Source organism: Mycobacterium sp. E3305 (assembly GCF_001666785.1).
GTDB lineage: Bacteria > Actinomycetota > Actinomycetes > Mycobacteriales > Mycobacteriaceae > Mycobacterium.
In genome coordinates, this window is the sequence record NZ_LZJA01000023.1 from 1 (window position 1) to 51242 (window position 51242).

The window sequence follows — 51242 nt, forward strand, 5'->3', positions numbered from 1 at the left end:
GCACCCGAGGAGGATTCCATGCCGAAGACGACGAAAGGCGGCAAGCCGAAGAAGGACGAATTGCCGAGCACTTTGCGTCGCCGAACCCCGCCTCCCGCCGGGCGAAATATGTCAAGATGATTGACATGGTTCAGGCCGAAGATGCCCCGCTTGGTTACCTGCTCTACCGGGTGGCCAGTTTGCTGCGACCGGAGGTTTCCGCGGTGTTGGGCCCGCTGGGCCTGACGCTGCCCGAATTCGTCTGCCTACGAATGCTTTCCATCCTTCCGGGGATGTCGAGCGCCGAATTGTCTCGGCAGGCCGGCGTCACACCGCAGGCGATGAACACGGTGCTGCGCAAGCTGGAAGACATTGGCGCCGTGGCGCGCCCGACGTCGGTGTCCAGCGGCCGCGCGCTGCCCGCCACGCTCACCGGCCAGGGCCGCGCCCTGCTCAAACGCGCCGAAGGCGCGGTGCGGACCGCCGACGCCCGCATCCTGGCCAAGCTGACCGAGAGTCAGCAGCGCGAGTTCAAACGAATGCTCGACAAGCTCGGTTCCGACTGACCGGCGACTAAGCGGCTTGGATCCGGGCCCACGGCCGCGCCTCTTCGAGTTCGTGGGCCAGCTCGAGCAGTAGCGCCTCCTGGCCGATGTCGGCCGAGAACATCATGCCCACCGGCATGCCTTCGTCGGACTGGGCCAACGGAAGCGAGATCGCCGGCTCACCGGTGACGTTCTGCAGCGGGGTGAACGAGACCCAGTCGATCAGTCGCTCGATTACCTGGTGGTAATCGGTGGGTGCCAGATATCCGATGCGGGGCGTCTCGTCGGCGAGCGTCGGGGTCAGCACGACGTCGTAGGTGCCGAAGAATCTTGCGGTGCGCCTACGGATTCGGCGCAGGCGCATGATCGCCAGCGGCAGTCGGTGCATGTTGCGGGCGGTGTGGCGCTCCAGACCGAGGGTCAGGCTGTCCAGCCTGCTGCGGTCGAAGGTCGCGCCGAACATCCGGCGCCCCGTGCGGACCTGGGCCAGCGCCAGGAATCCCCAGTACAACACGAAGTCGTCGACAAAACTGGCCGGCACCGGGGGCTCTTCGAGGTATTCGACGCGGTGGCCGAGCTCCTCGAGAAGACCGGACGACTTCAGCGTGAGCTCGCGCACCTGCGGGCTGCAGTCCCGTTGCACCGAGCGGGTCAGCACGGCGATTCGCAGCCGCTGCCTGCCGGGACCGGTGACATCCCCGATCGGCGCCAGTTTCGGATTACGCCAGATGCGTTCGGCCTCCCGGTAGAACGCCGCGGTGTCGCGCACCGATCGAGTGACCACACCGTTGGCGACGATGCCCACCGGCATCCGGCGCAGGTGCGGGTCCAGCGGCAGCCGCCCACGCGACGGCTTCAGCCCGACGAGGCCGTTGCAGGCGGCGGGGATGCGGATGGATCCGCCTCCGTCATTGGCGTGGGCCATCGGCACCACGCCGGCGGCGACGAATGCCCCAGAGCCCGACGACGATGCGCCGGCACTGAAGTCGGTGTTCCACGGGTTGCGGACCGGCCCCAGCCGGGGGTGCTCGGCGGACGCGCTGAAACCGAATTCCGACAGCTGCGTTTTTCCCACGGGTGCCAGCCCGGTGGCCAGGAACAGCCGGGTGAACTCGCCGTCGGAGGTGGCATTCCACGGCGTCCACGCGTCGGTGCCGTGCATCGTCGGCTGGCCGGCGATGTCGACGTTGTCCTTGAGGAACGTCGGGACCCCGCTGAAGAAGCCGTCGGCAGGGCTGCCCGACGCGCTGTCCCTGGCCTGTTGAAAGGCCGCATACGCCAAACCGTTGAGCACCGGATCGACGGCCTCGGTGCGGGCGATCGCCGCCTCGACGACCTCCGCCCTGCTGACCCAGCCGGCCTGTATCGCGTGGGCGAGGCCGACCGCGTCGAGATCACCGAGGGCGTCGTCGCCGAACGCATGGACGTGTCGCATGAATCGACGCTAGCCCGCCTTCGCGCGGGACTTAGGCCTGGCCCACTTCGAAGCGCACGAACCGCGTCACCGTCACGCCGGCCTCGTCGAGCAGGGCCTTGACCGTCTTCTTGCTGTCGGACACCGACGGCTGCTCCAGCAGCACCGCGTCCTTGAAGAAACCGTTCAGCCGGCCTTCGACGATCTTGGGCAGCGCCTGCTCCGGCTTGCCCTCCGCCTTGGCCGTCTCCTCGGCGATACGGCGCTCGCTGGCCACGACGTCTTCAGGAACGTCCTCGCGGGACAGGAAGCGCGCCTTGAGGGCGGCGATCTGCAGCGCGACCGAGTGCGCGGCCTCGGAATCCGAGCCCTGGTACTCGACCAGGACGCCGACGGCGGGGGGCAAGTCGGCCGCCCGCTTGTGCAGGTAGGCCTCGACCGTCCCGTCGAAGTACGCGACGCGACGCAGCTCGAGCTTCTCGCCGATCTTCGCCGACAAGTCGGCGATGGCCTGCTCGACCGTGGAGTCGCCGGCCTTGGCGGCCTTCAGCGCGTCGACGTCGGTGGCCTTGGACTGGGCCGCGGCCGCGACGATGTCGTCGGCGAGCTTCTGGAACTCTGCGTTCTTGGCGACGAAGTCCGTCTCCGAGTTCAACTCGATCAGCGCGCCGCCCTGGGCGGCGACCAGGCCCTCGGCCGTGGCGCGTTCGGCGCGCTTGCCGACGTCCTTGGCGCCCTTGATGCGCAACGCTTCGACGGCCTTGTCGAAGTCGCCGTCGCTCTCGGCCAGCGCGTTCTTGCAGTCGAGCATGCCGGCGCCGGTGAGCTCACGAAGCTTCTTGACGTCGGCGGCGGTGAAGTTGGCCATGTCAGCCTTCCTATGAAGGGTCTGGTGTCGATTCGGGTGCGCCCGCAGCGGCGTCGGTGGGGGCGCTGGCAGCGGCGGAGGCCAGCAGTTCCTGCTCCCATTCGGGCAGCGGCTCGGCGGCCTCCGCCTCGGGCTTGCCGTCGCCGCGGCCGACCCCGGCGCGGGCCTGCAGGCCCTCGGCGACCGCGGAGGCGATCACCTTGGTCAGCAGCGCGGCCGAGCGGATGGCGTCGTCGTTGCCCGGGATCGGGTAGTCGACCTCGTCGGGGTCGCAGTTGGTGTCCAGGATCGCGATGACCGGGATGCCGAGCTTGCGGGCCTCGCCGACCGCGATGTGCTCCTTGTTGGTGTCGACGACCCAGATCGCCGACGGCACCTTGGCCATGTCGCGAATACCGCCGAGGCTGCGCTCCAGCTTGTTCTTCTCCCGGGTCAGCATCAAGATTTCCTTCTTGGTGCGGCCCTCGAAGCCACCGGTCTGCTCCATCGCCTCGAGCTCCTTGAGGCGCTGCAGCCGCTTGTGCACGGTGGAGAAGTTGGTGAGCATGCCGCCCAGCCAGCGCTGGTTCACGTACGGCATGCCGACGCGGGTGGCCTCGGCCGCAACCGATTCCTGCGCCTGCTTCTTGGTGCCGACGAACAGGACGGTGCCGCCGTGGGCGACGGTCTCCTTGACGAACTCGTACGCCTTATCGATGAAGGTCAGCGTCTGCTGCAGGTCGATGATGTAGATGCCGTTGCGGTCGGTGAAGATGAACCGCTTCATCTTGGGATTCCAGCGACGGGTCTGGTGCCCGAAGTGGGTGCCGCTGTCGAGCAGCTGCTTCATGGTTACGACGGCCATGCGTGTGCCTTACGTGTGTCGGTTGTCGCCCGGCATCGGGTGAAGCCGGGCCCTGGCGCCTGCTGCGATGCCGGACCTCGCCAGGAAACCCTGGCGGGGACCGCCCGGCACGCGGTGCGAACTCCTAGTGGAACGGGAGACGCGGGGCGGACGCGCGAAGTCAGCCCGCGAACGAGCTGCGACCAGCAGTTTACACGGACTCAGCTGGTGGTTTTGCACAGCACCGGCCGCACCTGAGTGGCGACGGCGCCGGTGGCCCACTCAACTGAGCCGATGCGACGGGTTTGGTGGCTGTTGGCGTGGCTGACGGTGCTCGGCGCGGCGCCGGCGGGTGCGGACGACGCCCGCCTGGACTGGCCGCTGCGCCCGCCGCCCGCCGTGGCCCGGGGGTTCGACGCCCCGTCCCCGGACTGGCGGCCGGGGCATCGGGGGGTGGACCTGCCCGGCGTCCCTGGTCAGCCGGTGTACGCGGCGGGCACCGCCACGGTGGTGTTCGCCGGTCAGCTGGCGGGGCGCCCGGTGGTGTCGCTGGCCCACCCCGGCGGGCTGCGCACCAGCTACGAGCCGGTCCGGGCGGCGGTGCGGGTCGGCCAGCCGGTGACGGCCCGGACCGTGATCGGCTCGCTCGAGCCCGGGCATGCCGGCTGCCGGGCGGCGGCCTGCCTGCACTGGGGCGCGATGTGGGGCCCGGCGTCCGGCGCCCATTACGTCGATCCGCTGGGCCTGGTGAAATCGACGCCGATCCGGCTCAAGCCGCTGCGGGGCTGAGCGTGCGGGCCGTGCCCCCAGCCACACCCGTCTCCGGCCGGAGGGCGGACCCTCGTGCCTCGGGGCTTCCCGGCGCCGGGGCGGAAGTGACGCCCGGGAATCGCCGGCTCACGCCCGCGGGTGGGCCTGATCGTGCACCGCCCGCAACCGGGAGACGGCGACGTGGGTGTAGAGCTGGGTCGTCGCCAGGCTGGAATGGCCGAGTAGCTCCTGCACGACCCGCAGGTCGGCCCCACCTTCCAGCAGATGCGTCGCCGCGCTGTGCCGCAGCCCGTGCGGGCCCAGGTCGGGGGCGCCGTCCACCGCGGCGACCGTCTGGTGCACCACCGTGCGGGCCTGGCGCACGTCGAGCCGGCGGCCCCGCGCGCCCAGCAACAGCGCCGGACCGGACTCAGCGGTCACCAGGGCCGGGCGGCCCTCGTCGAGCCAGGCGCGCAGCGCCTCGGCGGCCGGCATCCCGAACGGCACGGTGCGCTGCTTGTTGCCCTTGCCGAGCACCCGCACCAGCCGATAACCGGTGTCCACGTCGTCGATGTCCAGGCCGCACAGCTCGCTCACCCGAATCCCGGTGGCGTACAACATCTCGACGATCAACCGGTCCCGCAACGCCATCGGATCACCTTGTTGGGCACCCGATTTCGCGGCGGCCATCGCGTCGAGCGCCTGATCTTGGCGCAGCACTGCCGGCAGCGTGCGGTGCGCCTTGGGCACCTGCAGCCGCGCCGCCGGGTCCCCGGCCAACAGGCCACGCCGCGCGGCCCACGCGGTGAACGCCTTGACCGCCGACGTGCGACGGGCCAGCGTCGTGCGCGCCGCTCCCGCCGTGGCCGAGGCGGACAGCCAGGAGCGCAGGAGCGGCAGGCTCAGCCCGTCCAGCGCGGCGCCGCGGCTCTCGAGGAACGTCAGCAGCGAGCGCAGGTCACCGAGGTAGGCCCGGCGGGTGTGCGCCGAGCGGCCGCATTGCAGCGACAGGTATTCGTCGAATTCCTCGAGGATGGCCTCCACGCCTGCAACGTTCGCAGGAGCCGGGGACCCGGTTCAGTCGACGCGCCGAAGCGTGTCCGGGGTGAGATCTTTCAGTGTCGGATAGCCGTCGACCGCCATGATCAGGTCCGCTTCGGCCAGCAGCGAACGCAGCACGTGGACGACGCCGTCGACGCCGCCCAATGCCAGGCCGTACGCGTACGGCCTGCCGATCCCCACCGCGGTCGCGCCCAGCGCCAGCGCCTTGACGATGTCGGCGCCGCTGCGGATGCCCGAGTCGAACAGCACCGGCAGCCCGTCGGCCGCCTCGATCACCCCGGGCAGGCAGTCCAGCGCCGGCAGGCCGCCGTTGGCCTGGCGTCCGCCGTGCGTCGAGCAATAAATACCGTCGACGCCGCCGTCCCTGGCGCGTCGGGCGTCGTCGGGATGGCAGATGCCCTTGACGATGAGCGGCAGCTTGGTCAGCGACCGCAGCCAGGGCAGGTCGGCCCACGTCAACGGATTGCCGAAGGTCGTAATCCACTGCAGCACAGTGGCCTGCGGGTCTTCCTCGGGCGGGCGTGCCAGGCCGGCGCGAAAGACCGGGTCGCTGGTGTAGTTGGCCAAGCAGTGCCCGCGCAATTGCGGAAAATTCGCCGTGCTGAGGTCGCGCGGACGCCAGCCGGGAACCCAGGTGTCCAGCGTGACGATGATGCCCCGGTAGCCGGCGGCCTCGGCCCGCTGCACCAGGCTCGCGGCGAGCTCGCGGTTCTTGGGCGTGTACAGCTGGAAAAAGCCGGGCGTGTCGCCGAACTGGGCGGCGACGTCTTCCAGTGGGTCGGCGGTCAGGGTGGAAACGACCATCGGGACACCGGTGGCCGCCGCGGCGCGCGCGGTGGCCAGGTCGCCATGGCCGTCTTGAGCGCAGATGCCGATGACGCCGATCGGGGCCATGAACACCGGCGACGGCAGCGTCAGGCCGAACATCTCGACCGACAGGTCACGCTCGGCGGCGCCGACGAACATCCGCGGCATCAAGCCCCGGCGGTCGAATGCCTCGCGATTGGCCCGTTGGGTGCGCTCGTCGCCGGCGCCACCCGTGACGTAGGACCACACCGACGGCGACATCGCCCGTTCCGCCCGGGCCTCCAGCTCCGCGAAGGCCATCGGCAGCGCGGGCGCGACCCCGCCCAGACCCTGGAAGTAGATCTCGTTCTGGTAATCGCCGAAATGCGCCATGGAAGTAGAGGATGCCAGCCGGCGATCGGACCGACGAACCCGCTACGAAGCCCCGGCCTCGGCCTCGGCCAGTTCCTTCTTCCATTGCCGGAAGGTCTCTTCGGTGCGGCCGCGCCGCCAGTAGCCCGAGATGGACGACGCCCACTTCGCGTCAACGCCGCGCTCCTTGCGGATGTAGGGCCGCAGATTGTGCATGACGCTTTGCGCCTCGCCGTGGACGAACACGTGCACCCGCCCGGGCAGCCACGGCGTGGTGGTGACGGCCTCGATCAGCGGGGCGTGGTCGCCTGCGCGGTCCTCGGGGACCAGGTCGGCCCGGCCGCCGCGATAAACCCAATGCACCTCGACGCCTTCCGGCGCCGTCAGGGGAATCTCGTCTTCCTGGCCCGCCACCTCGATGAACGCCTTGCCGACGGCGCTGGGTGGCAGCGCTTCCAGGGCGACGGCGATCGCCGGCAGCGCCGATTCGTCACCGGCCAGCAGATGCCAATCGGCGGCCGGATCGGGGGTGTAGGCACCGCCGGGACCCATCAGGAAGATCCGCTGGCCGGGCTGCGCCGCGGCCGCCCACTGGCCCGCGATCCCGTGCTCGCCGTGCGTGACGATGTTCAACGTGAGCTGACCGGCGGCGCTGTCGACGCGGCGGACCGTCATGGTCCGAACCGACGGCCGCTTCTCGGGCGGCAGGCCGGCGAAGCTGTCGAGGGTCAACGGCTGCGGCAAGTCCGCGACGTCGACGTCGTCGGCGACGAACGCCAGCTTGACGTAGGAGTCGGTGAATTTGCTGGGCACGAAGGCGTCGAAGTCCTTGCTGCCCAGCACGACCGCGACCATGTGCGGTGTGAGCTCCTTGGTATCGACAACCTCGAAGCGTTGCAGAGGTCGACCCGCCACTTGTCCTCCTGTCCCCGCCCGACCCCCGTCGACTATACGAGCCGCGGCGTCGACGCAGCTCGGCCGCTCGAGGCCCGGGGAAGTCGCCACTTGCCCTCCTGACGACACACCAACCCGGCCAGCTCGAGCATGGCCAGCGGCCCCAACACCCGCTCGGGCGCCAGCCCCGACGCAATCGCAAGCTGTTCGACGGTTGCGGCGCCGCGGCCCGGCAGCGCCTCGTACACCCGGCGTTCGCCGTCACTCAGCCCGTCGAGCTCGGTCGCCGGGCGCGGTTCCTCGGCGGCCAGCTCCCCGATGCGGCCGATGAGCTCGACGATGTGGTCGGCCCGGGTGACCAGCTCGGCGCCGTCGCGCAGCAGCGCGTGGCAGCCGGCCGACGCCGACGACGTCACGGGCCCGGGCACCGCCGCGACCACCCGCCCCAGCGCCCGCGCCCACGCGGCGGTGTTGGCCGCTCCGCTGCGCAGCCCCGCTTCGACCACCACCGCGGCCCCCGCGACGGCGGCCACCAGTCGGTTGCGGGTCAGGAATCGGTGGCGCGCGGGCCGAACGCCCGGCGGGTATTCGGTGAAGAGCAACCCGTGTTGGCCCACGCGATGCAGCAACGTGGTGTGGCCGCTCGGATACGGGATGTCGAGTCCCCCGGCGAGGACGGCCACGGTGACGCCGTCAGCATTGAGCACCGCCCGGTGCGCGGCCCCGTCGATGCCGTAGGCGCCGCCGGAGACGACGGCCACCTCGCGTTGCACCAGCCCGACCGCCAAGTCCTCGGCGACCTGCTCGCCATATGCCGTCGCGGCCCGGGTGCCCACCACGGCGGCAGCCCTGTGCGCCACCTCGTCGAGCCGGATCGGACCTTGCGCCCACAACACCATCGGGGCCGCGCCGCGCGCTCTGCCCGAGGCGCCGCCGAACGCGGCAAATGCCAGCAGCGGCCACTCGTCGTCGTCGGGCGTGATCAACCGTCCCCCGCGGCGGGCGAGCAGCTCGAGGTCGGCCGCGGCGCAGTCGATTTCGCGCCTCGCCTCCGTGTGCCGCGCTAGATCGTCGTCGACCACGCCGCGGCGCACCCGGTCGGCCGCCTCTACCGGGCCGACGGACCGCACCAGGGTGGCCAGCCCGGCACAGGGCGGCTCGGCCACCCTGGACAGGTACGCCCAGGCGCGCAGCGCCGGATCGTCGACCGCCGTCAGCATTGGGGCGCTGCGGCTTCCAAGAATCCGCCAAGGATTCGTTTAGCCCCATACGCGAATGTGTTGTCGTCGACCCCCATTCGCCATCGCGCGGCCGGCAACGAACGGAGCAAACAATGATCGTCTGCTCGCCGACCCAGCTCGCGGCGCCCGCTCGCCCGGTAAACCCTTGGGCGATCGCGGCGTTCGCGCTGAGCCTGGTCAGCTGGTGCGGCCTGCCCATCCCGATCCTGAGCGGCGTCCTCGCGTTCGTCGCGCTGCGTGACATGGAACAGCGCGGCGAGCGCGGCCGCGCGATGGCGCAGTTCGCCCGGGCGTTCGCCATCCTGGTGACCGTCGCGATAGCGGTCCGCGGCGGGCACAACGACTGGCTGACCAAGGCGTACTGGTGATTTGCGGTCGGCGCTCATCGCTGCGCCCCCGGCTGACGGAAGCTGAGCGCGGCGGCGACCTCCTCGGGCCCGGGCGATACCCCGCCGGCGAGATCGGTCAGGCTCCACGCGACCCGCAGCGTCCGGTCCAGGCCCCGGATGCTGAGCGCACCACGGTCCAGGGCCTTCTGCAGCGGAGTCATCGCCGCGTTGCCGGGGCGGAACTTTCGGCGCAACAGCGCCCCGCTCACTTCGGCGTTGGTCCGAAATCCATACGGTGACCACCGCTGGGCCGCGGCCGCGCGGGCCTGGGCCACCCGGAGCCGAACCTGTGCCGTCGATTCGGCTTCGCCGCCGGAGAACGCGCCCGCGCGCACCGAGTGCATCTGCACCCGCAGGTCCACCCGGTCGAGCAGTGGACCGGACAGCTTGCCGAGGTAGCGGCGCTTGGCCGCGGCCGCACAGATGCAGTCCTGCGGATCGGCGGGTGCGCAGGGGCACAGGTTGGCCGCCAGCACCAGCTGAAACCGCGCGGGGTAGCAGGCGACACCGTCGCGCCGCGCGAGACGAATCTCCCCATCCTCCAAGGGAGTTCGCAAGGCTTCCAGCGCGCTGACACTGATCTCTGCGCATTCGTCCAGGAAGAGCACACCGCGATGCGCGCGGCTGACGGCGCCGGGGCGCGCCATGCCCGAGCCGCCGCCGACGAGCGCCGCGACGCTGGAGCTGTGATGCGGCGCCACGAACGGCGGCGCGGTGATCAGCGGCGTCTCCCCCGACAGCAGCCCGGCCACCGAATGGATCGCGGTGACCTCGAGCGACTCGCTCTCCGAGAGCGGCGGCAGCAGACCCGGGAGCCGCTGGGCCAGCATGGTTTTGCCGACGCCCGGCGGCCCGGTGAGCATGAGGTGGTGCGACCCGGCGGCCGCCACCTCCACCGCGAACCGCGCCTGGGTCTGCCCGACCACATCGGCCAGATCCACCGAGGGTTCCGGCGGGGTGGCCGTCGTGGTGATGCGGTGGTGCAGGGCGATGGACCCGGCGAGCCATTTCTGCAGCTGCCGCAACGTCCGCACGCCCCAGACGTCGATGCCGTCGACAAGGCTGGCCTCGGCCAGGTTGTCGACCGGGACGACGACGGCAGGCCAGCCGTCGCGCTTGGCGGCCAACACCGCCGGCAGCACACCGCGCACGGGGCGCACCCGGCCGTCCAGCGACAACTCGCCCAGCAGCACCGTCTTCTCGAGGCGGTCCCACGGGTTCTTTCGCTGCGCCGACAGGACGGCCGCGGCCAGGGCAATGTCGTAGACCGACCCCATTTTGGGCAGCGTCGCCGGCGAGAGCGCGAGCGTGAGCCGCGCCATCGGCCAGTCGTTGCCGCAGTTGGTGACCGCGGCCCTGACCCGGTCACGGGATTCCTGCAGTGCGGCGTCGGGCAGACCCACCAGATGAACGCCCGGCAGTCCGGAGGTGATGTCGGCTTCGATTTCCACGATCTGTCCATCCACTCCGCGGACGGCGACCGAGAACGCGCGGCCGAGCGCCATCAGCCGATCCCTTGCAGATGGGTGATTTCGGGCGTCCGCCGGCGCCCGATCCGCACCCGGATCACGTCGATGCGCAGCGCCGCCCAGCGCGTGTCCTGGCCCGCCAGCCACAGCCCGGCCAGGCGGCGCAGCCGACGGACCTTTCGCTCGGTGACCGCGTACGCCAGCCCGCCGTAGCCGTCGCCGGTACGGGTCTTCACCTCGACGAACACCACAGTGCGGGTGGCGTCGTCGCAGGCGATGACGTCTAGTTCGCCGTAGCGGCAACGCCAGTTGCGTTGCAGAACACGCAATCCCGCCCTCGCCAGATGGTCAACCGCGAGCGCCTCACCGAGCGCTCCGAGCTGGATCCGGGTCATAGTCGTTTCGGTCGTCATGCCGGCAACTGTGCGGGCCGGCCCCGACACGGCGGGCCACTGCGGCGCGTGTGAGCCGTCCACGCGGCCGGTTATCCCCAGTGCCGCGCTCATCCACAGTCGGCCGACACCGTCTAGCCGATGCGATCGGCCCTGGTGTAGATGTTCATCGAGTCCTCGCGCAGGAAGGCGACCAATGTGATGCCCGACTCCTCGGCCAACGACACGGCCAGCGACGACGGCGCCGACACGGCGGCCAGCACCGGAATCCCGGCCAGCACCGCTTTTTGCGTCAACTCGAAGGAGGCCCGCCCACTGACCAGCAGGACCGAGCCGGCCAGCGGCACTCGCCGCTGCTCCAGCGCCCAGCCGATGACCTTGTCCACGGCGTTGTGCCTGCCGACGTCCTCGCGCACCGCGAACATCGTCCCGTCGACCCCGAACAGCGCGGCCGCGTGCAGCCCGCCGGTGCTGTCGAAAACCTTTTGCGCGGAACGGAGTTGGCCCGGCATCGCTTCAAGTGTGGCCGCCGCGACAGTCGCCGGATCCGCCCCGGGGGCGAAACGACCGATCACCCGCACCGCATCCAGCGACGCCTTGCCGCACACTCCGCACGAGGAGGTGGTGTAGAAGTTTCGGGTCACGTCGAGGGTGGGTGCCGCGACGCCGGCGGCCAAGGTCACGTCCAGGACGTTGTAGGTGTTCGTGCCGTCGACGGCACCGCCGCAATAGCGGATGCTCTGCACGTCGTCGCGGCCGGCGATGATGCCCTCGGTGAGCAGAAAGCCTTGAGCCAATTCGAAATCCGCCCCCGGCGTGCGCATGGTCACGGTGACCGCCGCGCCGTTCACCCGGATCTCGAGCGGCTCCTCGACGACCAGCGTCTCCGGCCGGGTGATCGCTTCGCCGGCAGCCAGGTGCGTCACCCTCCGGCGCGCAGTTACGTGCCGCACGAGGCGATTTCACCGTCGGCGGGTATTGCGGCGGAGCGCTGAGAACTCACGCAGCAAAACTACCCCGGCCTCATAGCGCCGAGGCCAGCGCGGTCAGGGTTTCCGCCGAGGTGTGGACCGGCCGCCAGCCGAGTTGGGTGCGCGCCTTCGTGGTGTCCATGACCATCGACGTGCGCGCGGTGTGGAGCCATTCCAGCATGGACGGGACGAGCGGCACCCGCGAAAGCGCCGCCGACGCCGCGGAGGCTGCGACGGCGGGAACCCGGACCGGGCGCCCACCCAGCGCCCTGGCCACGTCGGCGACCGTGACGACACCGTCGCCGGCGATGTTGTACGCCCCGGGGGGCGCCGGCGTGGTGGCCGCCAACGCGATCGCGCTCGCGACGTCGTCGTGGTGCACCAGCTGCAGCGGGTAGCCCGGGTCCGGGACGACCGGCTTCAAAATCGGCACCGCCTTGACCACTGCGCGCATCGGGCCGGGCAGTTGGTTCCACGGCATCGCATCGGCCAGGGCGGTGGCGTTGGGGCCGGCGACGATGCACGGCCGCAACACGAAGACCTCCAGCGGCGAGTCCTTGGTGATCTCGCCGAGCAGGGCCTCGCACGCCGCCTTCTGCTCGGAGTAATAGTGCTCTTCGGACCCCCGCGCCGGCACGTCCTCGGTCAGCGGGTCGGGGTTGTCGCGGTGATATCCATAGGCCGCCACCGAGGACGTGTACACCAGGCGCCTGGGCCGCTCGCTGGCGACCGTCGCCTCGAACACGTTGCGGGTGCCCTGCAGGTTGATGCGGGCGCTCTCTTCCCGCGATCCCATGATGATGAAGGCCAGGTGGATCACCACGTCGGTCTGGGCCACCAGGGCGTCGACGGCCTCGCGGTCCAGGATGTCGCCCTGCTGGTAGGTGGTCTTCTGCCAGCCGCGCGAAGACGGGTCGAACGGGCGGCGGGCCATCCCGATGATGGCGTCCACGGCCGGTTCGCGCTCCAGCGCCGTCACCGCCGACATCCCGATCTCGCCGGTCGGCCCGGTCACCGCGACGGTAATTCCCACCCCAACGCTTTTTCCCGTCGGTGGCCCGCCGAAACCAGGGGTGGGAAACGTCACCCAGACCATCTCGCCCGGTGGCGCAAATCGTGAGCGCCGGACGCGCGGGTACCCGTATTGTCGGCGAACGATTCTGGCGGTCCGCGCACCGGCGGGCCGGGCGCGTGCAATTCGTCGCAATCGCGCCGAACAGCGTGTGAGGCGCGCCCGCAAGACCGATAATCTACGGCGATCGAACGCGGGGTCAGAGTGCATTGCACAGGGAATGAGGCACACATGGGGGACGAATCGACGGCCGCAGGCCGACCGACGCCCGGCGGGGAGAAGGCCGACCCCGGGACCGTCTTCGCCGCGCTGGCCGAGATCATCTACCAGGGCTCGGACGCCGGTCAGATGTACGCGGCCATCTGCGTCGCCGCCACCCTGATCGTCCCCGGTTGCGATCACGCCAGCCTCTTGGTGCGCGACGGCGACAGCTATGTCACCGTCGGCGCGAGCGACCGGTTGGCCCAGCAGGTCGACGAGCTGGAACGGCGTTCGGGCGACGGGCCGTGCATCGACGCGATCGAGGAGGAAACCCCACAGATCGACCCGGACCTCAGGACGCCGTCGCTGTGGCCCAAGCTGGCGAAGGTGCTGGTGGCGGAGACCCCGGTGCGCGGGGCGATGGGTTTTCGGCTGCTGGTGGACAAACGCAAAGCGGCCGCGCTGAACCTCTTCAGCGACACCGCAGGTGTGTTCGACTCCGAGGCGGCCGGGCGTGCGGCGGTGCTCGCCTCGTTCGCCAGCGTGGCCATCAACGCGGTCGCCAAGGGTGAGGACGCGAGCAGCCTGCGCCGGGGACTGCTGAGCAACCGCGAGATCGGCAAGGCGGTCGGCATGCTGATGCTGCTGCACGACATGACCGAGGACCAGGCGTTCGAACTGCTGCGCCGCCATTCCCAGTCGCTGAACATCAAGCTGGCCGACGTGGCGCGGGTCGTCATCGAGAGGCGCGGCCAGCTGCCGCCCCCGGAAGAAGGCTAGGCCCGGCTACTCGGGCAGCCGCAGCTCGGGCTTTTCCACCTCTTCGATGTTGACGTCCTTGAACGTCACCACCCGTACCTGCTTGACGAACCGGGCCGGCCGGTACATGTCCCACACCCAGGCGTCGGACAGCCGGAGTTCGAAATACACCTCGCCGTCGGCGTTGCGCGGCACCATCTCGACGCTGTTGGCCAGGTAGAACCGCCGCTCGGTTTCCACGACGTAGCTGAACTGTCCGACGATGTCTTTGTATTCGCGGTATAGCGAGAGCTCCATCTCGGTTTCGTACTTTTCGAGATCCTCGGCACTCATCTGTTCAGACGTCCTTCTCGGAGAAACACTTCCCCGGCGTTCCGCCCAGGGAATCCTGGTCCCATCTTTCCTCACCGATATCCGCCGCGCGCGGGCGGAGGTCCGGTCTGCATTCGGCCACCACGCGGCCACCCGACCCTTGTGACCCTATGGCCACCCGCCGAACGTTGATGAACGAATGGCGGTGTTCGGGGCAGGGCCCCAGCTGCGTCAGCGCCACGCTGTGCGCCGGCGTGCCGTAGCCCTTGTGCTCGGCGAAGCCGTAACCCGGGTGGTCGGCGTCCATGGCGACCATCAGCCGGTCCCGGCTCACCTTCGCCAGCACGCTGGCCGCGGCGATGCAGGCCGCCACCGCGTCGCCCCCGATCACCGGAAGCGACGGCACCGGCAGCCCGGGGACGCGGAATCCGTCGCTCAGCACGTAGCCGGGTCGCACCGCCAGGCCCGCGACGGCGCGGCGCATGCCCTCGATGTTCGCGACGTGCACGCCGCGCCGGTCCACCTCGGCCGGCGGGATGAACACCACGTGGTAGGCCAGCGCGTAGCGACGGATCAGCGGGAACAACCTCTCCCGCGCGGCCTCGGTCAGCTTTTTCGAATCATCAAGTGCTGCAAGGCTTTCCAGCCGCCCCGGGCCAAGCACACAGGCGGCCACCACCAGCGGGCCGGCGCAGGCGCCGCGACCGACTTCGTCCACGCCCGCGACCGGGCCCAACCCGCTGCGGTACAGGGCGGATTCCAGGGTGCGCAATCCCGACGATTTGCGGATCACCGTCCGCGGCGGCCACGTCGTGGCCATGGCTACTGATGCTGTTGCGGGTTCACTGAAGACACGCCGCCCCAGCGCCCCGGTGGCCACACGATGAACCTCGCCTTGCCGATCACGTTGGACACCGGCACGGTCCCCGACGTCGGGTCGCCCGTGCACAACACGCCCTTGAGCGCCTCGGCCGGAACGCTGGTGCAGTGGGCGCGGGAGTCCGCCGAGTGCGTCCGGTTGTCGCCCATCACCCACAGCCGCCCTTGCGGCACGGTGACCGGCCCGAACTCGCTGCCCAGGCACGGGTACACCGACGGGTCGGCCATCATGGTGGCCGGATCCAGGTAGGGCTCCTTGAGCGGCTTGCCGTCGACCGTCAACCCGGTGTCGGCGCGGCACTGCACCGTCTGCCCGCCGACCGCGATGACCCGCTTGACCAAGTCGTTCTCGTCGGGAGGCACGAAGCCGATGAAGGACAGCGCGTCCTGCGCCCAGCGCAGCACGGTGTTGTTGGACCGGATCGACTTGTAGCCGAGGTTCCACGACGGCGGCCCCTTGAAGACGATGACGTCGCCGGGGCGCGGCGGGTCGAAGCGATAGGTGACCTTGTCGACCATGATCCGGTCGCCGACGCAGCCGGCGCAGCCGTGCAACGTCGGCTCCATCGACTCCGACGGGATCAGGTAGGGCCGCGCCACGAAGGTCAGCATCACGTAATAGAGCGCCACCGCAATGACCGCCAGCAGGGCGAATTCCCGCAGGGCGGATCGCTTGGTGCGCTCCGGAGCATCCGGGTCGGGCGCGTCCGCGGGTTCGGGAATCGATTGGGCGGCGTTCGGCGCCTCGCCTTCGGGCGGGTCCGGGATGCGGGTGGAGACCTTCGGCTCTGACTGGGCGGACTGGGGCTCAGATGAGTCCGTGGGATCGGTCACGAGATCAGAGTAGCCAGCGCAGATTGTGGCGCTGTAAACCGACCGGGACTGCCGCCCGGCCGTCCCAGCTCAGCGCTTTTCCTTGATCTTGGCCTTCTTGCCGCGGAGCTCGCGCAGGTAGTACAGCTTGGCGCGGCGGACATCGCCACGGGTCACCACCTCGATGTGGTCGATGTTCGGCGAATGCACCGGGAAGGTCCGCTCGACGCCGACGCCATAGCTTTCCTTGCGCACGGTGAACGTCTCGCGGACTCCGCCACCCTGCCGGCGGATCACCACGCCCTTGAACACCTGGATGCGCTCCTTGGCGCCCTCGATGACCTTGACGTGCACGTTGATGGTGTCGCCCGGGCCGAAAACCGGGATGTCGTCGCGCAGCGACGCTTGGTCGACGAAGTCCAGGCGGTTCATCTTGAGAAGGCACTTCCTTGCGGTCGCGGCCTGCGGGGACAGCCCTCACCTGGGGTGTGAGGCGGTCGCCAAGCCGATGGTTTTGGGCAACTTGCGCGTATCTCGCAGCAGGCGGGAAGCGGCCCGGCCGGCCGGCAACCGCTGGAGACAACTGGTCAATTGTGCCAGACGGGGCGCTTGCCATGAAAATCACAGCTTCCGAGGCGGTTCACAGCGAGCCGAACACGCTGGTGAATGGTACATATGACTGGGGCCAGAACGCGCTACCGGACCATGCGTGACGGCCGGATCAGGTGGCGCGACGCGGCCCGCGCTTGTGCACTTCGGTGCGTCCGAGCCAGTCGGAGGAGAGGAATGCGCGTTCGGCCGCTGACTTTGTTCACCGCCACAGCGGCGGTGGCGTTGGTGGTGGCCGCCGGTTGCGAGGCGAAGGTACAGGCCAAGGTCTACAACTTCCCGGTGTACGTCACCCCCGACCGCGGCCTGCGTCAGCCGCCGCCACAGAGGGCGCAGCTGATGCTCGAGGCGGTCAAGCCAACGCAGCAGGAGCAGCAGCCGGCCAGCGCGGGGCCCGTCGGACTCCAGGCGCGGGTGCAGCAGGCGACGGACGAAGCCGCAGCCAGCGGCGCCGCTTTGTCGGTGGCGATCCTCGATCGCAAGACGCATCAGCTGGTCTCCACCGGCAACAGCCAGGTCATCGGCACCGCGTCGGTGGCCAAACTGTTCATCGCCGACGACCTGCTGCTCCACGAATCCGAGGGCAAGGCCGCGCTGAGCGCCGACGACCGCCAGGCGTTGGACATCATGTTGCAGTCCTCCGACGACGGCGCAGCCGAGCGGTTCTGGGCCCAGGGCGGCCAGAATGCGATCATCACCGCGGTCGCGGCCCGCTACGGCCTGGCGTCGACCACGCCGCCCGGCGACGGACGCTGGTGGAACACCATGAGCACCACGACCGACCTTGTCCGCTACTACGAGATGCTGCTGGACGGGTCCGGCGGGCTGCCGCCGGACAAGGCGAAGCTCATCGTCGACGACCTGGCCCAGTCCACCCCGAACGGGCTCGACGGCTATCCGCAGCGCTTCGGCATCCCGGAGGGGTTGTACGCCGAACCGGTGGCGGTCAAGCAGGGCTGGATGTGCTGCATCGGCAGCGACTGGATGCACCTGTCGACCGGCGTGATCGGCGCGGACCGTCGTTACATCATGGTGGTGCAGTCCCTGCAGCCCGCCGACGACGCCACCGCCCGCGAGACCATCACCCGGGCGGTCAAGACGATATTTCCCGAAGGCCGGATCGACCCGCTGCGGCGCGGCCTCTAATCGGAGGGGTCCAGCAGCTCGGGGCGCCGTTCCCGCGTGCGTTGCAGCGAAACCTCCCGCCGCCAGGCCTCGACCCGCGCGTGGTCGCCGGATAGCAAGACCTCGGGAACGTCGAGCCCGCGCCAGCTCGGCGGGCGGGTGTAGCTGGGGCCCTCGAGCAGCCGGTCCAGGGCCGGCGAATGCGAATCCTGCAGGTGCGAGACGGGGTTACCGAGCACTCCGTCGAGCAGGCGCACCACGGATTCGATCATCACCACGGCCGCCGACTCCCCACCCGGCAGGACGTAGTCGCCGATCGAGACCTCCTCGACCCGCATCCGTCGGCCGGCATCCTCGACGACCCGCTGGTCGATACCCTCGTAGCGACCGCACGCGAACACCAGGTGCTCCTCGGCGCTCCACCGCTGGGCGTCGGCCTGCGTGAACAACGAGCCGGCTGGTGTCGGAACGACCAAAACGGTTCGCTCGGAACAGATTTCGTCCAGAGCTTCGCCCCACACCGGCGCCTTCATCACCATCCCGGGACCGCCGCCGTAGGGCGCGTCGTCGACCGAACGGTGCACGTCGTGCGTCCACCTCCGCAGGTCGTGAACCCGCAGGTCGACCAGGCCCGAACCAATCGCCTTGCCCGGCAACGATTGCCGCAGCGGGTCGAGGAAGGCGGGAAAGATGGTGACGACGTCGATTCTCATGCCAGATCCAGTAGGCCCTCGGGTGGATCGATCTCCACGGCACCGTCGTCGAGTGACACCGACGTGACGATCGCGCCGACGAACGGCACCAACACTTCCCCGCCGTCGCCCCGGCGCACCGCCAACAGCTCGCCGCCGGCGGTGTGCAGCACCTCGGCGACGACACCGACGTCCTGTCCGGTCACGGTCCGGACGTGCAGGCCCTCGAGCTGGTGGTCGTAGTAGGTGTCCGGCTCGTCGATGGGCGGCAGGTCATCGGAGTCGACGACGAACAGGGTTCCCCGCAGCGCGTCGGCGGAGTCCCGGTCGGTCACCCCGGCCAAACGCAACAGCAGCCGCCCACCGTGCTCACGCACACTCTCGACGACGAAGTCGCGTTCACCGCCGCCACCGCGGGATGACCTGCCGCGCAAGGTATTACCGGGCGCGAAGCGCGAGCCGGGGTCGTCGGTGCGGATCTCGACGACGACCTCGCCGCCGATGCCGTGCGCTTTCGCGACGCGCCCGACGGTCAACTCCAACGGAGTTCCATGAGCGGCTACTGGTCGGTGTCCACCACGTCGACGCGGATGCCGCGGCCACCGATACCGGCGACCAGCGTGCGCAGGGCGGTCGCGGTGCGGCCGCCACGACCGATCACCTTGCCCAGGTCGTCGGGATGGACGTGGACCTCGACAGTTCGCCCGCGGCGGCTGGTCACCATGTCCACCCGGACGTCGTCGGGGTTGTCGACGATCCCGCGAACCAGGTGCTCGACCGCGTCAACGACGACCGTGCTCATCGCCGCGTCAGCTTTCTGCGCTCGACTCGGCCTGCTCGCCGCCCTCGGCGGCCGTCTCGGCCGGCGCGGCTTCAGCAGGAGCCTCCGGCGCGGCGGCCTCGGGCGCGGCGGCCTCCGGCTCGGCGGCCTTCGCCGCCTTCTTCGCCGGCGCCTTCTTCTTCGGCTTCGCGGCCTCGGTGGTCGGGCCGCCCTCGGCCTCGGCCAGCGCTGCGTTGAACAGCTCGAGCTTGCTCGGCTTGGGCGGGGCCACCTTCAACCGGCCCTCGGCGCCCGGCAGACCCTTGAACTTCTGCCAGTCGCCGGTGATCTTCAACAGCTTGAGGACGGGCTCGGTGGGCTGAGCGCCCACGGACAGCCAGTACTGGGCGCGCTCGGAGTTGATCTCGATGAGGCTCGGGTCTTCCTTCGGGTGGTAGCGACCGATGACCTCGATGGAGCGACCGTCGCGCCGCGTCCGTGCATCGGCGACGGCGATGCGGTACTGGGGATTGCGGATCTTGCCAAGCCGGGTGAGCTTGATCTTCACAGCCATGGTTAAGCGAGTTCTCCTGTGTTTGTCACGCTGCAATTCAGCAACCGGGGCGGGATGCCCGGGTCCGGTTTTGCCTCGAGTGTGATGACCGGAACGCGATCGTGATCGCGCCGCGGACAGCCGCCCATTGTGCCAGACAGCCGTGCCCAAGCAGAAATTTGCGCTCAGTCGTCGATGTGCGTGGGTGGGTTACTGAATTCGAAACCCCATGGATGCAGGTCAGGACCCATCATGTCGCAGCGTGTGGCGCCGCGGGAACCCGACCCACCATAGGCGGAGTAGAACACCACGCAGCGTTGCCAGTTGCCGTCCGGATCAACCGGTCCGTCACACCTACTGACGGACAACCCGCCATACAGGCAGCCGGCGCCGGCGGGCGGCGCCAAGACGATCGAAGCTCCGCCCAGCAGTCCCGCCGCCAGCCCTACTAAAAAGGATCGTTTCATGATCGTGTGCCCAGTTCAGCCGTCGATGCTGCGCCTCATGGTGCCTCCCGTAGCGAAATGGCTGAGCCGGCTCAATCTTGCCGCGTCTACATGACCTTCTGGAACACCTTGGACTCGGCCCGCCGGGTCATCCGCCAGCCTTCGGGCGTGCGGACGAACTCGTCGTCGTACCAGAGCCCGCAGAACAGCACCTGATCCTTGTCACCCCCGAGCACCATCGGGTTGAAACAGATCACCCGCGACGAAGCCTTGTCGCCGTCGATTTGCACCGAGAAGTTGCCCAGCATGTGCGCGTACACCGGGAAGTTCGGCAGCACCTCCGACAGCCACTTCTTGACCTCGGGATAGCGGCCCTCGATGCCGCCGAGGGCGGTGTAGTCGATGTACGCGTCTTCGGTGAAGACCCTGTCCAGGTCGTCGAAGCGACGGTTGTCGATCGCGGTGGAGTAGTCCACCAGCAGCTGCTGGATCTCTAAGCGGTCGGAAATCTCGGCCAGGCTCAACATGCATCGGACAGTAGACGAAAATCGTCGCCGAAAAGGCCAGGAAGTTAGACTTTCGGCCCATGCGCAAGGTCATGGCCGCAGCAGCGGCCCTGCTGACGGTCGGGGCGTGCAATGCCACCGTCCCCACGTCCTGGGCAGACAGCATGCAGCCGGTCGGCTCGATGCCGATACCGGACGGCCCGGCCCAGACCTGGATCGTCGCCGACCTGGACAGCGGTCAGGTGCTTGCCGGCCGCGACCAGAATGTGGCCCACCCGCCGGCGAGCACCATCAAGGTGCTGTTGGCGTTGGTGACCTTGGACCAGGTGAGCCTGGATTCCACCGTGGTCGCCGATACCGCCGACACCCAGGTGGAGTGCAACTGCGTCGGCGTCAAACCGGGCCACCTCTACACCGCGCGCCAGCTCCTGGACGGCCTGCTGCTCGTCTCGGGCAACGACGCGGCCAACACGCTGGCGCACATGCTGGGCGGACCCGACGCCACGGTCGCCAAGATGAACGCCAAGGCGGCCTCCCTCGGCGCAACCAGCACCCACGCCGCGACGCCGTCCGGCCTCGACGGGCCAGGCGGATCCGGGTCCTCGACGGCGCACGACCTGGCCGTCATCTTCCGCGCCGCGATGGCCAATCCGGTGTTCGCACAGATCACCGCCGAGCCGTCCGCGATGTTCCCCGGCGATCACGGGGATCAGCCGATCGTCAACCAGGACGAGCTGTTGCAGCGCTACCCCGGCGCGATCGGCGGCAAGACCGGGTTCACCGACGCCGCGCGCAAGACCTTCGTCGGCGCGGCGGCGCGCGGTGGCCGGCGGCTGGTCATAGCCATGATGTACGGCCTGGTGAAAGCCGGCGGCCCGAGCTACTGGGACCAGGCCGCGACGCTGTTCGACTGGGGATTCGCGCTCAACCCGGAGTCCGGCATCGGCTCGCTATAGGTCCGCGCCCGGCGCCGCCGCGGACAGCAGCGTCATCAGCATCGGGATCCGTTGCTCGGCGATCTGCGGCTGCGGCAGCACCCCCTCCACCACGGCGGCCCCGTCGAACACGTTGGTCAGCACCGCCACCAGAACCGGGAACGTCTCCTCGGGAAAGCTCTCGGCGCCGGGCAGGGTGCGGGCCGCCTCCAGAATCTTCGTGGAGTATTGCCGCAGCTCGTTTTGCAAAGTGTCCCTGAGCTTTTCGTCGGTCCGCGCGGCGACCAGCAGCTCGTAGAGCACCGCGTTGCTGGGGGCGGCCGTGACGTCGCGCAGGATCGCCAGCGCGGCTTCGAGCGCCGGCCGATCGGGCGGTATCTCGGCGACCCGTTTGGTGAACGTCTCGAGCTGACGGCGCAACATCTCGGACGCGGTGGCCGCCATCAAATCGCCCATCGTCTCGAAGTGCCGGAACAGGGCACCCACGGACACCCCCGCCCGCTTGGTGATCACGGCGGCCGACGCCCGGGCGTACCCGACCTCGATGATGGTGTCGATGCAGGCGTCGAGAAGCCGGCCCACCGTCTCCTCACGACGCTGCTGTTGGGTTCTGGCCACGTCAGGCCCCGATTTTCGCGGGGCTCTGGCCCCGGTGACGCTGGCCCGCACGCAAGTAGCGGCCCGACTTCACGGTCTGGCCGTAGCCCTCGCGGAACCGGCCCGCGCGGAAGACCACGGCACCGCCCACGCCCGTCGCGACGACGGCGTCGTCGTTGCGGTTGACCATCCGCCGCAAGCCGCCGTAGAAGGGCACCTCCTCCTCGTAGTAGCCCTCGACCGCCTCGTTCAGGCCGGCCGGGTCGATCACCACGAAGTCCGCACGGTCGCCCTCGCGCAGCGTGCCGGCGTCGATGCCGAACCACTCCCCCAGTTCGCCGGTCAGGCGATGCACCGCGTGTTCGGTCGACATGAACGGCGCGCCGGCCCGGTGGGCGTCCCGGGCGCGTTTGAGCAGCTTCAGCGGGAAGTTGTAGAAGGCCATGTTGCGCAGGTGCGCGCCGGCGTCCGAGAAGCCCATGTGGACGCTGCCCTCCTTGGCGAGCGCGTCGAGCAGCTTGGGGCGATGGTTGGCGACGATCGTGGTCCAGCGGACATTGCGTTCGCCGTTCTCGACCAGCACGTCGAGGAATGCGTCGAGCGGGTGCAGCTTGCGCTCGTCGGCGATGGCGCCAAAGCTCTTGCCTATCAACGATTTGTCGGGGCACTCGACGATGACCGCGTCGTGGAAGTCGCGGTGCCACAGCGATGGGCCGAGTTTGATGCGGTCGAATTCGCGCCGGAACTGGCGCCGATATTCCTTGTCCGCCAGTAAATCGTTGCGCTGCAACTGGTCCCGCAGGTGCAGCGCGGCCGTCCCGGCGCCGAACTCTTCGAAGACCGGCAGGTCGATCCCGTCGGAGTACAGCTCGAAGGGCACCGGCAGATGCTGGAAACGGACGCTGGCGCCAAGGATCTTGTTGAGCAGGCGCGTCCCCGGGCCGAAGACGTATACCGACAGCGGCATCGACTTGGCGTCGGCGGATACCAACATGCTCATGCGAACGCCCTTGCCCCGATTGAAGATCCGGCTGCTGGCGAGGAAGAAGAGCATCCCGGTGGCCGGCTTGGCCACGTTGGGGGCGCTCTGCAGGATGCGGCCGCGCTTGCGCAGTACCTTGATCAGCCTGCGCCGCTCGCGCCAGGTCGCGAAGGTGGACGGCAGCGCCCGCGACCGGAAGCGTTCACCGTCGAGCTTGTCGATGGCCGCGTCCATGCCCGACATGCCGAGCACCCCGGCGTCGAGCGCCTCGTCGAGCAGGCTTGCCATCCGCTCGACTTCGGCGTCGGTGGGCCGCACGGCGGCGTCGGTGGCCCGGCCGAGGCCCATCACCGCGGCCCGCAGGTCCGAATGGCCAAGCAGCGAGCCGATATTCGGGCCGAGCGGCAGGTCGTCGATCGCCTTGATGTATTCCGCCGCCGAGGACCAGGTCTTGTTCTCCAAAGCGCCGTAGACGTATTCGCGGGGCACGGCCTCCACGCGGCTGAACAGGTCGGCGGCGTCCTCGGAGTCGGCGTACACGGTGGACAGCGAGCAGTTCCCGAGCAACACGGTGGTGACGCCGTGGCGCACGGACTCCCGCAGGCCAGGGTCCAGCAACACCTCGGCGTCGTAGTGGGTGTGCACGTCGATGAAGCCGGGCACCACCCACTTGCCCGCCGCGTCGATCACCTCGGGGCAACCCGTCTCGTCAATCGGGCCGTCCGACACCGTGGCCACCACGCCGTCGCGGATGCCCAGCGTGCGGGTCTGCGGTGCACCGCCGGTGCCGTCGAACCACAGCCCGTCGCGAATGATCACGTCGTACGCCACTTTTGCCTCCAGTCGTCGTGTGAAACAGACCGTAACATAGATAGCAAGTACTCGCAATCTTTTCTGCGCTTCGGCGTGGCGCGCCCCTGACCAGGGCCGACGCGAACTCGGCAACGGGCATCCGGCCCGCGGTAGGCCACGCGGACACAGTCCTCGCGGCCGCGCGGGGGTTACGCCGAAGGGGGGAAAACCTTGCCGCGCAGGATCACCAAGTCGGGCCGGCGCAGCACGTCAGCGCCCGATCGCGGGTCGTCGGAATAGCACAGCAGGTCCGCGGACGCGCCGTGATCGAGGCCGGGGCGTCCCAGCCACCGGCGGGCTTCCCAGCACGCCGAGCCCAGGGCCTGGGTCGGGCTCATCCCGATGCCCTTGAGCGCCTCGACCTCGTCGGCGATGCGCCCGGGCGCGACCATGGTGCCCGCGTCACTGCCTGCGTAGATCGGCACGCCGGCGTCGCGGGCCGCGGCGAGCCGCCCCGGGCCGCGGGCATGCAGGTCGCGCATGTGGGCGGCGTAGGTCGGGTACTTCGCGGCGGCGGCGTTCGCGATGCCGGGAAAATTCTCGACGATGTTGACCAGCGTGGGAACCAGGACGGTGCCGCGCTCGACCATCAGCTCGATGGTGTCGTCGGTCAGGCCGGTGCCGTGCTCGATGCAGTCGATGCCGGCGTTGATCAGGCCGGGCAGCGCGTCCTCGCTGAAGACGTGCGCCGTGACACGGGCGCCGTGGGCGTGCGCCGTCTCGATCGCGGCCTTGAGCACGTCGTCGGACCACAGCGGGGCGAGGTCGCCGACGCTGCGATCGATCCAGTCGCCGACCAGCTTGATCCAGCCGTCCCCGCGGCGCGCCTCTTGCGCGACCGCCTCGGGCAGCTGCGACTCGTCTTCCAGTTCGCGCGAGAAGCCGGCCGCGTAGCGCTTGGGCCTGGCCAGATGTTTCCCGGCCCGGATGATGCGGGGCAGGTCGTCGTGGTCGTCGAGGCTGCGGGTGTCGGTGGGTGAGCCGCAGTCTCGCAACAGCAGCGCACCGACGTCGCGTTCGATTTCGGCTTGGGCGATCGCGTCGTCGAGCGGGATCTCGCCGTGCTCACCGAGGCCGACGTGGCAGTGCGCGTCGACCAGGCCGGGCAGGATCCAGCCGCCGTCGAAGACGGTGTCGGCGCCGGCGACCGGTTCGGCGCTGATCCGGCCGTCGACGATCCAGAGCTCGGTCGGCGTCTCGTCGGGCAGCCCGACACCTCGCACGTGCATGCGCACGGCGGGCTAGTTTCTACCGTGACGACCCGCTTCGCCCGGCTCCGCCGCGCTCGCGATCGTCACGACTTGCCCGGAAACTTGAGCTTGGACAGGTCGAAGTCGGCCAACCCGGGCGGCAACTCGTTGAGGCCCTCGGGCAGGTGCGACAGGTCGGGGAACCCGGCGGGCATGCCGGGCATCCCGGCGCCGAGCGGGTTGCGGACCTTGGGCGGAGTGGGACCGCGTCCGCCCTTCTTGCCCTTCTTGCCCTTCGCGCCCTTGGCCTTTCGGGTCGCGGACTTGCGGCCCATGCCGGGGATGCCCATGCCGCCGAGCATCGACGACATCATCTTGCGGGCCTCGAAGAAGCGGTCGACCAGCTGGTTGACGTCGGACACCGAGACGCCGGACCCGTTGGCGATGCGCAGCCGCCGCGAGGCGTTGATGATCTTCGGGTCGGCCCGCTCCTCGGGCGTCATGCCGCGGATGATGGCCTGCAGGCGGTCGAGTTGCTTGTCGTCGACCTGGGCCAGCGCGTCTTTCATCTGCCCGGCCCCGGGCAGCATGCCCAGCAGGTTGCCGATCGGGCCCATCTTGCGGATGGCGAGCATCTGCTCCAGGAAGTCCTCGAGTGTCAGCTCGCCGGTGCCGATCTTGGCGGCGGCGGCCTCGGCCTGCTCGGCGTCGAAGACCTGCTCGGCCTGTTCGATCAGGCTCAGCACGTCGCCCATGCCCAGGATGCGGCTGGCCATCCGGTCCGGGTGGAAGACGTCGAAGTCCTCCAGTTTTTCTCCGGTGGAGGCGAAAAGGATTGGGACGCCGGTCACCTCGCGGACCGACAACGCGGCGCCACCGCGGGCGTCGCCGTCGAGCTTGGTCAGCACGACGCCGGTGAAGCCGACGCCCTCGCGGAACGCCTCGGCGGTGGTGACGGCGTCCTGCCCGATCATCGCGTCGAGCACGAACAGGACCTCGTCGGGGTTGACGGCGTCGCGGATGGCCGCGGCCTGGGCCATCAGCTCCTCGTCGATGCCCAGGCGCCCGGCGGTGTCGACGATGACGACGTCGTGGTGCTTCGCGCGGGCTTCGGCGAGCCCGGCGGCGGCCACGGCGACCGGGTCGCCGGGACCCGATTCGGGGGACTCGCCCGGGTGGGGCGCGAACACCGGGACCCCGGCGCGCTCACCGACGACTTGCAGCTGGTTCACGGCGGCCGGCCGCTGCAGGTCGCAGGCCACCAGCAGCGGGGTGTGCCCCTGGCCGCGCAGCCAGGCGGCCAGCTTGCCGGCCAGCGAGGTCTTACCGGAACCCTGCAGACCGGCGAGCATCACCACGGTCGGCGGTGTCTTGGCGAAGGCCAGCTGGCGGGTCTCGCCGCCCAGGATGCCGATGAGCTCTTCGTTGACGATTTTGACGACCTGCTGCGCCGGGTTGAGCGCACCCGAGACCTCAGCGCCCCTGGCGCGGTCCTTGATCCGGGTGACGAACGCCCGCACCACGGGCAGCGACACGTCGGCTTCCAGCAGCGCCAGCCGGATCTCGCGGGTGGTGGCCTCGATGTCGGCATCGGTCAGTCGACCCTTGCCGCGTAGTCCCTGAAGTGCACCGGTCAACCGGTCGGACAGCGATTCAAACACCCCGCCAGCCTAGTGGTTGTACGGGTTGGCGGCCCCGCCGCCGCCCATCGACCGCGACACATAACCGGCTGTGACGACACGCCGAGGCCGGTCGCAATGGTTTATGTCTCGCGAACCGGCACCGGTGCAGGCGATCGCGCTATTGAATGGTCGGATGCTCGAGGTGATCGACAAAGGATCCTGCACCCGAGACCACCCGGTGCCGCTGCTCTTCGTGCACGGCGGCTGGCACGGCGCATGGTGCTGGGAACATTTCCTGGACTTCTTCGCCGACGCGGGCTATCGCGCGGTTGCGGTGAGCCTGCGCGGGCACGGGGGCAGCCCGACCGCGAAGCCGCTGCACAAGGTTTCCATCGCCGACTACATCGAGGACGTCCGTTCGGTGGCCGACGAATTGGGCGGTTGGCCAGTGCTCATCGGCCATTCGCTGGGCGGCTTCGTCATCCAGCGCTACCTCGAAGAGCACAACGCGCCGGCGGCGGTGCTGGTGGGCTCTGTGCCGCCGAAGGGCGTGCTCACCTTGGCGTTGCGGGTCTGGCGTCGCCGGCCGTCGATGACCATGGAAGCGTGGAGCGACCCCACGCTACTGAAATTCCTGGCGACCCCGGCGCTGGCCCGCGAGTACCTGTTCTGCGCCGACACGCCCGAGGACATCGTCGAATCCTGCAGGCAACGCGCCGGGGCCGAGAGCGTCCGCGCGGCCATGACCGACCCGGTGCTCCGCCGCGTCCGAACCCGGCGGGTGACCACCCCGATCCTGGTCCTGGGCGCCGAGCACGACGGGTTCGTGAGCATCGGCGAAGTACGCGCCACCGCGCGCGCCTACCGGACCGAGCCGCATTTCTTCTCGATGGGGCACAACATGATGCTCGAGCCCGGCTGGGCTGACGTCGCCGAACGCATCCATGCATGGTTGTCGGCGCGCGACCTGGCGAGCCGGGCGCGGTAGCCGCGCTCGAGTCGTTACTGCGCCGAAAAGCGTTGGCGTGCTAGATTTCACAGCCATCGCCTAATCTGGCTGGCCACATCGAAAACTACAACCACCCGGGGGGAAATGTCCGTGCAACCGGTCGCTCGCACGGAGACTTCCGTCGACGACAGCGGCGGCCGGGCGCTGCGCGGATGGCAGCGCAGGGCGCTGGTCAAATACCTGACCGGCCAGCCGCGCGATTTCCTGGCCGTGGCGACCCCGGGATCCGGGAAGACGACGTTCGCGTTGCGGGTGGCGGCCGAACTGCTGGGCCAGCGCGCCGTCGAGCAGATCACCGTCGTGGTGCCCACCGAGCACCTGAAGGTGCAGTGGGCGCAGGCCGCGGCGCGGCACGGCATCGCCCTGGACCCCAAGTTCTCCAACTCCAACGCCCAGATGTCGGGCGAATACCACGGCGTGATGGTCACCTACGCGCAGGTTGCCGCCCACCCCACGCTGCACCGGGTGCGCACCGAGCAGCGCAAGACGCTGGTCGTCTTCGACGAGATCCACCATGGCGGCGACGCCAAGACGTGGGGTGACGCCATCCGCGAGGCCTTCGGCGACGCGACCCGCCGGCTCGCCCTGACCGGCACGCCCTTTCGCAGCGACGACAGCCCCATCCCGTTCGTCGCCTACGAATCCGGCGCCGACGGAGTGCGGCGTTCGCGGGCCGACCACACCTACGGCTATGCCGAGGCGCTGGCCGACGGGGTGGTCCGGCCGGTGATGTTCTTGGCCTACTCCGGGGAGGCGCGCTGGCGGGACAGCGCCGGCGAGGAGCACGCCGCCCGGCTGGGCGAGCCGCTGACCGCCGAACACACGGCCCGGGCCTGGCGCACGGCGCTCGACCCCGCCGGTGAATGGATGCCCGCGGTGATCGCGGCCGCCGACCAACGGCTGCGCCAGAAGCGCGAGCACGTGCCCGACGCCGGCGGCATGATCATCGCCTCCGACCGCACGGCGGCCCGCGCCTACGCCGCCCTGCTGACGAAGCTGACCTCGGAGGCGCCGACGGTGGTGCTGTCCGACGACCCCGGATCGTCGGCCCGTATCAGCGAATTCGCCGCCGGCACCAGCCGGTGGCTGGTCGCGGTGCGCATGGTTTCCGAGGGCGTCGACGTGCCGCGACTCTCGGTCGGGATCTACGCCACCAGCGCGTCGACGCCCCTGTTCTTCGCACAGGCCATCGGCCGGTTCGTGCGCTCGCGCCGCGTCGGTGAGACCGCGAGCATCTTCCTGCCGTCGGTGCCCAACCTGCTGCAACTCGCCAGCGAGCTGGAGGCCCAGCGCAACCACGTGCTCGGCGAACCGCATCGCCCGGACGAGGACCCCCTCGACGGTGACCCGGCCATCAGAACGCAGACCGAGAAGACCGAGACCGACACCGGCTTCACCTCATTGGGCGCCGACGCGGAGCTGGACCAGGTGATCTTCGACGGGTCGTCGTTCGGCACCGCCGCCCCGGCCGGCAGCGACGAGGAGGCCGACTACCTCGGCATCCCTGGCCTGCTCGACGCCGAGCAGATGCGGGCGCTGCTGCACCGCCGCCAGGACGAGCAGCTGCAGCGGCGGGCCGCGCAGGGCACGCCGGCCGCGGTGTCCGCGGGGCCCACGTTGCACGGCCAGCTGCGCGACCTGCGCCGCGAGCTGAACTCCCTCGTGTCGGCCACCCACCACCGAACGGGCAAGCCGCACGGCTGGATTCACAGCGAACTTCGCCGTCGTTGCGGGGGGCCGCCGATCGCCGCAGCGACCCGCGAGCAGATCCAGGCCCGCATCGAGGCCCTGCGGCGCCTCAACGCCGAGCACTCCTGACGCCTGAGTACGCCTTAGTCGCCGACCGGCTCTTGGAGCACTTCCACCGCGGGGCCGCCCAACACGGCGAGCAGATGCTCCTCGATCGCGGCTCGCGCGTCGCGCTCGGCGTCGGCGGGCACCGACACGCAGAAGACGTCCGCGGCCGTCGAACCGAACGTGTTGACCTTGGCCCAGACGATGTCGGCCCCCGCCTGTTCCAGCGCGCGGGTCAGCAACGCCAGCAGCCCCAGCCGGTCCATGGCGCGGACTTCGAAGATCAACTGGCCGGCGGTCGCCGCGTCGAGCCACAGGATGCGCGGCGGGGCGGTCGACCGGGTGACGGGCACCCCGGCCTGAATCTCGCCGGCCCGCGCGGTCGCGGCGCTGATCGCGTCGCTGTCACGCTTCTCCAGCGTGCTGAGGATGTCGAGGTCACCGGCCAGCGCTCCGTTGAATTGTTGACGCAGCAAGCCCGATTCGGGCGGCGAGCCGAACAGCGGGGACACGACGAACTCGACGATCGCGACGCCGTCGTGAACGTTGGCCAGGGCCGAATGGATTCGCAGCGAGTTCAATGCCAGCACCGCCGCGGCCTTGGAGACCAGCGCCCGCTGATTGGGCGCGATCATCACCGCGGTCAGGCGCTCGCGATCGTTGGGCTTGATCTCAACATGCACACCGCGGTCGGCCGCCAGCGAAAGGTAATGCGGCGCAATCGGTTCCGCCTCGGGAAGCCGCTCGCCCGCCATCACCAACCGGCAGCGGCGGACCAAGTCCTCGATCAGGGACGCCTTCCAGTCGCTCCATACCCCGGGCCCGGTGGCCTTGGAGTCGGCCTCCGCCAGCGCCTGCAGGAGTTCGAGCAGGTGCGGGTCCCCCTGTAGGGCGGCGGCCACCGCCTCGATGATCTGGGGGTCGTTGAGGTCGCTTCGGGTGGCCGTCACCGGCAGCAGGAGATGGTGGCGGACCATGCCCGCGAGCGTGGCGGTGTCCTCGGCGGAGAGGCCCAGCCGCTTGGCGATCGGGATCGCCAGTTCCGCGCCGAGCACGCAGTGGTCGGTGCCGCGCCCCTTGCCGATGTCGTGCAGCAGCGCGCCGAGCGCGAGCAGGTCCGAGCGCGCCACGCGGGTGGTGAGCGGCGCGGCGTTGACGGCGGTTTCGACGATGTGCCGGTCGACGGTCCACTTGTGCGAGACGTCGCGCGGCGGCAGATCGCGCACCGCGTCCCACTCCGGGAAGAGGCGGCCCCACAGCCCGGTGCGGTCCAGCGACTCGATCGTGTCGATCGCCGTGGGCCCGGCCAAAAGCACCACCAGCAGGTCGTCCAGCGCCTCCCGCGGCCATGGCAAGGGCAGGTCCGGAGCGCTGTCGGCCAGCCGTTTGAGCGTGCCTGCGCCGATGGGCAGGCCGGTGCCCGCCGAAGCGGCCGCGACCCGCAGGACGAGCCCGGGGTCGCTTCCGGGTTGGGCATCGCGGGCGAGCACCACCTCGCCGTCGTATTCGACCACGCCCTCGTCCAGCGGTCGCCGCCTGGGGCGCCGCACCAGCGCCGTCAGCCCGCGGCGGGGCAGCGCGTTCTGCGCGGTCCGCAGGCCGGTCTCGGCGTGGTAGGCGATGGTGCGGCTGGCGCTGGACAGCAAGCGCGACAACGCAAATCGATCCCCGACGCCCAACGCGGCGCTCACTTCGTCGGCGAACTGGGCCAGCAGTTGGTCGCGTCCGCGCCCGGATACCAGGTGCAGTTCGGTGCGCACGTCGAGCATCGTCAGGTACGCCGCGTCCAGCGAGCCCCCCGGCGCGTCGGGATGGCCCATACCGCGGCGGTCGATGAGCTGGGCGACGCCCAGCGCGTCGAGAAGTTGGACATCGCGCAGGCCACCACGGCCCGACTTGAGGTCCGGCTCGGCCCGCTGCGCGATGCGCCAACATCGTTGCCAGCGTTCGTATGTCATCGCGACTAGTTCGTCCATGCGGGATCGAATCGCGCTGCGCCACTGGCGTCGCGCCCCGGCGATCAATTCCGCCGACAGCCGCTCGTCCCCGGCGATGTGGCGCGCGTCGAGCATGCCCAACGCGGCCACCAGGTCGTTGTTGGCGACGCTCAGGGCCCCCGAGACGGTCCGCACGCTGTGGTCGAGCCGAACGTTGGCGTCCCACAACGGATACCACAGACCATCGGCGACTCGTTGCAGCACCTCGTCGGATTTGTTGTCGTGCAACAACATCAGGTCGAGATCGGAATAGGGCAGCAGTTCGCGGCGCCCCAACCCACCCACCCCGACGATGGCGAAACCGCTGTCGTCGGTGATGCCGATCTCGTCCGCCTTGGCCGCCAACCAGGATTCATGCAGCTCCAGCCACGCCTTGCGCAGCTCTGCGGGACCAAGCTCGCGGCCCTCCGCCAGCAGCCGGCGCCGCGAGGCTGCCAGATCGCTTGCACCGCAGGCGGTTTGTGCTTCCGCTCCGGATGAGCCGGACGGGCCGGGTGGGTTAGTCATACCCTCCCGGCCCGTCCGGCCTGGTTCAACGATGTGCGACTGCGTTCAGAGGGCATCGGTTCCGCGTTCACCCGTGCGCACTCGCACAATGGTTTCCACGGGGGTGACCCAGACCTTGCCGTCACCGATCTTGCCGGTGCGCGCCGCCCGGACGATGCTGTCCACGACCTTGTCCACCAGGGAATCGTCGATCACCACCTCGATTCGCACCTTCGGCACGAAATCCACCGAGTACTCAGCACCCCGGTAAACCTCGGTGTGGCCCTTCTGCCGCCCGTACCCCTGGATTTCGCTGACCGTCATCCCCAGGACGCCCGCTTCCTCGAGGCTGGTCTTCACGTCATCGAGGGTGAACGGCTTCACGATTGCGGTGACTAGCTTCATGCCTGCTCTGCCTCCACCTTGTCGCCCACTCGATCCTCCTCCAGCCCGTTGCGGTCATCGACGGGAACGCGCGCCGCCGGGAGGACGGATCCTTGCCCACCGATCGTTCCGAAATCGTACGCGCTCTCCGCGTGCTCGGACTCGTCGATGCCCGTTGATTCTTCTTCGGCGGGGACACGCAGCCCGATCGTGTACTTCAGGATCAAAGCCAGGATCAGGGTGACGATGCCGGAGTAGAACAGAACCGCGAAGGCGCCGACCGCCTGCCTTTCCAGCTGTGACCAGCCGCCGCCGTAGAACAGCCCCTTGGACACCCCGGTGACGCCGTTGATGGCGGTGCTCTCCGGCGCGGCGAGCAGCCCCACCAGCAGCGTGCCCGTCAGACCGCCGATCATGTGCACCCCGACCACGTCGAGCGAGTCGTCGAAGCCCAGCTTGAACTTCAGCCCGACCGCCAGCGCGCACACCACGCCGGCCACCAGGCCGACGACGATGGCGCCCAGCACGTTGACGGACGAGCAGGACGGTGTGATGGCCACCAGGCCCGCCACGATGCCCGACGCCGCTCCCAGCGTCGTGGGCTTCCCGTCACGGATGCGCTCGGTAAGCAGCCAGGCCAGCATGGCCGTGGCCGTGGCGACGGTGGTGGTCATGAAGGTCGCACCGGCGGAGCCGTTCGAGCTGGTCGCCGAACCGGCGTTGAACCCGAACCAGCCGAACCACAGCAAGCCGGCGCCGAGCATCACGAACGGCAGGTTGTGCGGACGGAACAGCGTCGTGGGCCAGCCCTTGCGCTTGCCCAGCACGATCGCCAGCGCAAGGCCCGCCACACCGGAGTTGATATGGACCGCGGTCCCTCCGGCGAAGTCGATGGCGTGCAGCTTGTTGTTGATCCAGCCGCCGTGCTCGGACGCGAAGCCGTCCGCCGCGAACACCCAGTGCGCGACGGGGAAGTAGACCAGCGTCGCCCACAGTCCGGAGAACACCAGCCAGGCGGTGAACTTGAGCCGGTCGGCGACCGCACCCGAGATCAGCGCGACGGTGATGATCGCGAACATCAGCTGGAAGGCCACGAAGACGGTCGCGGGCATGGTGCCTGCCAGCGGGATGTCCACCTGCGTGACGCCCTTGCTCGGGTCCGCCTTGACGGCGTTGCCGCCGATAAGCTTTGCCAGGCCCCAATAATCGGTCGGGTTGCCCACGACTCCGCCCCTGTCGTCACCGAACGACATCGAGTAGCCGTAGAGCACCCAGAGCACTGTCACGACGCCCATCGCGCTGATGCTCATCATGATCATGTTGAGCACGCTTCTGGTGCGCACCATGCCGCCGTAGAAGAACGCAAGGCCCGGCGTCATCAACAGCACAAGCGCGGAACTCGCCAACATCCAGGCGGTATCGCCGGTATCGGGTTGGCCCAATTGCGGGAATGCCACTCGCTCACCTCCGGTCAGGACATGAATGGCCGTCAGGCGACGCCTGTGACCTGATCCAGAACCTTGCGCAATGGTTGTTTCCGCAATGGGGCCACTGTGTTTCGGCGGTATTAACGTCCCGCTCGCCGTGTAAGCGGTTTCAGCCGAGCAGCGCGTCGACGAAAGCGCCCGGCTCGAACGGCGCCAGGTCGTCGGGCCCCTCCCCGAGCCCGACAAGCTTCACCGGCACGCCGAGTTCCTGTTGGACGCGGAATACGATGCCGCCCTTGGCCGTTCCGTCCAGCTTGGTCAGCACGGCGCCCGTGATCTCGACGACGTCGGCGAACACCCGCGCCTGGGCCAACCCGTTCTGTCCGATGGTGGCGTCGAGCACCAGCAGCACCTCGTCGACGGCGGCGCGTCGTGTAACCACGCGCTTGACCTTGTCGAGTTCGTCCATCAGCCCGACCTTGGTGTGCAGCCGGCCGGCGGTGTCGATGAGCACCACGTCGGCGCCTGCGGCGATGCCCTTGTCGACGGCGTCGAAAGCCACCGATGCGGGGTCGGCGCCTTCGGGCCCGCGCACCACCTCCGCGCCCACCCGGGAGGCCCAGGTCTGCAGCTGGTCGGCCGCGGCGGCCCGGAAGGTGTCGGCGGCGCCCAGCACGACGCGGCGTCCGTCGGCCACCAAGACCCGCGCCAGCTTGCCGACGGTGGTGGTCTTTCCGGTGCCGTTCACTCCGACGACCAGCAGCACCGACGGGTGGTCGGCGTGCGGCAGGGCGCGGATCGAGCGGTCCATTTCGGGGTGCAGCTCGCGGATGAGCACGTCGCGCAGGACGGCCTTCGCGTCGGCCTCGGAGCGCACGTCGCTGCCGGCCAGGCGGGCGCGCAGCTGCGTCATCACCGAATCGGTGACCACCGGGCCCAGGTCGGCGACCAGAAGGGTGTCCTCGACGTCCTGCCAGGCGTCCTCGTCGAGGTCGCCGCCGCCGATCAGGCCCAGCACGCTGCGCCCCAGCGCGTTCTGCGAGCGGGCCAGCCGGCCGCGCAGCCGCTCCAGCCGGCCCTCCGGCGGCGCGATGGCCTCGATCTCGGGGGCCTCGGGCACCTCGGGGGCCGCCGGCGGCGGCTCGGGGGGCGCTACCGGCGGCGGGGCGATCGTTTCCGGGGCCTCCGGCTCCGGGAGTTCGACCTCGGAGATCGTGCGCCGCGGCGCGTCGCGGGGAATGGTGGCGTCGTCGCCCACCGCGGGCAGGCCGGTGGTGTCGAGCCGGTCGGCCTGGGTCGTTTGGCTGAAGGTGATGCCGGACGACGCGGTGTAGCCGCCCGACCGGTCGATCGCGCCGGGCTCCGGCTTGGCCGTGAAGCTGATCCGCCGGCGGCGGTAGCGCACCAGGCCCAGGACCAGCGCGGCGATGACAACCAGGACGGCGACGACCGCGATGGCGATCCAAAGACCTTGCGACACGCTGACATTGTTTCAAGCGGGCCGGCGCTCAGGGGGCATCGGGTGTGCGTCCCGGGCGTCGAGCGTGCGTCCTGGGCGCAGAAATCGCCGAAACTCCGCCGTCAGTACCCGGTTGGGCACCCGCGCTAGGGCTAGGAGGAGCTGGACACCAGCTGCTCGACCTGCTGCCCGCGCATCCGCTGCGAGATCACCGCGGTGATGCCGTCGCCCTGCATGGTCACGCCGTACAGGGCGTCGGCGACCTCCATCGTGGGCTTCTGGTGCGTGATGATGATCAGCTGCGAGCGCGCCCGGAGCAGCTCGAAGAGGCTGATCAGGCGGCGCAGGTTGGTGTCGTCGAGCGCCGCTTCCACCTCGTCCATGATGTAGAACGGCGAGGGGCGGGCGCGGAAAATGGCCACCAGCATCGCGACCGCGGTCAGCGCCTTCTCGCCACCGGACAGCAAAGACAACCGGGTGATCTTCTTGCCGGGCGGGCGCGCCTCGACCTCGATGCCGGTGGTGAGCATGTCGTCGGGATCGGTCAGCCGCAGCCGCCCCTCGCCGCCGGGGAACAGCACGGTGAAGACTTCCCGGAATTCGCGTTCCACGTCGACGAACGCGTCGCTGAACACCTGCAGGATGCGGGCGTCCACGTCGGCGACGACGTCCAGCAGATCCTTGCGGGCCGCCTTTACGTCCTCAAGCTGGGTGGACAGGAAGTTGTAGCGCTCCTCCAGCGCGGCAAACTCCTCGAGCGCCAGCGGATTGACCCGGCCCAGCTCCGCGAGCTCCCGCTCGGCGCGTTTGGCCCGCCGCTCCTGGGTGGGCCGGTCGTACGGCATCGGCGCCGGGGCGACCACCTGCTCACCGCGTTCGCGGGCCTGCTCGAACTCGGCCATCTCCAGCTCGGTGGGCGGCAGCGACACGTCCGGCCCGTACTCGGCGATCAGGTCGGCGGGCGCCATTCCGAACTGCTCGAGCACCATCTGCTCGAGCTGCTCGATACGCATCGCGGCCTGCGCGTTGGCCACCTCGTCGCGGTGCAGCGAGTCGGTGAGCGTGGCGACCCGGGCGCTGAGCGCGTTCACCTCGTCGCGCACTGCCGCCATCGCCGTCGCCCGGCCCTGGCGTTCGGCCGCCAGCGCGTCGCGGATCTTCGATGCCGCCCCGACCACCAGGTCCAGTCGCTGCGCCAGCAGGCGTCCGGCGTCGGCCACCGCCGCGGCCACCGCGGCCGCGCGCAACCGAGCCTCGCGCGCCTGTTGGGCTCGCAGCCGCGCCTCGCGTTCCGCGGCCGCGGCGCGGCGCAGGGAATCCGCTCGCCCGCGCACCGCGTTGGCCCGCTCCTCGGCGGTGCGCACCGCCAGCCGGGCCTCCACCTCCGCGCTGCGGGCCGCCTCTGCGGCGGCGGCGATCCGCTGGCGGACCTCGGCATGGTTGGGCTCTTCGGCCTGAACGTGTTGCGTCTCTTGGGCGTTGCGCAGCCGGTTTTCCAGTTCCGTGACTTCTTGGACGGTCTGCGCGCGGCCGGCCTCGAGCTCCTCGCGCTGCCGCAACAACCTGGTCCACTCGTCTTCGGTGGTGCGGGCTTCCTGCCCGAGCCGGCCCAGCTGCTCGTACATCGCCGAGATCGCGGTGTCGGATTCGTTGAGCGCGGCCAACGCCTGCTCGGCGGAGTCCTGGCGGGCGGCCTGCTCGGTCAGCGCGCCGGACAGCGCCGCGGTCAGCTGGGCGACCTGCGATTCCGCGGTGGCCAGCTCGCTGCCGGCCTTATCGATTTCCGAGGTCACCTCGAGCGTGGACAGCTTGCGGTCGGAGCCCCCGCTCACCCAGCCGGCGCCCACGAGGTCACCGTCGAGCGTGACCGCACGCAACCGCGGACGCGCCGCCACCAGCTCGAGCGCCTGATCCAGGTCGTCGACCACCGCGACGCCCGAGAGCATCGCCGTGATGGCGCCGCGCAGCCGCGCGGGCGCCTCGATCAGGTCCAGCGCCCACAGGGCGGATCCGGGCAGCGCGTCGCGCGCCGCGGCGTCCTCGGCGGGCCAATCGCCGAGCACCAGCGCCGCCCGTCCGCCGTCCGCTTGCTTGAGCGCGGCGACCGCGGACCGGGCCGCGCCGAAGCTCTCGGCGGCCAGGGCGTCGGCCGCCGATCCCAGCACCGCGGCCAGCGCCGCCTCGTAGCCGGAGCGGACCTTGACCAGCTTGGCGATCGGCCCGAAAAGCCCTGTCCCGGCGTGGTTTTCGGTCAGCCAGGCCGCGCCGTCCTTGCGCTCCAGCCCGACCGCCAGCGCGTCGATGCGGGCCCGCAGCGAGGCCACCCGGCGTTCTGCGTCGCGCTCGGCGGCCTGCAGTTCGGCGACGCGCGCGTCGGCCAACCGCAGGGCGGCCACAGTGCGCTCGTGGTGCTCGTCGAGGCCCACCTCGCCCTGGTCGAGCTCGCCGACGCGGCCCTGCACGGTTTCGAACTCCGCCTTGGACTGCTGCGCGCGGGCGGCGGCCTGTTCGATGCGCTCGGACAGCCGGGCGACGCTGTCGTCGATGGATTCGACGCGCGCCCGCATGGTCTCGACCTGACCTGCCAGCCGCGCCAGGCCTTCGCGCCGGTCCGCCTCGGCCCGCACCGCCGCCAGGTGGGCCCGATCGGCCTCGGCGGCCTCGCGCTCGCGCTCGCCCAGCTCGGCGCGCGCGGCATCGAGCCGGGTGCGTGTCTCGGCGAGTTCGGCCAGCAATTGCCGCTCGGCGACGGCGACCCGCTCGGCCTCGGCCTCCAACGCGTCGGGGTCGGTGTCGCTGGGCGGCGCCGGCTCCACGTCCAGATGATGCGCGCGTTCGCTGGCGATACGGACCGTCGCGGCCACCCGTTCGGCCAGCGCGGAGAGCCCGAACCAGGTGTGCTGCACCGATTCGGCCCGCTGCGAGAGTTCGGCGACGGCCGCCTCGTGCGCGGTGAGCTCCTCGGAAGCCACGGCCAGGCGGGCGGCGGCCTCGTCGTGCTCGCGGCGGATCGCGGCTTCCGCCTCGAAGATGGCGTCGCGCTCGGTCTGCCGGTTGACCAGGTCGTCGGCGGCCAGGCGCAACCGGGCGTCGCGCAGGTCGGCCTGGATGGTCTGGGCGCGGCGGGCCACCTCGGCCTGGCGGCCCAGCGGTTTGAGCTGGCGGCGCAGCTCGGTGGTGAGGTCGGTGAGGCGGGCCAGGTTGGCCGACATCGCGTCGAGTTTGCGGAGGGCCTTTTCCTTGCGCTTGCGGTGCTTGAGCACCCCGGCGGCCTCTTCGATGAAGGCGCGACGGTCTTCCGGTCGCGACTGCAGGATCTCGTCGAGCTTGCCCTGGCCGACGATGACGTGCATCTCACGGCCGATCCCGGAGTCGCTCAGCAGTTCCTGTACGTCCATCAAACGGCAACTGGCGCCGTTGATTTCGTATTCGCTGGCGCCGTCGCGGAACATGCGCCGGGTGATCGACACCTCGGAGTATTCGATCGGCAGCGCGTTGTCGGAGTTGTCGATGGTGACGGTGACTTCGGCGCGGCCGAGCGGGGCCCGCGACGAGGTGCCGGCGAAGATGACGTCTTCCATCTTGCCGCCGCGCAGCGTCTTCGCCCCCTGCTCCCCCATCACCCAGGCCAGGGCGTCGACGACGTTGGACTTGCCGGAACCGTTGGGCCCGACGACCGCGGTGATGCCCGGCTCGAAGCGCAGAGTCGTCGGCGAAGCGAAGGACTTGAAGCCCTTCAGCGTCAGACTCTTGAGGTACACGGCGAGCCAGACTACCGCTCGGATCGCCCGGCTCGGCCGCACCGAGGGGTGTCGGGAGGCGGGAAATGCGGCGGTTGTTCACGCCTTGCCGCACTGGTCACAGTGGCCACTTCTGTCACGCTCCGGGAGGTTGCGTCAGCGCTCGACGAACCCCTCGAAGCGTTCCCGCGGCTGCGACCAATCGGCGACCACCTTGTCGACGCGGCCGGGCCTGGCCGGCCACGCCTGGCCGCCTTCCAGCAGCGCCAGCAGTTGCTCACCGGCCTCGCGCGGCCCCTGGGCGACCACCAGCACGCGGCCGTCGGCCTGGTTGGCCGCGTAGCCGGTGAGCCCCAGCTCGAGCGCCCGGCTGCGCGTCCACCAGCGGAAGCCGACGCCCTGGACCTTCCCGTGCACCCAGGCGGTGAGCCGGACGTCAGGTTCCGACATCGGCGACCTTGAAGTTGACCTGCGTACCGGCCTTGAGCGTGCGCCCGACGGTGCAGACCAGGTCGATGGCCCGGTCGACCACCGCCAGCAGCCGCTCCTTCTCCTCCGCCGTCAGCCCGGACAGGTCCAGCTCGAGCGTCTCTTCCAGGAGCGGATACACCTCGCGTTCGCGGTCGGCGTCCCCGGACACCCTGACCACCGCGTGGTAGTCATCGCCGAGCCGGCGGGCGAGCGGCTGGTCGCTGGACATCCCGCTGCACGCGGCGAGCGCGATCTTCAGCAGCTCGCCGGGGGTGAACACGCCGTCGACGTCTTCGGACCCGACGAGTACCCGCGCACCGCGCGAGCTGTGTCCGGTGTAACGGCGCGATCCCGTGCGCTCCACCCAGAGTTCGGTCATGGCTCATTTCTACCGGGCAGTGCGCTGAGGCCGCGTCGCGTGTGCGTACAGGGCGATCACGACCGGCGTGTCGCCGCCCGGGTCGCACACTCAAAGCCCTGAGCGCACACTGGAATCGACAAGCCCTAGCGGACGATCAGCGAGAGCAGCTTCTTACCGAATGATATTGCGGCCGAATTGTTTTCGCAGGAGACAGCCACCTGCTGGCCGACCCGCTGCCGCAGCTCGCGCTCGAAGACGTCCCGCAGCGTAGACGACGCGGCCGGGCACCCGTCACACGCGCCGACCATCCGGACCGTGACGGTGTGGCCGGCCACCGAGACCAGCTCGATCGACCCGCCGTGCGAGGCGGCAAGCGCGCCGACGGGCCCGGCAAGCAGTTCCGCGGCAACGGATTCCAGATCGGGGCCGGACGACTCGTCGACCGTCCAGCCCTGAGGGTCCAGCAGCGCCTCGCCGAGCGCCTCGCGGACGTCGTCTCCCAGTTCACGCCAGCTGCTGCCGGCGCCGATCGTGATCAGGATGTCCCCGGCGCCCACCACGAGCCCGGTGATCACCCCGCTGCCCAGCAGGGCGCCCAGCCGGCCGGGGGCGCCCCTGACCGCGCCGCGCGCCGGCAGCCGGTCGGGCGGGACCACCCAGCGCAGCTGACGCGGGTCCGCGGTCGCGGTGGCGTGGATCGGAATCATGCGCCCACTCCGACCGCGATCGAGCGGGCCGCAAACGCCATCGTCCAGGCGAGGACGAACATGTAGGACCACGCGAACGCGGGCCACCGCCACGAGTTTGTCTCGCGGCGCATCACCGCGACGGTGGACATGCACTGCAGCGCGAAGATGAAGTACACCATCAGCGCGATGACGGTAGGGGCGGTGAACACCTTGTGGCCGTCGTCGTCGGCCATCGTGACCAGGGCCTCATGCGGGTCGTCGGGACTCGTCGCCGCCGACACCTGGCCGAGGGTGGACACGAAAACCTCACGCGCCGAGAAGGAACCGAGCAGGGCGACGTTGATGTGCCAATCGAAACCGAGCGGCTTGAACACCGGCCCGATCGCCTTTCCGACGTCGGCGGCGTAGCTGTGGTCCATCACGTAGGCGGTGGTCTCCGTCGGCGACATGTGCGCGGTCTCCGCTTGGCGCGCCGGAAGATTGAGCAGCACCCAGAGCACCACCGAGGTGCCCAGGATGATGGTTCCGGCCTTGCGCAGGAACACCTTCGCCGAATCCCACATGGTGATGAGCACGTTCTTGGGCGATGGGAAACGATACGGGGGCAGCTCCATCGTGAACGGGAGCAGATCGCTGCGCAGGATCGTCGACTTGAACAACGACGCCGCGATCAGGGCCGAGGTGCCCCCACACAGATATAGCAAGAACATCGCCACACCCTGCGCGCTGAACCCCCACCATTGGGTCTGCGGCGAGACCAGCAGCCCCACCAGCAGGGTGAAGACGGGGAGCCGGGCGGAGCAGGTCATCAACGGCGCCGTGATGATGGTGGCGATCCGGTCGCGCGACGACGGCAGCGTCCGGGTGGCCATGATCCCCGGGATGGCGCAGGCGAACGAAGAGAGCATCGCGACGAAGGCGCGACCCTCCAGACCCGTCGTGGCCATCACCCGGTCCATCAGGAATGCCGCTCGCGCCATGTAGCCGACGTTCTCCAGCAGCGCGATCAGCAAGAACAGCAACACGATCTGCGGGATGAACTGGAGCACCGTCCCCACGCCGCCGATGAGTCCCTGGCCGAGCAGACCCCGCACCACATAGTTGCCGACGTGGTCGCTGACCAGCGTGCCGAGCCAGCCGAGGCCCTGGCTGACGCGGTCCTGCAGGGGCGCGGCGACGGTGAAGACGACCTGGAAGAAGCAGAACATCACCGCGAAGAAGATGACGGTTCCCCACAGCGGGTGCAGCACGATCCTGTCGATGCCGCGCGTGCGCTGATCCGGCTGCGGCGCAACGTATTCGGCGGCACGCAGCACCGACTTGCCCCAGGCGTCGACGGCGTCGTCGTCACCCGGCGGCAGAATCGGGGGACGCTGCCACCGGTCGAAGGACACCAGTTGGGCGCGCAGGCTGTCGATGCCCCCGCCGCGGTGCGCGATGACCGGGAGCACCGGGATGCCCAGCGCCGTCGACAAGGCGCCGACGTCGATGCGGCCGCCGCGCGCGGTCAACTCGTCGGTCATGGTCAGCGCCAACAGGCACGGGACGTCGAGCCGCATCACCTGGGCCACCAGCGTGATCGAGCGGTGCAGCGTGGTGGCGTCGGCCACCAGCACGATCGCGTCGGGACGGCCGGCTTCGGCGACGTTGCCGGCCAGCAGGTCGGCCACTACCTGTTCGTCCGGGCTGATGGGCTGCAAGCTGTAGGTGCCGGGCAGATCCTCGACGGCGATCTCGACGCCGTCCATCTTCGCGATGCCGACCCTGCGACCCACGGTGACGCCCGGATAGTTGCCGGTCTTGGCGCGTAGCCCGGTGAGGTGGTTGAACACCGACGTCTTGCCCGCGTTGGGGCTGCCCACCAGCGCGACCCGCGCCGCACCGGCAACCGCGACCGCGGCGCCTTCCTCGTGGCAGGACGTCATGCGACGCTCCCCGGGTCGACTTGGATCAGCCGCGCCTCGCGGCGGCGCAGGCACAGCTCGGTGTCTTGGACGCGGTAGATGGTCGGGTCGCCCATCGGCGCACGCCGGATGACCTCGACGTCCGACGCCGGCCGGAAGCCAAGCTGCCGCAGTCGCCCCGCCACCACGGGAGACGCCGCCGGCGCCACGCCCAGGATGGTCGCCCGCTGGCCCGGCGCGAGCTGAGCCAGCACGGTCGGCGAACCCGATCCACGAAGTGAGCTCCGCACTAGCCGACCCGACTCCATCGGTTCACCATGCCACCCAGGATAACGACGCGAGGTGAGGATAACCTCACCTTTCTTGCAAACGTCGGGCCGGCGCCCATCGAGTGTGCGCCCCGGGTGACGTCCGTCGGCGTGTCGCCGCCGTGGGCGCACACTCAAAGCCCTGCTCGCACGCTCAAAGGCGGGGGCGCGGCTGACATCTCGGGCAGTAGAACGACGACCGGTTCATGAACTTCTCCCGGCGTATCACCGCGCCGCAGCGCCGGCAGTTCTGCCCTTCGCGGCCATATGCGTCCAGCGACCGGTCGAAGTAGCCGGATTCGCCGTTGACGTTGATGTACAGCGAGTCGAACGACGTTCCGCCCTGGGCCAGCGCGTCGCGCATCACGTCCGCCGCCGCGTCCAGGATTGCGCCCAGGCGGCGGCGGCTCAAGGTCGCCGCGATCCGGGCCCCGTTGACCTTCGCCCGCCATAGCGCCTCGTCGGCGTAGATGTTGCCGATGCCCGACACGACGGTCTGATCCAGGAGCTGCCGCTTGATCTCGGAGTGCTTGCGCCGCAAGACGTTCACGACGGCGTCGCGGTCGAAAAGCGGGTCCAGCGGGTCGCGGGCCAGGTGTGCGACGGGCGCCGGAACGGCGCTGCCGTCGACGCTCACCAGGTCGGCGAGCATCCAGCCGCCGAAGGTGCGTTGGTCGGCGAAGCTCAGCACGGTCCCGTCGTCGAGCAGGGCCGAGATGCGCACGTGGTCGGCGCGCGGCACCTGCCCCAGCAGCATCTGCCCGCTCATGCCGAGGTGCACCACCAGGGCCGTGTCCGGGTCCCCCGGGCCGTCGAGCAGCAGCCACAGGTACTTGCCGCGCCGATCGGTGCCGGTGATGCGCGCGTCGAGCAGCCGGGCGGTGAGGTCGGCGGGGCCGGCCTCGTGGCGGCGCACCGCGCGCGGGTGATGCACCCGAACGGCCGTGATCGTTTTGCCGACGACCCAGGCCTGCAAGCCGCGGCGCACCACCTCGACTTCGGGTAGCTCGGGCACCTAGTGATGATCGCAAGCGCGGCGAAACCGGGCGAAGCGGGTCATCACCACCGGCCCAAGTGATGATCGCAAGCGCGGCGAAGCTGGGCGAAGCGGGTCATCACCACCGGCCCTAGTGATGATCGCAAGCGCGGCGAAGCCGGGCGAAGCGGGTCATCACCATCGATCTAGACGGACGTCTTGTCGGCCGGGTCCAGCTCGTCGAGCGCTTTCCAGGTGGCCGCCGCGGCCTTCTGCTCGGCCTCCTTCTTGGAGCGCCCCACCCCGGACCCGTACTCGGTGTCCATCACGACGACGACCGCGGTGAACTCCTTGTCGTGGTCCGGGCCGGTGGAGGTGACGACGTAGGACGGCGCGCCCATGCCGCGAGCGGCGGTCAGCTCCTGCAGGCTGGTTTTCCAATCCAGCCCGGCCCCCAGCGTGGGCGCGGCGTCCAGCAGCCCGCCGAACAGCCGCAGGATGACCTCGCGCGCGGTGTCGATCCCGTGCTGCAGATAGATGGCGCCCAGCAGCGATTCCATCCCGTCGGCCAGAATGCTCGACTTGTCGGCGCCGCCGGTGTTGGCCTCCCCGCGCCCGAGAAACAGGTGAACGCCCAGGCCGTCCGGGGACAGCTTGCGGGCGACGTCGGCCAGTGCCTGGGTGTTGACGACGCTGGCCCGCAGCTTGGCCAGGTCGCCCTCCGAGCGGTCGGGGTGGCGGTGGTAGAGCTCGTCGGTGATGGTCAGACCCAGCACGGCGTCGCCGAGAAATTCCAGACGTTCGTTGGTGGGCAGGCCGCCGTGCTCGTAGGCATAGCTGCGATGCGTCAACGCGAGCGAGAGCAGCTCGTCGGGGAGCTCGACCCCGAGCGCGTCGAGCAGTTCCTGGCGTGACGTCATTGCTCACCCCGCGGCGCGTCGGGCTCGGGAAACAGGCCGGCCAGCTTGGCCCACCGCGGGTCGATGCGGTCGTGCCGATGGCCGGGCTCGGCCGCGAGCGCGATCCCGCATTCAGGACACAGCCCGGGGCAGTCGGGCGTGCACAGGGGCGCGAACGGCAGCTCCAGCCCCACGGCGTCGACGATCGACTGCTCGAGGTCGACGGTGTCGTCGACGATGTGACCGACCTCGTCCTCCTCGGTGGTCGCCTCCGTCGTGCTGTCGGGATAGGCGAACAGCTCGGTCAGGCTGACCTGCACCCGACCGTTGACCGGGGTCAGGCACCGGGAGCATTCGCCGACCGTGGGGGCGTCCACCGTCCCGGTCACCAAGACGCCCTCGGAGACGGACTGAATTTGCAGGTCCAGATCCAACGGCGCGTCCTGTGCGATGGCGATCATGTCCAGCCCGATGCGCGACGGGCTGGGCACGCTCTTGCGCAAAGTCACCATCGCTCCCGGGCGTCGCCCAAGCTTGGTGATGTCGATCGACATCGGCGAGCTCAGACGGCGCTGGGAGGTGGTGCTGTGCTGCCGCGTCATAGGAGAAATCCTACGGCGCGCGCCGCATAATGCCAGGGCACGGCCTCCCGCAGGCGTCAGCGCACCGCGTAGTCGTGCGTGCCCGCCGCCGTCCGGAGCTGGTGACGTCCGCGCCCGACGGAGCGCAGCGTGCCATTGAGGAATTCCTCGAACTCGGCGAGCTTGTTGTCGACGTAGATGTCGCATTCACCGCGCAGCCGGTCGGCCTCGGCGTGCGCCGAGTCGATCAGACGGGTGGCCTCGGCGTTGGCGGCCTCTACCACGCTGTTCTGCGACACCAGGCGCTGCTGCTCCTTAATGCCCTCTTGAACGGCCTTCTCGTAGGAGATGTTGCCGTTCTCCAGCAGCCGGTCGGCCTCGGCCTGGGCGCGGCCGACGCTGGCCTCGTACTCGCGTTTCGCCGCGGTGGCGATGCGCATCGCCTCCTCGCGCGCCTCACCGACCATCCGCTCGCTGTGCTGGCGCGCCTCGCTCACCATGCGGTCGGCCTGCGATTTTGCGTCCGACAACAGCCGGTCGGCCTCCGCGCGGGCGTGGTTGAGCATCGACTCCGACTCGGTGGTCGCCGAGGACACCATGGATTCGGCGTGCGACTTGGCGTCCTGCAACATCGAGTCACGCGCGTCGAGGACGTCCTGGGCGTCGTCAAGCTCGCCAGGGATCGCATCCTTGATGTCGTCGATCAGTTCCAGCACGTCACCGCGGGGCACCACGCAGCCGGCCGTCATCGGAACGCCGCGCGCTTCTTCAACGATGGCGCTCAGTTCGTCGAGCGCTTCAAAGACTCGGTACACGGCCATATCCTCCTGGCGTCTGCAAAATCCTGTTGTTACCAGTGTGCCTGGTGTTGCCCTTGTGACAGCGGTGGCGGGCCGGTGTGTCGGACATTTGACCGCCCCGGCCCCATCCGCCCGGGCAGCTGCCCGCGGCCACCCGGCGTCGCGGCGCCCACGCTCCCCGGCACGCGGGAAATTCGAGGCGAAAAGCGCCAGAAATCGGGCGACAATCGGATCACAAGCTCGATTGTTCCAGCACTTCTGCGCCGGCGCCGCGCAGGCCGACGAGGCGGGCGAATATCGCCGTGGCGATACCGGCGAGCGGCGAATCACCTCGGGATAGGGTGGCGCGGTGAACAGGCCCACGGACCCGGATAGCGGCAACGCGCGACAGCCCGCGCCGACGCTTTATATATTCCCGCATGCGGGCGGATCGGCGAGCTATTACGTTCCATTCGCCAAGGCATTCTCTGCGGACGTAAGACGCGTCGCCGTCCAATATCCCGGGCGCGCCAAGGGCCTGACCCAGCTGCCGAGCATTCCCGCGCTCGCGGACGAAATCTATTCGATGATGGCGCCTTCCGCGCCGGCCGATGCACCGCTGGCCTTCTTCGGCCACAGCATGGGCGGCCTGATGGCCTTCGAGGTGGCACTGAGGTTCCAGTCCGCCGGGCAACCGGTCTCCGCCCTGTTCGTGTCGTCGAGTGCGGCGCCCGGCCACATCCGCTACAAGGAGCTGCAGGGCTCCGACCGCGACATCCTCAACGTCGTCGCCCAGGTGACCGACACCAACCCCGAGCTGCTTGCCAACGATGAATTCGCCCTGACGATCCTGCCCACGCTGCAAAGCGTCCGGGCGATCGCGGGCTATACCCACCCGCCGGAAGTCAAGGTGTCGTGTCCGATCTACGCGTTCGTCGGGGACAACGACATCATCGTGGCCGAGGAGAACATGCTGGCCTGGTGCGATCGCACTACCGACGATTTCCGCATTCGGGTGTTTCCCGGTGACCACTTCTACCTGAACAACAATTTGCCAGAGCTCGCAAAAGACATCGAGGAAGCGGTCCTCGACCGGTGCACGAGTAGATAGCTGCGCGGGCGGCCGCAGGCCAGTCAGCGGATCGGGCCGACCGCCTGCGGCCCTGCTGCCGCTTCGCCCGCGAGTTTGCCGGCGGCGACTCCCCGCGGCCGGGGATGCCGGCGGGGCCGGCCGCTGGGTACCCGCCGTTCGGTCAGGACACGAGCCGGCGTCGCATCCCGCCGCGGATATCCACACCGCCAGGGGTTGTCAAAACCGGGCGCTGGGACTACAACGGACCCAAGCCTGTCGCCCGGTGCAAACCGAGTCGCCCTCACCCGTCTGATCACTATTTGTCACTCGTATAACAGGTGCACCATACGCCACGGGCGCGTACTACATATATATCGTGCAAGATCCGCCAGACAGATCTCGGCAGGAGCGCAGCCCCCGACAGGCACTGTGGTGTGGGCTACATCTCTTTTTGATTTTGTAAATCGGAGGGTCTCGTCCGCAAAGAATGCTTAGGTTGCTTCACAAGAGTGGTTGTCGGTAACCGGGGAAGCCGCTCTTCGCGCCGCACGCGAGATGCGTGCACGTCACGAACGGCGTCAGCGAACTGGAAGGGCCACAAATGCCGGTTACCGACACGTCCATCCCCGATTTGCTGCAGGAGCGAGCCGAGCGGCAGCCCGGCGCAACCGCCTTCACGTTCATCGACTATGAGCAAGACCCCGCCGGGTTTGCCGAGCGCCTCACCTGGGCCCAGGTTTACCGCCGCGCCCGCATCATTGCTGACGAGCTGTCACTCTGCGGCTCGCCCGGAGACCGTGCGGCCATCCTGGCGCCGCAGGGACTGGAATACGTCGCGGCCTTCTTCGGCGCGCTACAGGCCGGGTTCATCGCCGTTCCGCTGTCCACACCGCTCTACGGGGTCCACGACGACCGGATCTCCTCCGTACTGCGGGATTGCAATCCGGTCGCCATTCTCACCACGTCGGCCGTGGTCAGCGACGTCAACAAGTACGCCTGCGGCCAGGACGGCCACCCCGCGCCACTAGTCATCGAAGTCGACCTGCTGGACCTGGAATCCACTCGCGAACTGCCGCCCGCTCAGCAGTTCGCGTCGGGTGCGGGCTATCTGCAATACACGTCCGGTTCTACGCGCACACCGGCCGGCGTGATCGTGTCGCACAAGAATGTCGTCACCAATGTGACGCAATGTATGTACGCCTTCTTCGGTGAACCGGAAAACCTCCCGGCAAACCTTTCTCTGGTGTCGTGGCTGCCCTTGTTCCACGACATGGGGCTGATTCTGGGAGTTTGTGCGCCGCTGGTGACAAACCGCAGCGCTGTGCTGATGAGTCCGATGGCGTTCCTGCAACGCCCGGCCCGTTGGATGAAAATGCTTGCCACCAATGGTCAGTGCTTTTCCGCGGCACCCAATTTCGCTTTCGAACTGGCGGTGCGCCGGACATCGGATGACGACATGGCGGGACTCGACCTCGCCGAAGTGCAGACGATCGTCAGCGGCAGCGAACGAATCCACGTGGCCACCGTCAAGCGCTTCACCGACCGCTTCGCCCCCTTCAACCTGCGCCCGACGACGGTCCGGCCCTGCTATGGCCTCGCCGAAGCGACCCTGTACGTGGGGGGTCCCGAACCCGGCACCATGCTCAAGACGGTCCGGTTCGACTATGAGCACTTGACCGCCGGCCGGGCCCGACCGTGCGGGACCGAGGGGATGGTCGGCACCGAGCTCATCAGTTATGGCTCACCCGATCCCGCCGCCATGCGAATCGTCAACCCCGAGACGATGACCGAGAGCCCCGCGGGCACGGTCGGGGAGATCTGGGTGCGCGGCGACCACGTGGCCCTGGGCTACTGGCGAAAGCCGGAACAGACGGCACGCGTTTTCCAGGCCGAACTGGTCAACCCGGCTCCGGGCTGTCCGAAGGGTCCATGGTTGCGGACGGGCGACCTGGGCGTCATCGCCGACGGCGAGATGTTCATCATGGGCCGCATCAAGGACCTGCTCATCGTCGACGGGCGCAATCATTATCCCGACGACATCGAGGCAACCATCCAGGAGATCACCGGCGGCCGGGTCGCGGCCATCTCGGTGCCGGACGACATCACCGAGCAACTGGTCGCAATCATCGAGCTGAAGGGGCGCGGAGCGTCCGAGGAAGAGGCACTGCTGCGCCTGCGTTCGGTGAAACGCGAAGTCACGTCGGCGATCTCGAAGTCGCACAGCGTGCGCATCGCCGACCTCGTTCTGGTGTCACCGGGATCCATCCCGATCACCACCAGCGGTAAGGTTCGGCGCTCGGCATGCGTCGAGCGCTACCAAAGCGACGGATTCATAAGGCTGGACGTGACGGTATGACGTCAGGCATCGGTGGCGAAGACGACCTCCGCCACTGGTTAGTGGACTACTTGGTGACCAACATCGGTTGCACCCCTGACGAAGTCGATCCCAACCTGTCGTTGGCCGACCTCGGCGTTAGTTCCCGCGAGGTGGTGGTGCTCTCCGGCGAACTGTCAGAGTTGTTGGGCAAGAAGGTATCCCCCGTGGATTTCTGGCAAAACCCGACCATCAACGCTCTGGCCGCCTACCTCACCGCGCCCGAGTCCGAGCCGGAGCCGGACGCCACACTCAAGCGCCCGGCTCGTAACTCACTCGACGAGCCGATCGCCGTCATCGGAATGGGGTGCCGATTCCCCGGCATTGCCGGGCCCGAGGCGTTATGGAAATTCCTCTGCGAGCGCGGTTACTCGATCGGTCAGGTGCCGCCTGAACGGTGGCAGCCGTTCGAGTCCGGCTCACCCGACGTGGCGGCGGCGCTCGCCCGGACGACGCGCTGGGGATCGTTCCTGCCGGACGTCGATGCCTTCGACGCGGAGTTCTTCGAGATCTCCCCGAGCGAAGCCGACAAGATGGACCCCCAGCAACGCCTGCTGCTGGAAGTCGCCTGGGAAGCGTTGGAACATGCGGGAATTCCGCCAAGCTCGTTGCGCCGGTCACAGACCGGGGTCTTCGCCGGTGCATGCCTGAGCGAATACGGGGCCATCGCCTCGAACGACTTCTGCGGGGTGGACGGCTGGAGCAACACCGGCGGAGCGATGAGCATCATCGCGAACCGCCTCTCGTATTTCCTCGACCTGCGCGGCCCCTCGGTGGCGGTCGACACGGCGTGCTCGTCGTCGTTGGTGGCCATCCACCTGGCCTGCCAGAGCCTTCGGACCGAAGATTCCCAGTTGGCGATCGCCGCCGGCGTGAATCTGTTGTTGTCACCGGCGGTGTTTCGCGGCTTCGACCAGGTGGGCGCCCTATCGCCGACGGGTAAGTGCCGCGCGTTCGACGCAGCGGCGGACGGGTTCGTCCGCGGCGAGGGCGCGGGGGTCGTGGTGCTCAAGCGGCTGACCGACGCGCAGCGGGACGGCGACCGGGTACTGGCCGTGATCTGCGGCTCGGCGATCAACCAGGACGGGCGGTCCAACGGGCTGATGGCCCCCAACCCCGCGGCGCAGATGGCCGTCCTGCGAGCCGCCTACAGCAACGCCGGGATGCAGCCCAGCGACGTCGACTACGTCGAAACACACGGCACCGGAACACTATTGGGCGACCCCATCGAAGCACGAGCACTCGGCACGGTGCTCGGCCGCGGACGTCCCGAGGACGCCCCCCTGCTCATCGGCGCGATCAAGACGAATCTCGGCCACACGGAGGCGGCCGCGGGCATCGCGGGCTTCATCAAGGCGGTGCTCGCGGTGCAGCGCGGCCAGATCCCGCCGAACCAGCGCTTCGAAAGCCCGAACCCGCACATCCCGTTCGACGAGTTGCGGATGAAAGTCGTTCGGACTCAAACCAGTTGGCCGGTCCGCGAGCACCCGCGCCGGGCCGGTGTGTCCTCGTTCGGATTCGGCGGGACGAACGCGCACGTGGTGATCGAGCAGGGCCAGGACGTCGCCCCGGCGGTTCGGCCAGACGCCGATCCGGGGGTGTCGACGTTGGTGGTGTCGGGTAAGACGGCGCGGCGGGTGGCGGCGACGGCGTCGGTGCTGGCCGAGTGGAT

General features: G+C 69.4%; 50 protein-coding genes. 11 read left to right on the plus strand and 39 right to left on the minus strand.

Translation table 11 applies throughout. The annotated features are described in order from the left end of the window. The first annotated feature begins 125 nt into the window (after positions 1-125). Entirely contained in the window at positions 126-545 is a 420-nt protein-coding gene (locus tag A5701_RS02395; RefSeq protein ID WP_067748121.1) for a MarR family winged helix-turn-helix transcriptional regulator, read from the plus strand. Between the two features lie 7 nt (positions 546-552). On the opposite strand, the gene A5701_RS02400 is transcribed toward A5701_RS02395, so the two are convergent. Genes A5701_RS02400 through rpsB form a run of 3 tightly spaced genes read right to left on the minus strand, consistent with a single transcriptional unit; the run spans position 553 to position 3650 of the window. Further along, positions 553-1959 (minus strand): amidase, encoded by a 1407-nt coding sequence (locus tag A5701_RS02400; protein ID WP_067748123.1) that lies wholly within the window; start codon positions 1957-1959, stop codon positions 553-555. A gap of 31 nt (positions 1960-1990) precedes the next feature. After that, complete coding sequence (gene tsf / locus A5701_RS02405; RefSeq protein WP_067748125.1) at positions 1991-2806, minus strand: translation elongation factor Ts; 816 nt, start codon at positions 2804-2806, stop codon at positions 1991-1993. 10 nt (positions 2807-2816) lie between these two features. After that, on the minus strand, positions 2817-3650 hold the full coding sequence (gene rpsB / locus A5701_RS02410) for a 30S ribosomal protein S2 (protein ID WP_067748127.1): 834 nt from the start codon (positions 3648-3650) through the stop codon (positions 2817-2819). Positions 3651-3923: 273 nt separating this feature from the next. On the opposite strand from rpsB, the gene A5701_RS02415 reads away from it, so the two are divergent. Further along, positions 3924-4418 carry a M23 family metallopeptidase gene (locus A5701_RS02415; protein WP_067748130.1) on the plus strand — a complete coding sequence of 165 codons (495 nt, stop codon included), beginning with the start codon at positions 3924-3926 and terminating at the stop codon, positions 4416-4418. A gap of 108 nt (positions 4419-4526) precedes the next feature. On the opposite strand, the gene A5701_RS02420 is transcribed toward A5701_RS02415, so the two are convergent. Genes A5701_RS02420 through dprA form a run of 4 tightly spaced genes read right to left on the minus strand, consistent with a single transcriptional unit; the run spans position 4527 to position 8713 of the window. Further along, positions 4527-5423, minus strand: a complete 897-nt coding sequence (locus A5701_RS02420; RefSeq protein WP_067748132.1) for a tyrosine recombinase XerC — start codon at positions 5421-5423, stop codon at positions 4527-4529. Between the two features lie 33 nt (positions 5424-5456). Continuing rightward, positions 5457-6620, minus strand: coding sequence for a lactate 2-monooxygenase (locus A5701_RS02425; RefSeq protein ID WP_067748134.1), 1164 nt, complete (start codon positions 6618-6620; stop codon positions 5457-5459). Between the two features lie 42 nt (positions 6621-6662). Then, complete coding sequence (locus A5701_RS02430; protein WP_067748136.1) at positions 6663-7514, minus strand: siderophore-interacting protein; 852 nt, start codon at positions 7512-7514, stop codon at positions 6663-6665. Between the two features lie 32 nt (positions 7515-7546). Further along, on the minus strand, positions 7547-8713 hold the full coding sequence (gene dprA, locus A5701_RS02435; RefSeq protein WP_067748139.1) for a DNA-processing protein DprA: 1167 nt from the start codon (positions 8711-8713) through the stop codon (positions 7547-7549). A gap of 113 nt (positions 8714-8826) precedes the next feature. Here dprA and A5701_RS02440 point away from each other — a divergent pair, with 113 nt between their 5' ends. Further along, positions 8827-9102, plus strand: a complete 276-nt coding sequence (locus tag A5701_RS02440; protein WP_067748141.1) for a DUF4190 domain-containing protein — start codon at positions 8827-8829, stop codon at positions 9100-9102. 14 nt (positions 9103-9116) lie between these two features. Here the strand turns inward: A5701_RS02440 and A5701_RS02445 are convergent, their stop codons facing one another. From A5701_RS02445 to A5701_RS02460, 4 genes are all read right to left on the minus strand, one after another. After that, the gene (locus A5701_RS02445) at positions 9117-10628 is read right to left on the minus strand and encodes a YifB family Mg chelatase-like AAA ATPase (RefSeq protein WP_067748143.1); all 1512 of its coding nucleotides are present in this window, start codon (positions 10626-10628) and stop codon (positions 9117-9119) included. Further along, the gene (locus A5701_RS02450) at positions 10628-11005 is read right to left on the minus strand and encodes a YraN family protein (RefSeq protein ID WP_067748206.1); all 378 of its coding nucleotides are present in this window, start codon (positions 11003-11005) and stop codon (positions 10628-10630) included. Before A5701_RS02450 ends, A5701_RS02445 begins: the two co-directional genes overlap by 1 nt. 113 nt (positions 11006-11118) lie before the next feature. Next, a complete protein-coding gene (fdhD, locus tag A5701_RS02455; RefSeq protein WP_067748145.1) occupies positions 11119-11937 on the minus strand; it encodes a formate dehydrogenase accessory sulfurtransferase FdhD in 819 nt (272 codons plus the stop codon). Positions 11938-12007: 70 nt separating this feature from the next. After that, positions 12008-12988, minus strand: a complete 981-nt coding sequence (locus A5701_RS02460; RefSeq protein WP_067748147.1) for an SDR family oxidoreductase — start codon at positions 12986-12988, stop codon at positions 12008-12010. Between the two features lie 270 nt (positions 12989-13258). Here A5701_RS02460 and A5701_RS02465 point away from each other — a divergent pair, with 270 nt between their 5' ends. Next, positions 13259-14008: a GAF and ANTAR domain-containing protein gene (locus A5701_RS02465; protein ID WP_067748149.1), complete on the plus strand. Its 750-nt coding sequence runs from the start codon at positions 13259-13261 to the stop codon at positions 14006-14008. A 6-nt stretch (positions 14009-14014) separates the two neighbouring features. Here A5701_RS02465 and A5701_RS02470 read toward each other — a convergent pair whose 3' ends face one another. The 4 genes from A5701_RS02470 to rplS form a co-directional block, all read right to left on the minus strand. Then, positions 14015-14320, minus strand: coding sequence for a DUF2469 domain-containing protein (locus tag A5701_RS02470; protein WP_007171389.1), 306 nt, complete (start codon positions 14318-14320; stop codon positions 14015-14017). Between the two features lie 4 nt (positions 14321-14324). Further along, positions 14325-15119 carry a ribonuclease HII gene (locus A5701_RS02475; protein WP_067748151.1) on the minus strand — a complete coding sequence of 265 codons (795 nt, stop codon included), beginning with the start codon at positions 15117-15119 and terminating at the stop codon, positions 14325-14327. Positions 15120-15121: 2 nt separating this feature from the next. After that, complete coding sequence (gene lepB / locus A5701_RS02480) at positions 15122-16012, minus strand: signal peptidase I (RefSeq protein ID WP_067748152.1); 891 nt, start codon at positions 16010-16012, stop codon at positions 15122-15124. A 69-nt stretch (positions 16013-16081) separates the two neighbouring features. Continuing rightward, positions 16082-16423 carry a 50S ribosomal protein L19 gene (rplS, locus tag A5701_RS02485; protein ID WP_055403251.1) on the minus strand — a complete coding sequence of 114 codons (342 nt, stop codon included), beginning with the start codon at positions 16421-16423 and terminating at the stop codon, positions 16082-16084. A gap of 354 nt (positions 16424-16777) precedes the next feature. Between rplS and A5701_RS02490 the strand changes: the two genes are divergently transcribed. Beyond that, complete coding sequence (locus A5701_RS02490; RefSeq protein ID WP_067748154.1) at positions 16778-17746, plus strand: hypothetical protein; 969 nt, start codon at positions 16778-16780, stop codon at positions 17744-17746. Here the strand turns inward: A5701_RS02490 and trmD are convergent. From trmD to A5701_RS02515, 6 genes are all read right to left on the minus strand, one after another. Further along, a complete protein-coding gene (gene trmD, locus A5701_RS02495; RefSeq protein WP_067748156.1) occupies positions 17743-18438 on the minus strand; it encodes a tRNA (guanosine(37)-N1)-methyltransferase TrmD in 696 nt (231 codons plus the stop codon). The two genes, A5701_RS02490 and trmD, sit on opposite strands and share 4 nt — an antisense overlap. After that, positions 18435-18959, minus strand: coding sequence for a ribosome maturation factor RimM (rimM, locus tag A5701_RS02500; RefSeq protein WP_067748158.1), 525 nt, complete (start codon positions 18957-18959; stop codon positions 18435-18437). Before rimM ends, trmD begins: the two co-directional genes overlap by 4 nt. A gap of 17 nt (positions 18960-18976) precedes the next feature. After that, positions 18977-19219: an RNA-binding protein gene (locus tag A5701_RS02505; protein WP_003878715.1), complete on the minus strand. Its 243-nt coding sequence runs from the start codon at positions 19217-19219 to the stop codon at positions 18977-18979. 7 nt (positions 19220-19226) lie between these two features. Further along, positions 19227-19751: a 30S ribosomal protein S16 gene (rpsP, locus tag A5701_RS02510; protein WP_067748160.1), complete on the minus strand. Its 525-nt coding sequence runs from the start codon at positions 19749-19751 to the stop codon at positions 19227-19229. A gap of 164 nt (positions 19752-19915) precedes the next feature. After that, positions 19916-20197, minus strand: a complete 282-nt coding sequence (locus A5701_RS27180) for a hypothetical protein (protein ID WP_082950486.1) — start codon at positions 20195-20197, stop codon at positions 19916-19918. 86 nt (positions 20198-20283) lie between these two features. Then, complete coding sequence (locus A5701_RS02515; protein WP_067748161.1) at positions 20284-20703, minus strand: nuclear transport factor 2 family protein; 420 nt, start codon at positions 20701-20703, stop codon at positions 20284-20286. 59 nt (positions 20704-20762) lie between these two features. Here A5701_RS02515 and A5701_RS02520 point away from each other — a divergent pair, with 59 nt between their 5' ends. Further along, on the plus strand, positions 20763-21638 hold the full coding sequence (locus A5701_RS02520; RefSeq protein WP_067748163.1) for a D-alanyl-D-alanine carboxypeptidase family protein: 876 nt from the start codon (positions 20763-20765) through the stop codon (positions 21636-21638). Here A5701_RS02520 and A5701_RS02525 read toward each other — a convergent pair. From A5701_RS02525 to ffh, 4 genes are all read right to left on the minus strand, one after another. Next, complete coding sequence (locus A5701_RS02525; protein WP_067748165.1) at positions 21633-22235, minus strand: TetR/AcrR family transcriptional regulator; 603 nt, start codon at positions 22233-22235, stop codon at positions 21633-21635. The two genes, A5701_RS02520 and A5701_RS02525, sit on opposite strands and share 6 nt — an antisense overlap. A gap of 1 nt (position 22236) precedes the next feature. Beyond that, positions 22237-24039 carry an amidohydrolase family protein gene (locus A5701_RS02530; RefSeq protein ID WP_067748208.1) on the minus strand — a complete coding sequence of 601 codons (1803 nt, stop codon included), beginning with the start codon at positions 24037-24039 and terminating at the stop codon, positions 22237-22239. A 158-nt stretch (positions 24040-24197) separates the two neighbouring features. Next, positions 24198-25277, minus strand: coding sequence for an amidohydrolase family protein (locus A5701_RS02535; RefSeq protein WP_156669883.1), 1080 nt, complete (start codon positions 25275-25277; stop codon positions 24198-24200). 65 nt (positions 25278-25342) lie between these two features. Then, positions 25343-26899 carry a signal recognition particle protein gene (gene ffh / locus A5701_RS02540; protein ID WP_067748170.1) on the minus strand — a complete coding sequence of 519 codons (1557 nt, stop codon included), beginning with the start codon at positions 26897-26899 and terminating at the stop codon, positions 25343-25345. A 154-nt stretch (positions 26900-27053) separates the two neighbouring features. On the opposite strand from ffh, the gene A5701_RS02545 reads away from it, so the two are divergent. After that, a complete protein-coding gene (locus A5701_RS02545) occupies positions 27054-27848 on the plus strand; it encodes an alpha/beta hydrolase (protein WP_067748180.1) in 795 nt (264 codons plus the stop codon). Positions 27849-27953: 105 nt separating this feature from the next. Further along, complete coding sequence (locus A5701_RS02550; RefSeq protein WP_067748182.1) at positions 27954-29687, plus strand: DEAD/DEAH box helicase; 1734 nt, start codon at positions 27954-27956, stop codon at positions 29685-29687. Between the two features lie 14 nt (positions 29688-29701). Here the strand turns inward: A5701_RS02550 and A5701_RS02555 are convergent, their stop codons facing one another. The 14 genes from A5701_RS02555 to sepIVA all read right to left on the minus strand — a co-directional run bounded on the left by A5701_RS02555 (position 29702) and on the right by sepIVA (position 46160). After that, positions 29702-32167, minus strand: coding sequence for a [protein-PII] uridylyltransferase (locus tag A5701_RS02555; protein WP_082950485.1), 2466 nt, complete (start codon positions 32165-32167; stop codon positions 29702-29704). A gap of 45 nt (positions 32168-32212) precedes the next feature. After that, positions 32213-32551 carry a P-II family nitrogen regulator gene (locus tag A5701_RS02560; protein ID WP_067748184.1) on the minus strand — a complete coding sequence of 113 codons (339 nt, stop codon included), beginning with the start codon at positions 32549-32551 and terminating at the stop codon, positions 32213-32215. Continuing rightward, positions 32548-33939, minus strand: a complete 1392-nt coding sequence (locus A5701_RS02565; RefSeq protein ID WP_067748186.1) for an ammonium transporter — start codon at positions 33937-33939, stop codon at positions 32548-32550. Before A5701_RS02565 ends, A5701_RS02560 begins: the two co-directional genes overlap by 4 nt. Positions 33940-34126: 187 nt before the next feature. Further along, complete coding sequence (ftsY, locus tag A5701_RS02570; protein ID WP_067748189.1) at positions 34127-35437, minus strand: signal recognition particle-docking protein FtsY; 1311 nt, start codon at positions 35435-35437, stop codon at positions 34127-34129. A gap of 131 nt (positions 35438-35568) precedes the next feature. Beyond that, on the minus strand, positions 35569-39177 hold the full coding sequence (smc, locus tag A5701_RS02575) for a chromosome segregation protein SMC (RefSeq protein WP_067748191.1): 3609 nt from the start codon (positions 39175-39177) through the stop codon (positions 35569-35571). Positions 39178-39312: 135 nt separating this feature from the next. Further along, positions 39313-39606, minus strand: a complete 294-nt coding sequence (locus A5701_RS02580; RefSeq protein ID WP_067748192.1) for an acylphosphatase — start codon at positions 39604-39606, stop codon at positions 39313-39315. Then, entirely contained in the window at positions 39593-40006 is a 414-nt protein-coding gene (locus A5701_RS02585) for an OsmC family protein (RefSeq protein WP_067748193.1), read from the minus strand. The genes A5701_RS02580 and A5701_RS02585 overlap by 14 nt, the downstream gene beginning before the upstream one ends. 125 nt (positions 40007-40131) lie before the next feature. Then, positions 40132-40695, minus strand: coding sequence for a NifU family protein (locus tag A5701_RS02590; RefSeq protein ID WP_067748194.1), 564 nt, complete (start codon positions 40693-40695; stop codon positions 40132-40134). Next, the gene (locus A5701_RS02595; RefSeq protein ID WP_067748196.1) at positions 40692-42602 is read right to left on the minus strand and encodes a ferrous iron transporter B; all 1911 of its coding nucleotides are present in this window, start codon (positions 42600-42602) and stop codon (positions 40692-40694) included. The genes A5701_RS02590 and A5701_RS02595 overlap by 4 nt, the downstream gene beginning before the upstream one ends. After that, a complete protein-coding gene (locus tag A5701_RS02600; RefSeq protein ID WP_067748198.1) occupies positions 42599-42835 on the minus strand; it encodes a FeoA family protein in 237 nt (78 codons plus the stop codon). The genes A5701_RS02595 and A5701_RS02600 overlap by 4 nt, the downstream gene beginning before the upstream one ends. Positions 42836-43043: 208 nt before the next feature. Then, positions 43044-43904: a DNA-formamidopyrimidine glycosylase gene (gene mutM, locus A5701_RS02605; protein ID WP_067748200.1), complete on the minus strand. Its 861-nt coding sequence runs from the start codon at positions 43902-43904 to the stop codon at positions 43044-43046. A 167-nt stretch (positions 43905-44071) separates the two neighbouring features. Beyond that, positions 44072-44785 carry a ribonuclease III gene (gene rnc, locus A5701_RS02610; protein WP_067748202.1) on the minus strand — a complete coding sequence of 238 codons (714 nt, stop codon included), beginning with the start codon at positions 44783-44785 and terminating at the stop codon, positions 44072-44074. Next, on the minus strand, positions 44782-45366 hold the full coding sequence (locus tag A5701_RS02615; RefSeq protein ID WP_197499236.1) for a DUF177 domain-containing protein: 585 nt from the start codon (positions 45364-45366) through the stop codon (positions 44782-44784). Before A5701_RS02615 ends, rnc begins: the two co-directional genes overlap by 4 nt. Positions 45367-45422: 56 nt before the next feature. Further along, on the minus strand, positions 45423-46160 hold the full coding sequence (gene sepIVA, locus A5701_RS02620; protein ID WP_055405516.1) for a cell division protein SepIVA: 738 nt from the start codon (positions 46158-46160) through the stop codon (positions 45423-45425). 334 nt (positions 46161-46494) lie between these two features. On the opposite strand from sepIVA, the gene A5701_RS02625 reads away from it, so the two are divergent. The 3 genes from A5701_RS02625 to A5701_RS02635 all read left to right on the plus strand — a co-directional run. Beyond that, the gene (locus tag A5701_RS02625; RefSeq protein WP_067748204.1) at positions 46495-47235 is read left to right on the plus strand and encodes a thioesterase II family protein; all 741 of its coding nucleotides are present in this window, start codon (positions 46495-46497) and stop codon (positions 47233-47235) included. 562 nt (positions 47236-47797) lie between these two features. Further along, entirely contained in the window at positions 47798-49552 is a 1755-nt protein-coding gene (fadD26, locus tag A5701_RS02630; RefSeq protein ID WP_067748214.1) for a long-chain-fatty-acid--AMP ligase FAAL26/FadD26, read from the plus strand. Next, positions 49549-51242 (plus strand): beta-ketoacyl synthase N-terminal-like domain-containing protein (locus A5701_RS02635; protein WP_231969105.1); only part of this gene is annotated, 1694 nt, incomplete at its 3' end. The genes fadD26 and A5701_RS02635, both read left to right, overlap by 4 nt.

Excerpts from the sequence above, each read along its gene's own strand:
- A5701_RS02395 (WP_067748121.1), top strand. The coding sequence starts at position 126 with ATGGTTCAGGCCGAAGATGCCCCGCTTGGTTACCTGCTCTACCGGGTG.
- A5701_RS02400 (WP_067748123.1), bottom strand. The coding sequence starts at position 1,959 with ATGCGACACGTCCATGCGTTCGGCGACGACGCCCTCGGTGATCTCGAC.
- tsf (WP_067748125.1), bottom strand. The coding sequence starts at position 2,806 with ATGGCCAACTTCACCGCCGCCGACGTCAAGAAGCTTCGTGAGCTCACC.
- rpsB (WP_067748127.1), bottom strand. The coding sequence starts at position 3,650 with ATGGCCGTCGTAACCATGAAGCAGCTGCTCGACAGCGGCACCCACTTC.
- A5701_RS02415 (WP_067748130.1), top strand. The coding sequence starts at position 3,924 with ATGCGACGGGTTTGGTGGCTGTTGGCGTGGCTGACGGTGCTCGGCGCG.
- A5701_RS02425 (WP_067748134.1), bottom strand. The coding sequence starts at position 6,620 with ATGGCGCATTTCGGCGATTACCAGAACGAGATCTACTTCCAGGGTCTG.
- dprA (WP_067748139.1), bottom strand. The coding sequence starts at position 8,713 with ATGCTGACGGCGGTCGACGATCCGGCGCTGCGCGCCTGGGCGTACCTG.
- A5701_RS02440 (WP_067748141.1), top strand. The coding sequence starts at position 8,827 with ATGATCGTCTGCTCGCCGACCCAGCTCGCGGCGCCCGCTCGCCCGGTA.
- A5701_RS02445 (WP_067748143.1), bottom strand. The coding sequence starts at position 10,628 with ATGGCGCTCGGCCGCGCGTTCTCGGTCGCCGTCCGCGGAGTGGATGGA.
- A5701_RS02450 (WP_067748206.1), bottom strand. The coding sequence starts at position 11,005 with ATGACGACCGAAACGACTATGACCCGGATCCAGCTCGGAGCGCTCGGT.
- A5701_RS02465 (WP_067748149.1), top strand. The coding sequence starts at position 13,259 with ATGGGGGACGAATCGACGGCCGCAGGCCGACCGACGCCCGGCGGGGAG.
- A5701_RS02470 (WP_007171389.1), bottom strand. The coding sequence starts at position 14,320 with ATGAGTGCCGAGGATCTCGAAAAGTACGAAACCGAGATGGAGCTCTCG.
- A5701_RS02475 (WP_067748151.1), bottom strand. The coding sequence starts at position 15,119 with ATGGCCACGACGTGGCCGCCGCGGACGGTGATCCGCAAATCGTCGGGA.
- rplS (WP_055403251.1), bottom strand. The coding sequence starts at position 16,423 with ATGAACCGCCTGGACTTCGTCGACCAAGCGTCGCTGCGCGACGACATC.
- A5701_RS02490 (WP_067748154.1), top strand. The coding sequence starts at position 16,778 with ATGCGCGTTCGGCCGCTGACTTTGTTCACCGCCACAGCGGCGGTGGCG.
- trmD (WP_067748156.1), bottom strand. The coding sequence starts at position 18,438 with ATGAGAATCGACGTCGTCACCATCTTTCCCGCCTTCCTCGACCCGCTG.
- A5701_RS02505 (WP_003878715.1), bottom strand. The coding sequence starts at position 19,219 with ATGAGCACGGTCGTCGTTGACGCGGTCGAGCACCTGGTTCGCGGGATC.
- rpsP (WP_067748160.1), bottom strand. The coding sequence starts at position 19,751 with ATGGCTGTGAAGATCAAGCTCACCCGGCTTGGCAAGATCCGCAATCCC.
- A5701_RS27180 (WP_082950486.1), bottom strand. The coding sequence starts at position 20,197 with ATGAAACGATCCTTTTTAGTAGGGCTGGCGGCGGGACTGCTGGGCGGA.
- A5701_RS02515 (WP_067748161.1), bottom strand. The coding sequence starts at position 20,703 with ATGTTGAGCCTGGCCGAGATTTCCGACCGCTTAGAGATCCAGCAGCTG.
- A5701_RS02520 (WP_067748163.1), top strand. The coding sequence starts at position 20,763 with ATGCGCAAGGTCATGGCCGCAGCAGCGGCCCTGCTGACGGTCGGGGCG.
- A5701_RS02535 (WP_156669883.1), bottom strand. The coding sequence starts at position 25,277 with ATGCACGTGCGAGGTGTCGGGCTGCCCGACGAGACGCCGACCGAGCTC.
- A5701_RS02545 (WP_067748180.1), top strand. The coding sequence starts at position 27,054 with ATGCTCGAGGTGATCGACAAAGGATCCTGCACCCGAGACCACCCGGTG.
- A5701_RS02550 (WP_067748182.1), top strand. The coding sequence starts at position 27,954 with ATGTCCGTGCAACCGGTCGCTCGCACGGAGACTTCCGTCGACGACAGC.
- A5701_RS02555 (WP_082950485.1), bottom strand. The coding sequence starts at position 32,167 with ATGACTAACCCACCCGGCCCGTCCGGCTCATCCGGAGCGGAAGCACAA.
- A5701_RS02560 (WP_067748184.1), bottom strand. The coding sequence starts at position 32,551 with ATGAAGCTAGTCACCGCAATCGTGAAGCCGTTCACCCTCGATGACGTG.
- A5701_RS02565 (WP_067748186.1), bottom strand. The coding sequence starts at position 33,939 with ATGTTGGCGAGTTCCGCGCTTGTGCTGTTGATGACGCCGGGCCTTGCG.
- A5701_RS02580 (WP_067748192.1), bottom strand. The coding sequence starts at position 39,606 with ATGTCGGAACCTGACGTCCGGCTCACCGCCTGGGTGCACGGGAAGGTC.
- A5701_RS02585 (WP_067748193.1), bottom strand. The coding sequence starts at position 40,006 with ATGACCGAACTCTGGGTGGAGCGCACGGGATCGCGCCGTTACACCGGA.
- A5701_RS02590 (WP_067748194.1), bottom strand. The coding sequence starts at position 40,695 with ATGATTCCGATCCACGCCACCGCGACCGCGGACCCGCGTCAGCTGCGC.
- A5701_RS02595 (WP_067748196.1), bottom strand. The coding sequence starts at position 42,602 with ATGACGTCCTGCCACGAGGAAGGCGCCGCGGTCGCGGTTGCCGGTGCG.
- rnc (WP_067748202.1), bottom strand. The coding sequence starts at position 44,785 with ATGACGTCACGCCAGGAACTGCTCGACGCGCTCGGGGTCGAGCTCCCC.
- A5701_RS02615 (WP_197499236.1), bottom strand. The coding sequence starts at position 45,366 with ATGACGCGGCAGCACAGCACCACCTCCCAGCGCCGTCTGAGCTCGCCG.
- fadD26 (WP_067748214.1), top strand. The coding sequence starts at position 47,798 with ATGCCGGTTACCGACACGTCCATCCCCGATTTGCTGCAGGAGCGAGCC.